This window comes from Halomonas sp. GFAJ-1 (assembly GCF_000236625.2).
Lineage (GTDB): Bacteria > Pseudomonadota > Gammaproteobacteria > Pseudomonadales > Halomonadaceae > Vreelandella.
On the sequence record NZ_AHBC01000050.1, the window covers coordinates 1 to 46,005 of the forward strand.

Below are 46,005 nucleotides of genomic sequence, written 5' to 3' on the forward strand. Positions count from 1 at the left end.
TCCTGTGAAGGGGCTTTTTGTTAATAGCTTTTTGTTAATAGCTTTTTGTTAATAGCTTTTTGTTAATAGCTTTTTGTTAATAGCTTTTTGTTAAAGCTTTTTGCGAGCCAAGCGTGTCTCAAGAGCGGATGTCCTCCGAGTAGCCAGAGACACATTTCCGGGTAACGCCAATCAGTCGCCTAGCTTCTCTTATCTCTCCTGGCCAGGTGCCTGATGCAACGGCTATAGGAGCTTTGTCTGTGGCCACAAAACACGCTGCGCTTCACGCGCTGATCGAACCTGTCGTTGCCGCCATGGGCTTTGAGCTATGGGGTATCGACCATATTTCCCAGGGTAAGCACTCGCGGCTAGTCATTTATATTGAGCGCGAAAGCGGTGTCAGCGTGCAAGACTGCGCTGATATTAGTCGCCAAGTTAGTGCCGTCATGGATGTAGAAGACCCCATTCCTGGTGAATACCGGTTGGAAGTTTCTTCCCCCGGCATGGCACGCCCCTTGTATACCCTGGATCACTTCATCCGTTATCAAGGCCACCAGGTCGCGCTTAAGCTACGCGTTGCTTTTGATGGACGGCGTAAGTATCAAGGGCTTCTCGCCGGTGTTGATGGTGATGAAGTGCTGCTACAGCTGGATGGAGAAGAGTACTGCTTCCCCATCGAAAGCATCGATTCTGCGCAGGTTGTCCCGCAGTTCGACGATTAAACGAGTGGCGGCATCCGGCAGGTAGCCGGGGTGATGCACAAAAGGACAGGTTTTCTGGCGAGGCATACGCATGAGTAAAGAAATTTTAATGGTCGTGGACGCGATCTCGAATGAAAAAGGCGTTCCCCGCGATGTTATCTTTGAAGCGGTAGAAGCCGCGTTGGCAAGCGCATCACGTAAGCGCTTTGATCAGGAAGAAGCCAACGTGCGGGTACACATTGACCGGCGTACGGGGGATTACGATACCTTCCGCACCTGGACCGTTGTCGAAGATGACGAATTTGAAACGCCAGATTACGAAATCAAAGAGACTATCGCTGAGCAGCGCGATCCGCCGCTAAAGCTAGGCGATATTGTCGAGCATAAAATTGAAAACGCCGCGTTTGGTCGTATTGCTGCGCAAACTGCCAAGCAGGTCATTGTGCAAAAAGTGCGCGAGGCCGAACGTGCTGAAGTCGTACGTCAATACGCGGATCGTGAAGGTGAGCTGGTTGCCGGTATCGTCAAAAAGACCACCCGCGATGGCCTGATTATCGACCTGGGCGAAAACGCCGAAGCCTTCTTGCCCCGCAACGAAATGATTCACGGTGAACGCTACCGCATGAACGAGCGAGTGCGTGCGCTGTTGGTGAAGGTTGATCCAGAGGCTCGCGGCGCTCAGCTTCAGCTGTCGCGCACCAGCCCAGACTTCATTATTGAGCTATTCAAAATTGAAGTGCCGGAAATAGCTGAGCAGCTGATCGAAATTAAAGGCGCGGCCCGGGACCCGGGTTCGCGTGCCAAAATTGCCGTGAAAACCAACGACCGTCGCATCGACCCGGTCGGTGCCTGCGTGGGTATGCGCGGTTCACGCGTTCAAGCGGTCTCTTCGGAGCTGCAAAACGAGCGTGTGGATATCGTGCTGTGGGACGATAACCCGGCGCAGTTGGTGATTAACGCCATGGCGCCTGCGGATGTGGCGTCTATCCTAGTTGACGAAGATGCCCATGCAATGGACGTTGCCGTCGCTCAGGACAATCTCGCTCAGGCCATTGGCCGTAGCGGGCAGAACGTACGTTTGGCCTCTGAGCTGACCGGCTGGCGCATCAATGTGATGACCGAAGACGAAGCCGAGTCTAAGCGTGAGCAGGAAATCGATAGTTTGGTGGACTCCTTCGTTCAGCACTTAGAAGTGGACGAAGATGTTGCCCGCCTGTTGGTAGAAGAAGGGTTTACCACCCTAGAAGAAGTTGCTTACGTGCCGCTTGAAGAAATGCTGGAAATCGAAGAGTTCGATGAAGCATTGGTAGAAGAGCTGCGTGCACGCGCGAAAGACGAGCTGCTGACGATGGCCATTGCCTCGGAAGAAGCCCTAGACGGTGCCCAGCCAGCAAATGACCTGCTGGAAATGGACGGCATGGAGCGCCACCTGGCCTTCATTCTGGCTAGCCGAGGCATTGTCACCATGGAAGATCTCGCCGAGCAGTCTGTCGACGATCTGGTCGATATCGAGGAGTTGGACGAAGCGCGCGCAGCGGCACTGATCATGACTGCCCGTGCGCCCTGGTTTGAAGACGATAACGCATCGGATTCGAACACACAGTAAACAGGTCACGGGCTGAGGAGGGTCACTATGTCAGATATGACAGTTAAAGATTTTGCAGTAAAGGTGGGCCGTGATGTGCCCCGCCTATTGGAACAGATGAAAGAAGCCGGCTTACAGCACGCTTCAGAAGGCGATGCTGTATCTGAAGAAGATAAGCAAAAATTGCTTAGCTTTTTGAAGAAAAGCCACGGTGGCAGTGAAGTTGATGCAAGCAAAAACCGCATTACGCTGACCCGTAAAACCCGCAGCCGCATTAAAACCGGCGAGCGCGGCAAGACCATTGAAGTGCAGGTACGTAAGAAAAAAACTTACGTTAAAAGCGCTGAAAGTGAGAAGCCGAAAGCTGCTGAGCCTAGCTACACTGGCCCACGCCAGCTAGTAGGCGACATGGCGGAAGCCGAAGCAGAGCGCAAGGTTTCTGATGCGCGTGAAGCAGAGGAAAAAGCCGCCGCACAGAAAGCCCGTGCTGCACAGGTAGCTGAAGCGACTGCGCGCAGTAATAAAGAAGCGGAAGCCGCGCGTAGTCAAAAAGAGATTGATTCAAGACCTAGAACAGCCAAAGCGCCGGCGACACCTGATGTTGCGGTGCCGAATCTTGAAATCGACGATACGCCGTCACCCGATGATATGCCGCCTGCGCCGCCGAAAGAGGGTCGCACCGACCGTCGTACCGCACCGCCCAAAAAAGCAGCTGCGAAGAAGAAAGGTCGTGACGACGCAGATGACCGTGGCGATCGCGAAGAGCGCAAACGTGGCGGTGCCGGTAAGAAAGTAAAACGTGCCGAACAGCGTCGCGGTGGCCGTCGTGGTGGCAACCAGACGGGCAACGGTAAGCATGCGTTCCAGAAGCCGACCCAGCCGATTGTGCGTGAAGTCTCAATCCCTGAGTCGATCAGCGTTGCTGAGCTTGCCGACAAAATGTCGATCAAGGCCAACGAAGTCATCAAAGCCATGTTCAACATGGGCGCTGCGGTGACCATCAACCAGACGATTGACCAGGATACAGCGGCCATCGTTGTGGAAGAGATGGGCCACAAAGTCAAGATGGTGAAAGATGACGCGCTGGAAACGGAAATGCTCGAAGGCATCTCCTACGAAGGCGAAGAGATCACCCGCTCACCGGTGGTGACCGTTATGGGTCACGTTGACCACGGTAAAACCTCGCTACTGGATTACATCCGTAAAGCCAAAGTAGCTACTGGCGAAGCGGGCGGTATTACCCAGCACATCGGTGCTTACCATGTCGAGGATGAGCACGGTGGCGTGACCTTCCTGGATACCCCAGGCCACGCAGCGTTTACCGCCATGCGTGCCCGCGGTGCCAAGGCAACTGACGTGGTAATCCTGGTGGTGGCCGCCGATGACGGCGTGATGCCCCAAACCATTGAAGCCATCGAGCACTCCAAAGCTGCTGAAGTTCCCATGGTCGTTGCGGTGAACAAAGTAGATAAGGTCGGTGCCGACTTCGACCGCATTCGTAATGAGCTCTCGCAACACGGCGTGATTTCAGAAGAGTGGGGCGGTGATACCCAGTTTGTTCACGTGTCTGCTAAGACAGGTGAAGGCATGGAAGAGCTGCTGGAAGCGATCCAGCTGGCCTCCGAAGTGCTTGAGCTTAAGGCCGTGCCTTCCGCGCCGGGTAAGGGCGTTGTAGTTGAATCTCGTCTTGATAAAGGGCGTGGTCCAGTGGCTACCGTACTGGTTCAAAACGGTACGCTGAAAAAGGGCGATATCGTCCTGGCTGGCCTGCACTACGGCCGTGTGCGTGCGTTAACCAACGAACTTGCCCAGCAAGTTGATGCGGTTGGCCCCGCCATGCCGGTAGAGATTCAAGGCTTGGGCGGTACGCCGGATGCCGGTGATGACTTCATGGTTGTCGCCGACGAGAAGAAAGCTCGTGAAGTCGCTAACTTCCGTCAAGGCAAATACCGCGAAGTGCGCCTGGCACGTCAGCAGAAGGCCAAGCTGGAGAACATGTTTAGCCAGATGGGCCAAGATGAAGTGGCCAAGGTCAACATCGTCCTCAAGGCTGACGTTCAAGGCTCGCTGGAAGCTATCAAAGGCGCCCTGGAAGAGCTCTCCACCGGTGAAGTTGAAGTGGCCGTGGTCTCCTCGGGTGTTGGTGGTATTACCGGCACTGATGCCAACTTGGCGCTTGCCTCTGAGGCTATCGTGGTTGGCTTTAACGTCCGTGCCGACGCGGCTGCCCGCGAGATCATCGAACGTGAAGGTCTGGATCTGCGCTACTACAGCGTCATCTACCAGCTGATCGACGAAGTCAAACAGGCGATGAGCGGTATGCTCGCACCTGAATGGAAAGAAGAGATCGTGGGTGTTGCTGAAGTACGCGACGTCTTCCGCGCGCCGAAGATTGGTGCCATCGCCGGTTGTATGGTCATCGAAGGCAGCGTGCATCGTAATAAGAAGATTCGCGTACTGCGCGATGACGTCGTGATTTACGAAGGCGAACTCGAATCGCTGCGCCGCTTCAAAGATGATGTGCAAGAAGTGCGCAACGGCATGGAGTGTGGCATCGGCGTGAAGAACTACAACGATGTCCAGGTCGGCGACAAGATCGAAGTCTTTGACCAAGTGAAGGTCGAGCGCAGCCTCTAAGGCCGCGAGGAGCAATCATGCGCGAATTTAAGCGTACCGACCGAGTAGCCGACCAGCTCCAAAAGGAGCTGGCGGTACTTATTCAACGCGAAGTAAAAGACCCGCGCTTAGGCATGATTACGGTGAGCGGCGCGACCGTCAGCCGTGACCTGGGTTACGCCGATATCTATGTCACCCTATTGGGCGAACAAGATCCCGAGCGTATCAAAGAGAACCTGCAGGTACTGAAACGTGCCGCTGGTTTTCTAAGAAGCCAAATTGCCAAGCGTATCAAGCTACGCCACGTACCCGAACTACGCTTTCACTATGATGAAAGTGTCTTCCGTGGCCAGCACCTCTCATCGCTGATTGCCGAAGCGGTCTCTACCGACCGTGCCCGCCAGCAGGATGAAGAGGGCGAAAGCGACAACGGCAGTGGTGATAGCAATAATGGTGATAGCAACAATGGTGAGGAGACGCGCTAATGGCACGTCGCCGTCGCGGATTACCGGTCAATGGCGTTTTGCTGCTGGATAAGCCCAAGGGCATTTCCAGCAATCACGCGCTACAGCGGGTGCGTCGTCTGTTTGAGGCGCAGAAAGCCGGGCATACCGGCACGCTGGACCCTATGGCAACGGGCTTGTTGCCCATTTGTCTGGGGGAGGCCACTAAGTTTTCCGCGCACCTGCTGGAGGCCGACAAGATGTATCGCACCCGAGTTGAACTCGGGGTGATCACCGACACCGGCGATGCCGAAGGCACAGTCATCGAACGGCGCGAGGTGCCAAGCCGCCTCACCGAGCAGGATGTTGAAGCGGTCTTGACGCGTTTTCGCGGCGAGATTGAGCAAGTCCCGCCGATGTACTCGGCCCTAAAGCATCAGGGTAAAAAGCTTTACGAGTTGGCCCGAGAGGGCAAGCACGTAGAGCGTGCAGCGCGGCGGGTAAGCGTGTATGATGCGCGGCTGCTTGAGTTTGAGGGCACGGCCTTCGAGCTTGAGGTCAGCTGTAGCAAAGGCACCTATATTCGCACCTTGGCCGAAGATATTGGCCAAGCGTTGGGCTGCGGCGCCCATATTAGTCAGCTGAGAAGGCTCAAAACAGGGCCGTTTACCAGCGACGCGATGTGGACGTTGGAAAGCCTTGAAGCGCTGGCAAGCCAAGCCAGCCGTGAGGCTGAGCTGATGCCTGTTGATGTGCTGGTGGATCATTTGCCTTCGCTAAACGTGGATGAAACGGCCTACGGGTGTCTTGCCCATGGCCAGTCCGCTCATTTAGCGATCGAGGCACTTGCGCCCGATGCGCTGGCAAGACTTTATTACGCCGAGACGTTTATCGGCCTTGGTGTTGTAAAAAGTGCCCAGGAAGTGGCGCCTAAGCGGCTGTTAAGTACCGTCGCTATCTCGTAAACAGCGTTGCAAGGAAGCAGCCGTTTGCGCGAAAATAGTAGTTAGAAACCGTGGTTAAAAACTGCGGTTAGAAACTAGCGGTTAAAAGATCGCTAGTAGAAAGAAGAGAGTAGCCTGAGACTGCAAATATGCGTGGTCTCACCCATTCAATTTTAGGCATATTGCTTACTGGAGAGACAGATGGCATTAACCGCTGAGAAAAAGGCCGAGATCGTCAACGAATACGGCCGCGGCGATAGCGATACCGGTTCCCCTGAAGTTCAGGTTGCACTGCTAAGCGCCAACATCAATGGCCTGCAGGACCACTTCAAAACCAACAAGCAGGATCACCACTCACGTCGTGGTCTGATCCGCATGGTAAACCAGCGTCGTAAGCTGCTGGACTACCTGAAGCGTAAAGATTTCGAACGCTATCAGTCTCTGATTCAGCGTCTAGGTCTGCGTCGCTAAGCGTTAGCGGCAATGATCCGAAACGGGCAGCCCCTTGGGGCTGCCCGTTTTTTTGTTTCTGGTAGCCGTATGGCGCCACAGCGCCTAGAATGGTGACGAGTCAAAACGACCCAAGCGAAAAGACAAGTAGATATTAATGTTAAAGGAAGTCGCCGTGAATCCGGTAAAAAAAACGTTCCAATACGGTCGTAGCACCGTCACTTTAGAAACTGGCCGTATTGCTCGCCAGGCCACTGGTGCCGTAATGGTGACCATGGATGAAACCGTTGTACTGTGTACAGTGGTTGCGAAGAAAGAAGCCAACCCCAACCAGCCCTTCTTCCCGCTCTCGGTACACTACCAAGAGAAAACCTACGCGGTTGGTAAGATCCCCGGTGGCTTCTTCAAGCGTGAAGGCCGTCCTACCGAAAAAGAGACCCTCACCTCGCGCCTGATCGACCGCCCGATCCGTCCGCTATTCCCCAAAGGGTTTATGAACGAAGTGCAGGTGATCTGTACCGTTCTCTCTACCGACCGTAACCATGACCCGGATGTGGCGGCGATGCTGGGCACCTCAGCGGCGCTGAGTATCTCTGGCGTGCCGTTTAACGGCCCGATTGGCTGTGCACGGGTTGGTTTTAACGAAGAGCAGGGCTACTTCCTGAACCCGACCGTGGAAGAGCTGGCTGCTTCCGAGCTGGACATGGTGGTAGCGGGTACTGATAAAGCCGTCCTCATGGTGGAGTCAGAAGCCCAGGAACTGCTCGAAGACGAAATGCTGGGTGCCGTGCTGTTCGGCCACCAGGAAATGCAGGTTGCCGTCACCGCGATTAAAGAGTTGGTCGCTGAAGCTGGCAAACCGCGCTGGGATTGGCAGCCTGCGCCGGAAAATGTAGCGCTGAAAACCGCCATGGCCGAAGCGTTCGAAGCCAAAGTGGGCGATGCGTACCGCATTACCGACAAAATGGCCCGCCAAGACGCGCTTTCAGCACTTAAAGATGCCGCTGTTGAGCAGCTAGCGGCGGTTGAAGGCGAAGAAGCGGAAGGCAAATTCAGCAAAGATGACGTGAAAGGTGCGTTTGCCGGCCTTGAAAAGCGCGTTGTACGCTCGCGCGTTGTAAAAGGCGAGCCGCGTATCGATGGCCGTGACAACTCCACCGTGCGCCCGCTGGCCATTGAAGTTGGCGTACTGCCGAAAACCCACGGCTCTGCGGTGTTTACCCGTGGCGAGACCCAGGCGATTGCGATTGCAACCTTGGGCACCCTGCGTGATTCGCAGCTCATTGAATCCCTGGAAGGTGAGCGTAAAGACCGCTTTATGCTGCACTACAACTTCCCTCCCTACTGCGTAGGTGAAGCGGGCTTTATGGGTGGCCCAAAGCGCCGCGAAATCGGCCACGGCCGTTTGGCGCGTCGTGGTATTCAAGCCATGCTGCCGTCTGAAGACGTCTTCCCTTACACTATTCGCGTGGTGTCGGAAATTACTGAATCCAACGGTTCAAGCTCCATGGCCTCGGTGTGTGGCTCTTCGCTTGCGCTGATGGATGCCGGTGTACCGCTGAAAGCCCCGGTGGCGGGTATTGCCATGGGGCTGGTGAAAGACGAAGACGGCTACGCCGTACTTACCGATATCCTGGGTGACGAAGACCACCTGGGCGACATGGACTTCAAAGTTGCCGGTTCTGAAGAGGGCGTCACCGCTCTACAGATGGACATTAAGATCGAAGGCATCAACGAAGAGATCATGGAGAAGGCGCTGCAGCAGGCGCACGATGCGCGTATCAGCATTCTGGCGCAGATGAACGACGTGATCAGCCAGAGCCGTACCGATGTGTCGGAAAATGCTCCTTCCATGGCCACCATCAAAATCGCCCCGGATAAGATCCGTGACGTCATTGGTAAGGGCGGCGCGACGATTCGTAAAATCTGTGAAGACACCGGCGCGTCTATCGACCTGGACGATGACGGCACCGTGCGCATCTACGCGGAAGATAAAGCCGCGGCGAAGCGTGCCATTGATACCGTACTGGCCATTACCGCAGAAGCGGAAATCGGCAAGCTGTACAACGGTAAAGTGGTACGTATCGCTGACTTCGGCGCGTTTGTTAACATCATGCCGGGTACCGATGGCTTGGTGCATATTTCGCAAATTGTTGCCGAGCGCGTTAACAACGTCCGCGACTTCTTAAACGAAGGCGACGATGTGATTGTTAAAGTGCTGGATATCGACAACCGCAACCGGGTGAAACTCTCTATTAAAGAGATCACCGAAGAAGAGAAAGCGGCTTTCGCCGCCGCAGAGGCAGAGGTTACCGAGTAATTAGCCGGTAATGCTTAGCCGTTAAATGCGTCGCTAGCGTGCGATTCATTCACCGCCCCCGCAGCCTTTGGCTGTGGGGGCGGTTTGTTTTGGCGCGTACGCACGTTTCTTACAACGCCTAGGTTGAAAGGCGCATCGCGGAAATAGTCTATGGTTAGCTGGCAATGATGAGCCATGACGATGATTAACCATAAGGACACTACCCACGTGCTCAACTGGAAGGAGGTGCCACAGCTTCCCAGGGCGGAAGGGCGGATTGACGCGATTGATCTTGCCCGAGGCATTGCCATTGGCCTGATGATAATGAGCCACACCGTTAGCGGGCTGGTGGGCATTCGCAATGTGCCCGAGTGGGGCATGGTGCCTATTCATTTTTTAACCAAATTCTCCTCGTCGCTATTTATTCTGGTGTTTGGCATCGCGTTAGCGGTAGCGTTTCTATCGCATACTCAGCGGGATGACTGGCCTAAGCGTCGGCTAAAGCTCTGGGTGCGGGCTATCGAGGTGTGGTTTTGGTACAAAGCGCTGACGATAGTCGAAATGCTGCCCTTCAGCGCGCCTAGCGATATCGTTGATACGCTGCTCTACCAACGCTTTGCTATTTGGGTGGAAATCCTCGGCTTTTACGCCATCGCTCTGCTATGGGTGCCGCTGGTACTGCCATTTTGGGCACGAGCGCCGCTATGGGCGCGTTTAGCCACTATTGTTGGCTTAACGGCACTGTCCGCGTGGCTGCAAGGGGTTAGCTTTGGCGGCAACGATATTCTAAAAGCCCTGCTGGTCGACCACGAAGACCACTACGCCTGGGGGCAGCTCAGCCGGGCGCCGTTAATATTGTCAGGCTTGCTGATGGGCGAGGCCGTACTGCGCTGCTACTTCGATCCCGCCTTGCGCCGCCGCTTGGTGTTTATACTCATGGGTATCGGCGCGCTAATGGTGGCTGCTTTTTATGGTGTGTCACTGGCCAGTGGCGATGTGTATGGGGCCATGATGGCGGTTGCGCGCAACGCGGGTAAGCACCCGCCTGAGCTGCCCTTTATGCTGTTTAGTATAGGGGGCGCGTTGGTGCTCTTGGGGCTAGCCCTGGCAGGTGGTGGCATGGCTGCTAAAGCACTACGGCCGTTAACCGTGGTTGGCAGCGATGCGCTAAAAGCGTTTATTTTTCACATCGTGATGATTTTTCTGGTGCTGCGTTTTTTGTTGGAAGGCCAAGGCACCTACACCTATCCACAGGCCCTTGGGGTAGGCGGACTGTTGATACTTGGAGCCGCGCTATGGATTTGGCTGACCCGCTGGGTGGCGCGCCACAAATAAGAGGTAACTTTATTAAGGTTATTACTATGTTGAGATCATTACTGTGTTGAAGTTGTTACAGGTCGGGTTGCTGGGTATTGCGCTATTCATGGTGCTGCCTGCCCATGCCGCCGAGAACGCTATTAATGGGTACGAGTCTCATGAGTACGAATTTGCTTGGTACTATGAAGTCGACAAACAGAGCGCGTGGCAGGGTAATTTAAACGCCCGCGTGGCTGCCATCGAAGAAGTATTTGGTGGGCAGCTGGGTGTCTATGTACAGAACCTGGCAAGCGGGGAAGCCTACTCATGGCGAGCCGATGAGCCGTGGTATTTGGCATCACTGGTGAAAGTGCCGGTGGCGGCCCAAGTACTGGCCGAACGCCAAGCGGGCACACTTTCCCTAGATGAGCGGTTAATCCTTGCCCGCAGCGACTATGTAGATGGCGCCGGGCCCGTTAACTGGCACGACCCGGGCGCGTCGATCACACTTCGTTTTTTGCTAGAGCAGATGATTACCGTTAGCGATAACACCGCGTCGGATATGCTGATTAACCGGGTGGGGCTTGATGAAGTAAATGCCCGGGCCAGGGCAATGGTAGCGGCCAGCGGTGGCCATCCTGAGGCGTTAGGCCCCATTAGCAAGCTAGTGGGTGTGCGCCAGGGGGTGTATGGCCAGCTACACCCGGATGCCCGTACCCTGGGTGGGTTAGACTTTATGGCCCTGCGCCAGCACAGCGTTAACCAGCGCCCGGCAGCGCTTGCCCGCACGCTCGGCGTAAGCCGCAACGCGTTTGAGCAGCCCGACTACGACCACGCCTTTGATGCCTACGCAGCAACAGGTGAGAACGGCGGCACGCTGCGTGCCTTTGGCGATGTATTAGCCAGCCTGCACCACGGGGGGATGGCCGACCTCAATGCTGAACATCGGCAACTGCTGCTGGCGGTCATGGCGCGCACCCGCTCCGGTGAAAAGCGCTTAAAACAAGGCATGGGCAACGCCTTCCACTTTGCCCATAAAACCGGTACCCAGCACCGCCGCAGTTGCGATGCTGGCCTTGCTTCGCGCGTTGGCGCTGAATCAGCGCCATGGGTGATTGTTGTCTGTAGTCGCGGCCCTCTTGCGCTAAGTGCTCACGAACGGGCGATGGCAAGCATAGGGGAAGCGCTGCGCGAAAGCGGCGCCCTGGCTGGCCCTTAACCAAGCCAATGTGAACGCCTACAACCGTGTGCCAGCGTGATAAACTGGCGACCCGCTTTGGGTTTTCATGTCTATTTAGGAGTTTGTTATGGCACTTGCTAGCGCCCGTCATATTTTGGTAAGCAGTGAAGAGCAGTGCAACGCACTGAAACAAGAGATTGAAAACGGTCGTGATTTTGCGGACGTGGCCAAAGAGCACTCAAGCTGCCCTTCCGGCCGCCAGGGCGGCGATTTGGGTAGCTTTGGCCCCGGCCAAATGGTGCCTGAATTCGACAAGGTTGTATTCAGCGGTGAAGTGAACAAGGTACACGGACCGGTACAAACCCAGTTCGGTTACCACCTTTTGGAAATCACCAGCCGCAGCTAATGGCGCCAAGCGCCCGTTAAGCACCGTGGTGGCAACGCCACGGTGTGAGGAGCACGCCTTGAACGACCCCATTATTACCATCGAAGGCTTGAACAAAACCTACGAAGGTGGCTTTCAAGCGCTTACCCGCGTGGATTTAACCATCCAGCGCGGCGAAATTTTTGCCCTGCTAGGCCCTAATGGCGCTGGTAAAACCACCTTAATCAGTCTGGTGTGCGGGCTCGTTAACCCCACCGAAGGCAGTGTGGTAGTGGATGGTTTCGACAGCGTGAGCCATTACCGCCAAGCCCGTGAGCGTATCGGCCTAGTGCCCCAAGAACTCACCAACGAAGCGTTTGAAACGGTGTGGAACACCGTCAGCTTTAGCCGCGGCCTGTTTGGCAAACCGCCGAACCCTGATCATATTGAAAAGGTGCTTAAGTCGTTAGCGCTATGGGATAAGCGCAATAACCGCCTGATGACGCTCTCCGGAGGTATGAAGCGCCGAGTGCTGATCGCGAAAGCACTCTCCCACGAGCCACGCATTCTATTTCTGGATGAGCCTACCGCCGGGGTAGATGTTGAGCTTCGCCGCGATATGTGGAACGTTGTGCGCGGGCTTAGGGATAACGGCGTTACGATTATTCTCACCACCCACTACATCGAAGAAGCCGAAGAGATGGCCGACCGCATCGGCGTCATCAATCGCGGTGAAATAGTACTGGTGGAAGAGAAAGCGGCGCTAATGAAAAAGCTTGGCAGTAAGCAGTTAACGCTACACCTGCACACGCCGCTTACCACGCTGCCTGCCTCCCTTGCCCAAGAAGAACTCAGCTTAGCAGCGGATGGCTATGAGCTGGTGTACACCTACGAGAGCCGCAAGGAGGAGCAGCCGGGAGAGCCGCCAGAGGGGCGCGGTATTTCAACGCTACTGGCGCAGCTGGAAAAAGAGGGCATCGGCTTTAAAGACCTACACACCCGGCAGAGTTCACTGGAAGATATTTTCGTCGACCTCGTCAAGGAGCGCTCATGAACCTCTACCCCGTTCGCGCCATTTATATGGCTGAAATGGCGCGCACCCGGCGTACGCTGCTGCAAAGTATTGTCTCGCCGGTGATCTCTACCTCGCTCTACTTTGTGGTGTTCGGTGCGGCGATTGGCTCGCGTATTAGCGAGATTAATGGGGTCAGCTACGGCGCCTTTATCGTGCCAGGGCTTATTATGCTCATGCTGCTCACCCAGAGCGTATCGAATGCCTCCTTCGGGATTTTCTTTCCCAAGTTTTCGGGCAGTATTTATGAAATTTTATCGGCACCTATCTCTTACTTAGAGATAGTGGTGGGTTACGTGGGGGCTGCGGCGTCTAAGTCGATTCTGCTGGGGCTGATTATTCTCGCTACCTCGGGCCTATTTGTGCCGCTGGAGATCGCCCACCCTATCTGGATGCTCACCTTTCTGGTGCTTACCGCCGTCACGTTCAGCCTGCTGGGTTTTATCATCGGTATCTGGGCCGATGGCTTCGACAAGCTACAGCTGGTGCCGCTGCTGGTGATTACCCCGCTGACGTTTCTAGGCGGCAGCTTTTACTCCATTGATATGCTGCCGCCGTTTTGGCAAACCGTCACCCTGGCGAACCCCGTGGTCTATTTGGTGAGTGGTTTCCGCTGGAGCTTCTACGGTATTAGCGACGTTAGCCTTGGCGCCAGCGTGGCGATGATTCTGCTGTTCTTAGCCGCCAGCCTTGCCATTATTGCCTGGATTTTCCGCACCGGTTACMGCTTAAAACCCTAGTGTTTTAAGCTATTCGTTTTCTGTTTCTTCGCTTTCTGCTTAAAAGGTAACTCCCGCTTATGCCGCTACTGCAAAGCACCGTGCTTCGCCTGGAACCGTCGCTAGATGGCGAGCGCTTAACCGTTACGGCACCGCCAGCTGAAACCCCCAGCGCCAGCGACGATCCAACGATGACAAGCCTGGTGAACGCGTTAAACGACACCTATAACACCAAAGCTAAAGGGTGGGGGCGGTTTGCCGAACAGGGCGAGCAGGCCGGGCCATTGATGGCCTGGCTGCGGGATTACATGGCCGGTGAGCAAGACTTTACCCAGTTTTCTATCGCCATGGCCGAGCGCCTAGCGCAAACGCTGCAAGAGCAGCTCTCTGTCAGTGGCTACCTGGTTGTTGCTCACCTGCGCCAGGGCGACACCGAAACCCTGTTTTTAGGCTTGGTGCACCAGCGGGAAGGCATTGGCATTAATGAGGCGCACCAGGCGGTGCCCGCCGCCCAGCTCAATACCCGACAGCTAACCCTGGCGGTACGGGTAAACCTTACCCAGTGGCAGAGTGATTCCGAAAGCGCCCAGTATGTGTCGTTTTTAAAAGATCGCGGCGGCAAAAAGCTCGCCGATGGCCTAATCGCCCTGCTCGGGATGGAGGAGGGCATTGATGCCCCCGCAGAAACCCGTACGCTGCTGAAAGCCTTCAGCGACTACGTGGAAAAAGAGGATTTTGATGACGAGGCCAGCCGGGAAAAAACCGACACGCTAGTCGACTACGCCAACGAGCAGCTGAGCCGCGGCGAGCCAATGACCTTAGAAGAGCTTTCAGGGCTGGTAGACGAAAAACAGCCCAAAGCGTTTTACGACCATATCCGCAACGCCGACTACGGCCTTTCCCCGGAGATACCGCCGGATAAACGCACCATCAGCCAGTTCCGCCGTTTTACCGGCCGCGCCGGTGGCGTTTCCATCAGCTTTGACTCCCACCTGCTGGGTTCCAGCATCGAGTACGATGAACACCAAGATCGCCTGATCATCAAGCAAGTGCCCAAGCAGCTAAAAGAGCAGCTGGCTAAGCGTAAAGAGTGAGGGGAAAGTGGTGAAGGTTGGAGTGTTGAGGGATGGGCTACGGTGCGTAGCGCGGCACTAACGGCGGTGGTAGACGTCGTAAGATAAGGTTTTATAACAGGAGAAACAGCGTGCTGGTTGCTATCACTAACTTCTTCCAACGGGCGCTGGCGGAGCCGGAGCAGCGTGAAAATCGAACCATTACGTTAGAGCTAGCCACCGCGGCGCTGCTGTGCGAAGTGATGCGCGCCGACTATGACCAAAGTGACGCCGAACGCACCGCGCTCAAACAGATGTTAACCACCCGTTACCAGCTAAGCGACAGCGAAGTGACCGAGTTAATGGCGCTGGCAGAAGCGGAGGTGGATGATGCGGTGGATCACTATCAGTTTGTCAGCCTAATTAAGCAGCACTACGGCTACGACCAGCGTTGCGAACTGGTGGCATTAATGTGGCAGCTGGCTTGGGCAGACGGCAGCATCGACCCGCTTGAAGAGCACCGCATACGTCGGCTGGCAGACCTTTTACATGTAAGCCACGGTGATTTTATTCGTACCAAACTGCAGGCAAAAAAGCCGCGTGCCGCCGATAAGTGATGCCCAAAATGAGGCCACCCGCTTAGCTGATCTGGTACGCCCTATAGCAAATAGAGCGCAAAGCACCAGCGGTCAGCGAAGATCAACTTAGTGGGTCAACATAGCAGCTCAACGTAGCAGCTCAACGACCAGATCATTTAACTGCTGGTGAAACTGGCCGCCCGGAGAAGGGGGCGTTGGGTCGGACGTAATCACTACGGTCATTTCCCGCTCTGGAATGACATAGAGCGCCTGCCCGCCGTAGCCCCTGCCGTAATACACCGGCACATCCGCAAGCGTTGTAATAAACCACCCGAAGCCGTAACCATCCCCTGTCCATGGGGATTGGCCTCTGGGTGTCCAAGAGTCTTCAACCCAGCCTTCCGGCAGCACCCGCTGGCCCACTCCGCTGTCATCGACGACCATGCCATCATTACGATACAGCTCGCCGATCGCTATAAGCGCCCTGGGTGAAAGCTGCATATCGTTGCCGCCAAAGTAGATGCCCTGGGGGTCGCGCAGCCAGGGGGGTATCGCAATGTTCAGCGGCTCGCCCAGCAAACGCTGCGCAAGGGCGTGGGTGGTTTCGCCACTTGCCTGGGTGAGTGCCGCAGAAAGCAAATGGCTGGTGCCCGTGGAGTAGAGCATGCGCCCGCCGGGTTCATCCACAAACGGGCGGGAGAGTGCATTATTCACCCAATTGTTGCTGGCGACCCAAGCGCTGTAGTTGCTGCCGGAAGTACGCTCCAACCCCGCCTGCTGAGCCAGCAAGTGCGTCACGGTAATCTCATCCACCTTCGGGTCAGCGCCGTTGGGTAGCGAGCCTAACAGCGCCACCAAGGTTTGCTCGGTAGACTCGATCGCTCCCGCCTCAATGGCTGCGCCGGTAATGGCCGCCAGCACGGTTTTGGAAAGCGATTTGATATTGGTAGGTGCAGCGACGCCCGGGCCACCCTGATGCAGTTCGTGAACAATACTGCCCTGGTGAGCAACGACCACCGCATGCACACGGTCTAGTGCCGCCGTTTTCTGGTCGAGAGCTTGCAGCGCGCGGGAGCTTGGTGCATCGGCTGCCGCGCCAGCGCTAAACAGCAGTGAAATAGCGGCACAGAAAATCAGTAGCACAGGTAAACGCATAGCATCACCTTGGCAAAGAGCGGTGGCAGATGGGAAAAGAACAAGCAAAGGTTCGAGGCTAAGATACAGGAGAGGTTCAATCACGAAGTGATGGGGGGCATTATGCAAAAAGATCAAAAGCCTGCTAGGCTTGAATTGTTCGCTTTAAGGTAAGCAACCCTTTGATTTCTCTAAAACGCAAAAAGCAAGGAGCGCCGTTATGCGTAGCATCATTTACATCGTAGGTTTAGTGGTGGTAGTTCTGTTTGTTCTATCGATGCTTGGCCTGCGTTAATCCAGCACGCCCCGACATAGCAAAGCGCCTGCAGGTAATTGGCTTCAACTAGCCCCTGCGGGCGCTTTGGTTTTTAAATATCTTTTTTTAAATCACTGGTTTCAAAACAATGGTTTAATAACAGTAGCTTCAAAACCGCCAGTGTCACGTACCGGCAAGCAGCAAGCGCTACGCGCAGTCTGCGGCCCCTTGGCCAAACATATCGAACATCATCTCCCGCCCCATGGCCGTTAATACCAAACGGTGGTAATCGTTAAATTCCGCGGCACCGCTCTCTTCAAGCACCTGCTGGCAAGCCTGCCAGTGGTTATGCTGCGCGCCTAGCTGATTAAGCTCGCGCTGGGTAAGGCCGCGCTGGGGCAGAGTGAGGGTTTCAAGTACGTGGCCGCTGTCGTAAAGCAGCTCGGCAACGGTAGAAAGACAGTGACGCAGGCTGCGCTGCACATGGTAAGCGGCCGTAGCGACTTGGGGTGCGGGCTGAAACACCGGGGAAGGCATAAATGTTCTCCTGCAAACAGGACCAAAACGGGCTTGTTGCAGTGCATTATAAAGCAATGGGTGTGTTAGACCAAGGTCTATGTCGGGATGAGCGTTAAGCTGCCATTTACATGCGGTAACGTTTGAATGCTTAAAAGTTTTCTTTAATGTTTAAGTTTAGGGTTTAATAGCCGATAACCATAAATTATAGATCGACATCTAACAGATAAGCAGCGTCAAGATAGTAGAGGGCGTTTTAAAAAAGGACGGTATTGTATGGCTACCATTTCATCACTCGGCATTGGCTCTGGGCTAGACTTGAACGGCTTACTGGATCAGCTGCAGGAAGCTGAGCGAGGCAAGCTCGAACCCATAGAGCGTCAACTGGAAACCCAGCAAACCAAAATTTCCGCTTACGGCCAGCTACAAAGCTCCCTTGCTCAGTTTCAAACGGCCTCTGCAGCGTTAAACGATAGTGCACTGTATGAAAGCCTTTCCACCAACGTAGGTGGCAGTGCCGTTACCGCCGCTGCAGATGGCGAAGCGCAGCCCGGCAACTACAACGTAATGGTTGAACGATTGGCGAGTGCTGGCACGCTCGCGACAAATTCGGTCGCTGATCCTGAAGCTTCTCGCACTGATACAGATCGTACCTTAACCCTACAGTTCGCCGGTGATGACCAGCCAGGTGTGCCGGTACAGATTGCTGCTGGAAGCTCCCTTGAAGATATTCGCGATGCGATAAATGCGACCGAAGATAGCGGTGTGTCTGCCTCTATTATCTTTGATGGTGAAGAGTATCGTTTAGCGCTGAACTCTACCCAAACCGGTGAAGCAGCTTCCGTATCTGGCCTTGAATGGGATGGTGCTGACAACCCTCTAGCGGCTGATGTCATTCAAGCGGGTCGAGATGCCTCGTTAAACGTTAACGGCATCGCGATCACCAGCCCTACCAATCAAGTGGAAGGCGCTATCCAAGGCGTGACGCTTAACCTGCAAGAAGAGGGCAGCAGCACCATTGCCGTAGAGCAAGACACCCGCGCCGTGCGTGAAGCCGTCACCAGCTTTGTGGATGCCTATAACGACCTAAAAAGCACCATGGGTGAGCTAACCAGCTTTAATGCGGAAACAGGTGCCGCGGGCGAGTTGCTGGGCGACAGCGCCATTCGCACCGTGGAGTCCCGCCTGCGCAGCGTGCTCAGCGGCGGTGTGGAAGGCCAGTTCTCCATGCTGAGCGATATTGGTATTTCGCTACAGCGGGATGGCACGCTAGCTATCGATGATGATGCGCTGGATAACGCCATTGCCAATAACCAAGATGCGCTTTCGACGTTTTTTGCCGGTGATTCAGCTGAAACCGGCATGGCCGGCCAGTTGAATCAAACCATAGAGCAGCTGCTAAGCACGAACGGTACCGTCACTGGGGCCATCTCTGGTGCTGAAAACCGCTCTGAATCCTTGGTTGAACGCTACACACGTATGGAGCAATCCATCGAGCAAACCATCTCCCGCTATCGTACCCAGTTTGGTCAGTTGGATAGCATGATCGCCCAGATGAACCAAACCAGCGATTACCTCACCCAGCAGTTTGATGCACTGGATGCCCAGCTAGGCCGCAGGTAACAATCGGTCGTGATGCCCTAAAACGCCTGCACCAAGCAGGCGTTTTTGTTAGATAAACCTCCTGCCTTCTTTGAAAGCTCGAAAAAGCGCTAAAGTTGTGCGCTGTTCTGCCGATAAATAGTATATCTATTTTATGGGGGCGCTGAGTATCACTGCGCGCGCCCGTTCGGTTGTTTAAAAATGGCTTGTTTAAACTAGCCATGGTTTAGCTTTTGCACTGAGGAAATCCCGCATGGCGACAATAACCTCTCTTGGCGTTGGTTCTGGCCTTGACCTAACAGGGCTGCTTGATCAGCTTCAGGAAGCCGAGCGGGGCAAGCTTGCGCCGATTACGCTTCAGAAAAAACAGCAGCAGGCGAAAATTTCCGCGTTTGGCCAGCTGCAAACGTCGCTGAATGCGTTTCAAGACTCAGTTGCGAAAATTAACGACCCCAAACTGTACCAAAGCCTTTCCGCCAGCGTGCGGGGCGATGCCGTTAAAGCCACCACCACTGCCAGCGCACTGCCGGGCAGCTACCGGGTGGAAGTGAGCCAGCTTGCCACCTCCGGTACGCTGGCCTCTAGCAGAATTACCGAAGGAAAAGATGAAGCGCTAGACCTGCAAGGCGCCACCGCGATGCGGCTCAATTTTGGTAGCGGCGATTCCGTGGATATCGATATTGCCCCCGGCAGCAGCCTTTCCGCGATTCGTGATGCCATTAACGCCAACAAAGAAGCCGGTGTTAACGCAACCATCATCAACGACGGCCAAGGCTACCGGCTGGCGCTAAGTTCTAAAGAGACGGGGGCCGATGCTTCCATTGATAGCTTTAGCTTTATTGATGCTGACAAGCAGCCAGTGACCGGCCCCTTCACGGAAGGAGCGAACACCCAGAATGGTGGTAAAGATGCCGTCCTAAAAGTAAACGGCATTACCATTACCAGCGCTAAAAACCAGATTGAAGGCGCGATTCAGGGGGTGACCCTAAACCTTTCAGAGTTGAGCCTGGGCGAAGATGAAACCGCCACCAGTACCATTAACGTAGAGCGCGATACGCTAAAACAGCGCGAGGCCATTAATGGCTTTGTAAAAGCCTATAACGACTTAAAAAGCACCATAGGCAAACTCACTAGCTTTAGCGGTGACAGCGAAACCGCTGGCGAGTTAGTCGGCGATAGCACCGTGCGCACCATCGAAAGCCGCCTGCGTAGTGTGCTGACGAGCGGCGTGGAGGGGGGGGAGCTTTCTACCCTTAGCCAGCTTGGGATTACCCTGCAGCGGGATGGCACGCTAAAGGCAGATGATGCCAAGCTAAACGATTTAGTCGCCAATAACCCCCAAGCGCTAAGCGACTTTTTTGCCGGTGAGAAAAAAGGCAGTGGGCTGGCAGGTAAACTCGGCACCAGTATTGAACAAATGCTGGGCAATAATGGCGTAGTTAAACTGGCAATAAGCGGCGCAGAAAACCGTGTAAAAAGCCTAGATGACCGCTTTGAGCGCATGGAAAAAAGTATTGAAAGCACCATTGCCCGCTACCGCAGGCAGTTCAGCCAGCTAGACGGCATGATCGCCCAGATGAACAGCATGAGCGACTACCTGACTCAGCAGTTCGATGCGCTAGATAACCAGCTGGGCCGCAGAAGGTAATCTGCAGCGGCATAACGTACAGCAAAACACCCAAAAGGCGGCGTAAGCCGCCTTTTCTCATCCTACAGTTACCAACTTTTACATTATTTTTTACTACTTCCCCTAAAGATTCCCATCGCTGGGCCGTTAATAGATATAACGGCACGAACAGTGGCCGAAAAGCGGGCCTTCTAGGCCAGTGTCCAAGAAAGGAGAATCACCCATGTCAGTGATCAATACCAACATCACATCGATGATCGGCCAGTCCAACCTGAACAAGAGCCAAAACGCTCTGCAGACTTCCATGGAGCGTCTGTCGTCAGGTCTGCGCATCAACAGCGCCAAGGATGATGCGGCAGGCCAAGCCATCGCCAACCGCATGACTGCACAGATCAATGGTCTTGCTCAGGCACAGCGTAACGCTAACGATGGTATTTCCATCGCGCAAACCGCTGAAGGTGGTCTGAACCAGATCAACGACAACGTTCAGCGTATTCGTGAGCTGTCTGTCCAAGCAGCTAACGGCACCAACTCTCAGGATGACTTACAGTCCATTCAAGACGAAATTGGTCAGCGTTTGAACGAGATTGATCGTATTTCTCGCGAAACTGACTTCAATGGCACTAACGTACTGGCGCAAGACCAGCAGCTGGCTATTCAGGTTGGCTCCGAAGATGGTCAGCGCATTAGTGTTGGCCTTCAGGAAATCAATGCTCAAACACTTGGCCTGGGCTCTTTCAACGTGACTGGCCCTGCAGCAGTCAGTGATGCTGCAACTACTATTGATTTTGAGGCCGACGCTGCGGGTATTTCCGCAGAAAATACTGCCATTACCCGTTTCTTTGGTGCAACTACTGAAGTTGAAACAATCGCTCTAGACACTGATGATTTCGCTGATGACCTGTCCGCACGATTAGGCGTTGCTGCTACTAGTGTAGCGCCTACTGCTGAAGCGCAAATGGACGATAAAGGCAACTTATTTGCAGAAGTTGTAATTACTGCTGCTGATGCGACTGAAGTTGATAACCTAGCAGCGCGCGGGATTAATGTCACTCAGGGCGAAGCAACTAGTTTCTATATTGCGCTTGATCCTTCAGAAGGTACTGTAGCTGGTGACACCATCACGTTTGAACTAGATGGTGATGAGGTTGCTTTTTCTGATCTAACACAGGGTGGAACGACTGACCCGCTTGCTACTTTAGATACGGCGCTAAATCAGATTGACAGCCTTCGTTCTGAGCTGGGTGCTGTTCAAAACCGTTTCGAAGATGCCATCACTAACCTGAACACCAACGAGACTAACCTCTCTGCTGCCCGTTCGCGTATTGAAGATGCTGACTACGCAGTAGAAGTCGCCAACATGACCCGCGCGCAGATTCTGCAGCAGGCTGGCACTTCCGTTCTGGCTCAGGCCAACCAGATTCCGCAGAACGTTCTTTCTCTGCTGGGTTAATTTGAGGCTTGGCCTTGGTAGGGAAATTTCTCTATCGCTAAGCAGTACAATGAACCGGCTCCCTATGGGGGTCGGTTTTTTTATTGGTTCGATATTGATGTGAGGTAGCTATGACCGATGATGACCACCAGCGCGTCATTGGTGATACTCAACCTATGGTAATCGCTCATAAATTTCACTTCGTCATTTAGTTATATTGTGCCTAAACGCGCTTTTTTTTAACGTTCGCTAAAGTTATAGCTCATTAGGCCGTTAACTAGTTATCGTTATGTATCATGGAAGAAGAAAAGCGCTATGGCCGTCATCAACACCAATCTCACCTCACTGGTTAGCCAGCAACATTTGGGCAAATCTAAAAATGCACTTGCCACCAGCATGGAGCGGCTCTCCTCTGGCTTGCGCATTAATAGCGCGAAGGATGATGCGGCGGGGCAGGCGATAGGCAACCGGCTTCAGGCTCAGCGTACGGGGCTCGGCCAAGCTGCCCGCAATGCTAATGATGGTGTCTCGCTTTCGCAAACGGCCCACGGTGTTCTAGACCGTATTAACGACAAGCTGCAACGCATTCGTGAGCTAACGGTGCAAGGCCTTAATGGTACAAACCAAACGCGTGATAGCGATGCCATTCAGGCAGAGATCAACTTCAACCTGCAAGAAATAGATCGGCTAGCGGAAACAGCGAACTATAACGGCATTCCATTGATGACAGGGCAGGCAGGTAGTATTCCGCTGCAGGTGGGGGCAAACGATGGCCAAAATTTAGGCGTTGACCTAAGCCCACCTGGGTTTAGCGTGGAGGCGTTAGGGTTAGAAGGGCTTAATGTTGCTGGTATTGACGGCGAAGTTACGGAGCGCAACACTTTGCGTGGTGTCGCCCGCGATATTCCGCTGTATGATCTTGATACGTCACTTAGCTTTGCTGCTGGTACCGAACAACCACTCTACTTTTCAAATAACTTTGGCTATTACACTAGCGATGGTAGTGGTGGCTTTTCACGGGTAACAGTAACGGCTTCGCATAATACTGCCACGGACACCAGCCAGGTATCTATCGGTTCACCGCGACCAATTTTCGCTAGTACGCTTGAAACTGAAGCAGTCTCATTGCCAGAGCTTCCTGCGAATCAACGGCTTATTCAACAAGACGATACCTACTATCTTGAAGAGCGCCTAGCGGATGGCAGTTTAAGCTATCGGCGGGCGGGTTTTGCGCTCAGCTATGAAGAAACGACGGTGACGGGCACGCGTCCTGACGGTTCCATTGGGCCAGTGCGTGCTTATCCTGTTGAGGCAACGTTAGAGCCTTCAACCACCGTTGAAGCAGGCGCCTATACGAATATTGCTGATGAATTTTCGTTTGGGGGTGAAACCTACAGTTTGTCAGGGGCTACAAGTGTTAGCTATGTATCGTCTGGGGGGAGCGCACTACTTCCCGCCGAGCTGACTGAGGATAGTAGCGGCGAACTCTATATTCGCGCAGAGATTAGCGGTGAGGAGCGTTTTTTTCAGGTAGACAGTATCTCTGCAAGTGACCGGTTGGTATTCGCGTCTAACGCGAGCGCAATTGTTCCAGAGGTAGATGATTCCTTTTCTCCGATAGTTGGTGACTTTACGTTTGGTGGTGAAACGTACTCCACTAGCGGAGTGGAACTTGCGTTTTCAGAATCCAGTGGCGTTTTAGTGCGCGATCAAAATGATGAACTGTTTGTAAGAACGGGCAGCTCCAGTGCGAATTATGAATACTTTGAGCTTACCGGTGTTACGCCGGAGCAAGACTTAGAACTGCAAGCTGACTCTCAAGGCTTTGCCGGTATTAATCTGTCAGGGTTGCCTACGATTATAGATCCAGAAACGCCGGCGACAGACTTATCGGCGTTGGATACAAGCAACATAACGTTCAATGGCGATTTTAATGGATTAGATTCTTTAGCCATCGTGCAGCGTGAGACTGATGGGCAGTGGATGATACGTGGCCAACAGGCTGATGGCAGTCAGGCATATTTTGAAGCTGATCTTGAAGTAACGATTGATGCTAATGGCGATGCGGTTGCAGCGACTGCGACAGCAACACAACCGGAACCAGATATCCTTGGTCTCGCAAGTCATGAGCGAGACCGAGTTAGCGGTTACTCTGAAATAACGATTGATCCAAGGAACGTAAGTGTCCAGTACACTGATGCGAAAGGCCAACAGTTTGAAGATGTGCTGCGCCAAGGCGAAGACGGCAACTACTATTTTAGCTTACCCGGAGAAAGTGCTGTAATCGGGGGGTATAAAACCGCCACGCTGGTTGACTTGGAGGGAACCAATGAGGTGGTTCTTAGAACTTCAAACGGCAATGCTGAAGTATTGGTTTACTATCCAAGCAATGTTAATAGCGGTAACAACTTTAGTATTGTTGCGCTAACCGATGCTGATGGCTTTGACGATGATGGCGTGCCTCATACTCGTCTACAAATTCGTGAAAATGGCGAAGATTTTAGACTACGCGTACCACGTAACCCACTCGCGGCCTTAGATAAAGCTATCGGTATGGTGGATTCAAAACGCAGCTACTTGGGCGCAACAGAAAACCGCCTTGCCTCGTTAATTGAAGGTAACCAGCTAACTGCCATCAATTTAGGTGCCGCCCAATCCCGCATTATGGATGCCGATTATGCAGTGGAAATGGCCAATATGACGCGCTCACAAATCTTGCAGCAGGCCGGTAATAGTATGTTGGCGCAGGCAAATGTCATCCCGGAATCCGTTTTGGCACTGCTTGATTAAGTAAAAACTATGCGCCTGGTTTTGACACCCTGCTGGGGCTTTCCGACACTGCTATCCGCGAGTGCATCCTGGATGCCACAACCATCGAGCACTGGGTGTTGCGCGTTCTAAGGTTGTAATGGGCATGGAGATTGGCGCTACGGTTATTGATGCTATCGACATTGAAAACGTAATGGATGAATGCAATAACACTTGGCTGGTTTATTTCATATTGATAGACGGCTCGTGTGATATGTATAGCACTTAACAAGGATGGAGGAGTGACAGCGCAGATGTGTGGCTTTGAATATCGGGATGGCTACTTGCGGATGGCTACTTGCTGTAGGAAGTAGAGATTGATTACCTGTTTAGCAAAGGCCGCCATGGTTGGCCGTGCCAAGAACGGTAGTCAAAAGATCAGTAGTGGTTGGTTACACTTGCTTGCCGACCTTTTTTCACATTGGCACCTTTTGGCTTCAGAAATTGATTACAAACAATGAACAACAACGCGTGATTGATGAGCTGCAGGCACTGATTGATGATACCCAATCTACGCTCACTCGCTTTGAAGACACAGGCATGGATGAGCTGATGCCGGAGGATTACAACAAGCTTCTTGAGATGCTGGATAACGCTATTAAACAGCAGCGGGAACATACCCTGGCGATGCTGGCTCACGCTAATCTTTAAGTGCAGTGAAATATGCTGCCATTCTTCTTCTAATCGCCCATTCACACGCCAACCGACGGTGCTACGCTAATTTTTTTATCCACTGAAATTAGCCTTTAAGCTAGCTTCATAGGGAGTACCGTGAAGCCCACCACCACCACTACCATTTCTGCTTTAGAGGTCGTTAACGACCTGATCCCGAAGCTGAATGCGGTCGAACATCATATTGAGCAGATGATTAACGCGGTGCTGGAGACTAGCTCGGTGCCTAACCAGATTGAACGCTATACCAAGCTTCAAGTGGAGTTTCAGCTTGAACTCACCATGATTCGTATGAACCTATCGCACCTGCTAAAACGCTACCGCCATGAGCTTGAAACAGTAATGAACGACAGCCGCCAGGATGTGCTGTTCACTCTTGATGCCTATGAAGCGATGGCGGTAGAGAACGCTAAGCAGCTTTATGATCGCGTACAGCGCTTACCGCAAGGTTAACTCTAGGCCGCTATCTCTCTTGGTTTTATTGGTGACATTATTGGCGCGCTTAGGTGGCACGTTAGGTGGTGCCAAGCATGCCACCGCCCATCACCCTGTTGAGAATTAACACTCGTATTACTGGTAAGGCAAAGGTTTAACCTTGCGTTGATGAATCGGTTTTCAGCGGCTCAGTGGGTTCTGTATAAAGGGGCGTTAGCGGCACTTTTCTGATGTTACAGAGGGTGAGGCTATGCCCTATTTTGCCACGCAAGGTATAAGAGGCTGCCCTTAGTCGGGGTGAAAGTGAGGTGAATTAAGGCATTACAAAAGTAGCTATCTAAAGCCCTTATCAGAAAGGTTCTTCATGCCCATTGTGTCTAACCTGCTCGTTGATCCCTCTGCGTTAAATGCTGTTCAAGGTCATTACATACCCCACTTAGTGCTCCTGTCATGGGTGATCGCCCTTGCGGCCTGCTACGCCGGTTTAGATATCATTAAATTAGTGGGTAAGGCCCAGCGGGCAAGCTGGCGGCGAATATGGCTGCTAGCAGGCGCTAGCGTAATGGGGTTGGGCGTTTGGAGTATGCATTTTATTGGCATGCACGCCTATCGGTTGGATTTCCCCGTCTCCCATGCGCCGCTACTCACGGCGCTCTCTATTTTTCCAGCGATACTGGGTAGTTTAGGGGCCATGGCCGTGCTCTCCCGGGAGGCACTGCCCCACCGCGCGGTGGTGTGGGCTGGGGCGGGGCTTGGGCTGGGTATTGGCATTATGCACTACACCGGCATGGCCGCCATGCAACTGCCTGCCACCCTTTACTACGCGGTTGACCTCTTTCTGCTCTCATTAGCCGTGGCCGTAGGGCTGGGGGTGCTCACCGTTTATGCCTATCGCCTATGCCGCCAGGAGTGGGGCATGCAGCGTTCGCGACGCTGCGCATTTATCGCCGCGCTGTGTGCTTCGGTGGCTATTTGTGGGATGCACTACGTGGCCATGGGGGCTGCGTGGTTTGTGCCTCAAGTGGGAGCGCACACAGAGGAGGCCGTTGAGCATGCGGGCCTCATTTACCTGATTGGCGGTATGGCGCTGTTTATTGCTTTACTCACGTTGACGGCAAGCTGGGTGCGGCGGCGTTTAGATGCCAGCGAGCGTCACGAACACATGACCCGGACGCGCTTATTGGAGGTGCTTTCTGCACTGCAGGACGGGGTTGTACTGTTTGATCATAGCGCCCGTATTCGCCTTTGCAACGCCGCGTTTGAACGCTTGTTAGGGCTTGATGCTGAGCACTCCCTCGGCTTTTCTCTACGCCAGCTTGCTTACAGCGATGATAGCCACTCGCTGAATACGCAAATTCAACACTCCCTTGCCTCTCAGGGGGAGTGGCGAGGGTTAATTCAGGCGCGCCACCGCGATGGCCGGCGCTTTCCAGCGTGGCTTAGCGTTAGCCGAGTCACTTACGCAAACAGTGATGAGTGGGACTATGTGGCCCTGCTAAGCGACCGCACCGAAGAGCAACAGGCCGCGCAGCGCATCCGTTATTTGGCGTACCACGATTCGCTAACAGAGCTGCCTAATCGCCGTGCGCTACAGGAGCGGTTAGCAGAGTGTGGGCACTCCAACGCCGCGCCGCATCGGTTAGCGCTGTTAGTACTGTTCGATATTGACCGCTTTAAAGTGCTTAACGATAGTCTTGGTCAAGATGTGGGCGATGAACTGCTGCGCCAGTTGTCACAGCGGCTGCAGCATGGGGCTTGCCCGGGCCAATTTGTGGCGCGTTTGGATGGCAATGAGTTTGCGCTGCTTACATCGCTTCCCCTTACATCGATGGAAATCGCCGAACAGGCTGCGCGACGTTTGACCGATGAGCGCTTAGCGACGCTTACCGCTGACTATCAGCTACACGGCCACACCTACCCCTGCCGCTTTAACGTGGGAATGTTGATTTTCTCGCCGAAACAGCAGGAGGGCGCTGCACTGCTGTTTAAGCGCGCAGGGTTGGCGCTGGTGGAGGCGAAGCGCCAGCGCGACGGAAAACCGAGCCTGTTCTGCACCGCCTTTGAGCGTGAATTAGAGGAGCGGCATACGCTTGAGCGTGAGCTTCGCTATGCCATCGGCCACGGCGAGCTTCTTCTTCACCTTCAGCCCCAGGTAGATGCTAGTGGGCGTTCGCAGGGTGCCGAAGCGTTGGTGCGCTGGCAACACCCGGCGCGGGGGCAGATATCGCCTGGGAGTTTTATCCCTATCGCAGAAGAGACCGGTTTGATTCTGCCGTTGGGGCACTGGGTGCTTAGGGAGGGCTGCCGGATATTAGGTGAATGGCAGCATGACCCGCGTTATCGGGACATTAAGCTTTCCATCAATGTGAGCGTTCGGCAGTTTCAGCAGCCTGACTTTGTCGATCAGGTTATCGCTGCAATGAATCAGTTCACGGCGCCTGCAAAGCTTCTCACGCTGGAACTCACCGAATCGCTGCTGCTCAGCGACCCGGCAGGCACTATTGCTAAGATGTCTCAGCTGCGCAAGTTGGGGGTGCGTTTTGCACTAGATGATTTTGGCACAGGGTACTCGTCACTGGCGTATTTACAGTCATTGCCATTGGATACGCTTAAAATCGATATCGCCTTTGTGCGCGATTTAACGCGGGATATGCAGGCCACGCCCATTGCAGCCACCATTATCGCCTTAGCGAAAAGCTTAAACCTGTCGGTAATTGCCGAAGGGGTAGAAACCGAAGAGCAGCGAGAGGTGCTAGCCGGGCTGGGGTGTAGCGCCTATCAAGGTTATCTGTTTGGGCGCCCGGTGCCTATTGAGCACTTTAACCCTGCCCTGTTCAGTGCTAACTACGCCGATAGTTCAATACGTTAGTATGAGGTTTTCTTAACCTATTGCAGTCACAAAATGATAAAGTGCATAACAAAAATTAGATGCTTATTGTGCTTAGGAAGGACGACTGAATGGACACAATGCTTCAGGGCGGCTCCAGCAACATCGCCGAATTAGCGCTGCTCAAACGTTACTGGGCGGCGTTTATGCAATCCCGCGAAGCAATTCTATTTTTTAAGCACGGACGTCTTGTTGACGCTAACCCCTCTGCGTTGGCGCTATTGGCTATTGAAGATCGTGCCCAGTTGCTTGCGTTGGATATCCTCTGTTTCTCACCGCCAACACAGCCCAGTGGCCAGTGCAGTGAAGCGCTGGGCAATGCCTATATTCAGCAAGCGTTTAGCAAAGGCGAAATGGCGCTGGAGTGGTGGCTTCGCGACCTCAATGGTAGGGAGTTTCCGGCGGAGATTATGCTTTCCCGGCTGAAACTGCCGGATGGCGTTGTCTTACAGGCCACGATTCGCGACATCAGCGAGCGTGAGGCCCAGCGTAATGCGCTGTTACAGCGAGAGAAAGACCTGCTTGATGTGCACCGTATTGCCCAGATAGGTAATTGGGTGTCTGATTTTGAGAGCGGCGAGATATGCTGGTGCGAGCAGGTCTATCACATCTTTGGCCGCCCCCGTGATGAGCCGATAACCCACGATCTATTTCTACTAACAGTGCACCCGGATGACCGGGAGCGGGTGCAGGCAGCGTTTAATCGCGCCATGCGAGGGGCGCCTTATGAGGTGATACACCGCATTGTGCGCCCGGATGGGCAGGAGCGCACGGTTCATGAGCGGGGCCAGATAGAGTTCGACCCACACGGTCGGGCACTTAGGATGCTAGGCTCCGTGCAGGATATAACCGAACAAACCAACCTTGAGAATAACTTGCGCCGTTTAGTGGCGATTCTCGACAGCACCTCCGACCTCATCACGATGCATGGCCCGGACGGCGCCATGCTGTATATGAACAACGCCGGACGGCGCTTTCATGGCCTGCCCACCACGTGTGTGAAAAAAGACGATGACCTACAGTGCGGTTGGCAGCGTTATGGCTTGCCTGAAGAGACAGGCAGTCTTTCAGCGACCATTCGCCGCTTTCATCCAGAGTGGGCGGCGCAGCGCATTGAGCAGGAGGCCTTGCCAACCGCTCTGCGCGACGGCCTTTGGCAAGGCGAGACGGCGCTGTTAACCTCTTCAGGTGAGGAAGTGCCTGTTTCCCAGGTCATTATTGTTCATTACGATGATAGTGGCCGGGTCGCGCAGACATCCTCGATGATCCGCGATATTTCCGCGCAAAAACGCCTAGAAGCGCAGCTTGCGCACAGTGCTGTTACCGACCACCTGACGGGCATTTATAACCGTAAACGTTTCGATGAGGAAGTCGATAAAGCCCTCGCTAGGCGTCGGCGTAGTGGGGTTAACACGGCGCTGATCTTGCTGGATATCGACCACTTTAAGTTAGTCAACGATACCTACGGCCACGATGTGGGCGACCAGGTGCTGATTGACATCACTCGGCTACTTCAGCAACACCTGCGGGTGCAAGACTTGCTTGCCCGCTGGGGTGGTGAGGAGTTCGTCATGCTGTTGTCTGATACGACCCTCGCTGATGGGTTCCAGCTAGCAGAGCGCTTACGGCAGTTAATCGCTGAGCACACTTTTAGCGCAGGAGCGATTACGGCTAGTTTAGGCGTTACCCTGTTACATGCTGACGATACCCCTTCCCAGTGCATTAAGCGGCTGGATCTCGCCTTATATCAAGCAAAGCGTGCTGGGCGCAACCAGGTGGTCGAAGCGGTAGTGTGAGGGGGAAGTATATTCTTTTTTGATATATGCACTGTTAGATAAAGAATTTCCAGCGGTCTGCTGCCAGCGGTAGGCTTTAACGATTATACCATTGAGCCAAGCGCCTGCTTTTCTAGCAGGCGCTTTTGGCGTTTCGAGAAGGTGAATTATGGCTATAACCTCTGCAGCGGTTTCCACGAACTATCGTGTGCCGCTACTCGCCACGGCGGCGATTGTGTTGGGAGCGTTGGTCATTGGCGTGGTGTTTAGCGCCAATACGGGCCTGCTTATGATTGTGGGTGGCCTACTAGGCATGGTGCTATACCATGCGGCGTTTGGCTTTACCGCTGCATGGCGGGTGTTTATCACTGAGCGCCGCGGGCGTGGCCTTCGCGCCCAAATGATCATGCTGGCCATTGCGGTGGTGCTGTTTTTCCCGGCGCTGGGTGCGGGCACGCTGTTTGGTACCGAGGTACGCGGCTTTGTCTCACCTATTGGTATTTCGGTACTGTTTGGGGCGTTTATCTTTGGGGTGGGGATGCAGTTAGGCGGCGGCTGTGCGTCGGGCACGCTGTTCACCGCCGGTGGCGGTAATGCCCGCATGCTCATTACGCTGCTGTTCTTTATTGTTGGTTCGGTGATTGGTTCTGCGCATTTTGCATGGTGGCAAAGCTTGCCTGCGTTTCAACCCGTATCGCTGGTGAATGTGGCGGGTGTCGGCGGCGGAATCAGCATCAGCCTGGTGCTGTTTGCGGCCATTGCTGTGTTTACGGTGATTATGGAAAAACGCCGCCACGGGCAGTTAGAGCAGGCGCCGATGATTGATAAGCCCGGCGTAGAGCGGTGGCTTACCGGCCCGTGGCCGTTGGTGGCCGGTGCGGTAGCACTGGCACTGCTGAACTTCGCAACGCTGGCACTGGCGGGGCGCCCATGGGGCATTACGGCAGCCTTTGCGCTGTGGGGGGCTAAAGGCTTTGAGCTAGTGGGTGGCGATGTTAGCCAGTGGGGCTATTGGCAAGCGCCGGGCAACGCCGCCGCGTTAGAAGCCAGCGTGTGGAGCGACATTACCACGGTAATGAACGTAGGCATTATGCTGGGGGCGCTGGCGGCGGCAAGCTTGGCAGGCCGTTTTGCACCTAACTTCCGTATCCCGTTTAAATCCGTACTGGCCGCCGTGATTGGCGGCATTCTGCTGGGCTACGGGGCACGCTTAGCGTTTGGCTGCAACATTGGCGCTTACTTCAGTGGTATTGCGTCCGGCAGCTTGCATGGCTGGGTATGGATGGTTGCGGCTTTCGCCGGGAATATGGTGGGGGTTAAGCTGCGCCCGTTTTTCTTTGACGGCGTGGAAGGGCGCAAGCCTGTTGCCAAAAGCTGTTAATGCCTAATACCGCGTGATTGTTGATTAACGTGGCGATGTTAATGCCCCGGCGCGGTTCCTAACCGACAGCGCTGGGGCATTTTCGTTTAAACGGGGGGCGCCATAGTGGGATGACCAGTTTAGCCGAGTGATTCTGTACAGCGCAGTGTGTGCCGGGGCAGGCTAATCGTATGTTTTGTGAGTAAAAAATAAAGAGCGGGAGCAGTGGTGGGTGCTTGACGTTTGCACTGCTAGTCACACAGGCATAGATGCTGTTGTAAAAATACAACATTGGCTACGTTAAACACCTCTCCGTGGTACATTACTACATTTGGTGGCACTGTCGGCGCTTTGTTGCTGTGCAGTAAAGCGCCGACAGTGCCAGCATGAAACACAGTGTATCGATATATAAAGTAGAGAGCGCTCATGACCACCCCAAATAAACGCCCCTTGTACCTTCCTTACGCTGGTCCTTCTTTACTCGAAATGCCGCTATTGAACAAAGGCAGCGCGTTTACTCAAGAAGAGCGGCTGGCCTTTAATTTGATGGGTTTACTGCCCCAAAAAGTAGAAACCATTGATGACCAGCTAGAGCGGGCGTACCGCCAGTACCAGCAGTGCAATAGCGACCTTGAAAAGCATATTCATCTGCGCGCTATCCAAGACGATAACGAAACGCTTTACTTCCGTTTGGTTTCTCAGCACTTAGAAGAGATGCTGCCGATTATCTATACGCCTACGGTGGGGAAGGCGTGCCAGGAGTTCTCTAACATTTACCGCAACCACCGGGGGCTGTTTATCAGCTATCCGGATCGCGAGTATTTGGATGATATTCTGCGCAGTGCCACCAAAGATAACGTCAAAGTGATCGTGGTGACCGATGGCGAGCGGATTCTAGGCTTAGGTGACCAGGGTATCGGCGGCATGGGAATCCCCATTGGTAAGCTGGCGCTGTATACCGCCTGCGGCGGCATTAGCCCGGCGTATACACTGCCGATCATGATTGATGTGGGCACCAATAATAAAGCACTGCTGGATGACCCGATGTATATGGGCTGGCGCCATGAGCGGGTAGGGCAAGAAGAGTACGACGCCTTTATGGCGGAGTTTATTACCGCTGTGAAACGTCGTTGGCCTAACGTGCTACTGCAGTTTGAGGATTTCGCCCAGGCCAACGCGGTGCCACTGCTGGAGCGCTACCGTGATGAGCTATGCTGCTTCAACGACGATGTGCAGGGCACCGCTTCTGTGGTGGTGGGCACCCTGATGGCGGCATGCCAGGCCCGTGAAGAAACGATCGCCCAGCAGCGTGTGGTGTTTGTCGGCGGCGGTTCAGCGGGCTGCGGCATTGCTGAGCAGGTGATTGTGTCGATGCAAGCCGAGGGGTTGACGGAAAGCGAGGCGCGCGCACGCATTTTTGTCGTTGATCGTGAAGGCTTAATGACATCGGATCAGTCTTGGCAGCGGGATTTCCAACGCCGCTTAGCCCACGACCCTGGGTTAGTGGCTGGCTGGAACGGCCAAGGCTTGGAAGAGACCATCGCTCACATTAAACCGACGGTGTTGATTGGCGTATGTGGCCAGCGGGGCATCTTCACCGAGCAGGTGGTGCGCACCATGCATGCGGGCTGCGAGCACCCGGTCATTATGCCGCTTTCGAACCCCACCTCTCAGGCAGAGGCCGTCCCCGAAGACGTTATTCGCTGGACCGATGGCCAAGCACTGGTCGCCACCGGTAGCCCCTTTGCGCCGGTGGTGCATAACGGGCGCACTTACCCCATCGCCCAGTGCAACAATGCCTATATTTTCCCCGGCATTGGCCTGGGTGTAGTGGCAGCGCGCGCGAGCCGTGTTACGGATGAGATGTTAATGAGCGCTTCCCGTGCGCTTGCACGCGAGGCGCCGATTGTTAAAGAGGGTAAAGGTGCGCTGTTGCCGCCGCTGTCGCGTATCCGCGATATCAGTAAATCGATTGCTTTTGAGGTGGCGGCGCAAGCACAGCAAAACGGCGTGGCGCTCAAAACCAGCGGTACGGAGCTGCGTGAGCGGATTGAAAGCGCGAGCTGGTCGCCGGAGTACCGTACCTACCGCCGTCGCGCGTTCTAATTGTAGAAGCGACGCCTGAACGCAAAAAAAAGCCCCCACCGAGGTGGGGGCATGCAAGCATTGGTAGGTTTTACCCTTAGGCTGCGCCGATCATTTTGCGCAGCACGTAGTGAAGGATACCACCGTGGCGGTAGTAAGCCAGTTCGTTGACCGTATCAATTCGGCACTTGGCATCAACGGTACGTTCGCCGTCACCGTTTTTGATCACGACTTGCACTGTGCCACCGGGGCTTAAATCGCTTAAGCCAGCGATAGAAACCTCCTCATCGCCGGTCAGCCCTAGCGTTTCGCGGCTTTCTCCTTCGGGGAACTGCAGCGGTACTACTCCCATGCCGATTAGGTTAGAGCGGTGAATGCGCTCGAAGGATTCGGCAATCACCGCGCGCACGCCTAATAAGCGCGTGCCTTTGGCCGCCCAATCCCGCGAGGAGCCGGTGCCGTACTCTTTACCTGCAATAACCACCAGCGGTACGCCTTCCTCTTTGTACTTCATGGCGGCGTCGTAAATCGCCATCTGTTCCCCGCTAGGTACGTGGCGCGTTTCGCCGCCCACCACGCCATCCAGCATCTCGTTTTTAATGCGCACGTTGGCGAAGGTGCCGCGCATCATCACTTCATGGTTGCCACGACGAGAGCCGTAGGAGTTAAAGTCAACGGGCTTTACACCGTGCTCCTGCAAGTAACGTCCAGCAGGGCTGTCAGGTTTAATAGAACCAGCAGGTGAGATGTGGTCGGTGGTCACTGAGTCGCCCAGCATGGCGAGTACTCGGGCGCCCTTCACATCTTCAATAGCGTCGGGTTCGCGCTGCATGCCTTCAAAGAAAGGCGGGTGCTGGATGTAGGTTGACTCCGGCCACTGGTAAACCTTACTTTCGGGAACCTTGATTGCTTTCCAAGTATCGTCGCCTTCAAACACCGCGCCGTACTCTTTACGGAACATCTCTGTATTGACTTTCTCAACCGCGCCTGCGATATCCGCTTGAGAAGGCCAGATATCTTTCAGGTACACCGGGCTGCCGTCGTCATCATGGCCCAGTGGGTCGGTGGTTAAGTTGCACTGCACGTTGCCTGCCAGCGCGTAAGCAACCACTAGGGGCGGTGAGGCCAGCCAGTTGGTTTTAACTAGCGGGTGAACGCGACCTTCAAAGTTACGGTTACCCGAGAGCACCGAGGCAACGGCTAAGTCACCGTTGTTAATCGCGGTTTCAATCTCATCGGGCAGCGGCCCCGAGTTACCGATACAGGTAGTGCAGCCATAGCCGACGAGGTTAAAGCCCAGGGCGTTCAGGTCGTCGCTTAAATTGGCTGCGGCCAAATAGTCGGTGACGACTTTAGAGCCGGGCGCGAGCGAGGTTTTCACCCAGGGTTTGGTGGTTAAGCCTTTTTTACGTGCGTTGCGGGCCAGCAGCCCTGCCGCCATCATCACGCTGGGGTTGGAGGTGTTGGTACAGGAGGTAATCGCGGCAATGACCACCGCCCCAGGGTCAAGGTTGAAATCTTGGTCGTTGAGTTTTACGTCTTGGCTGGTGTCATGCTTAAAGCTACGATCAGCGCCCACCGCGGTTTGCCCGCCTTCTGAGGAGAGCTTCCCTTTTGCGGTTGAATCGGCGTTGGTGTCCTCTTGCATGAACTTGTCGAAGGCTCCCGCCATATCCTTTAGTGCCACCCGGTCTTGGGGGCGTTTAGGGCCTGCGAGGCTTGCTTCTACTTCGGTCATGTCCAGGCTGAGAGAGTCGGTGAAGATCGGCTCATCATCTGGCTCGCGCCACAGGCCCTGGGCTTTGCTGTACGCCTCTACCAAAGCAACCTGCTGGTCTTCACGGCCGGTTAAGCGCAGATAGTTGAGTGTTTCGTCATCCACGGGGAAGAAGCCGCAGGTGGCGCCATATTCAGGAGCCATGTTGGCAATCGTCGCTCGGTCAGCTAATGGCAGGTCTTTTAGGCCATCGCCGTAGAACTCAACAAATTTACCTACCACGCCTTTTTTGCGCAGCATTTCGGTAACAGTAAGCACTAGGTCGGTGGCGGTAATGCCTTCGCGCAGCTTGCCGGTCAGCTTGAAGCCAATGACCTCGGGTATCAGCATGGAGACTGGCTGGCCCAGCATGGCGGCTTCGGCTTCGATGCCGCCCACACCCCAACCCAGTACGCCTAGGCCGTTAATCATGGTGGTGTGAGAATCGGTGCCAACGAGGGTGTCTGGGTAGGCAAGGGTTTTGCCGTCCTCCTCTTTCGTCCATACGGTGCGGCCTAGGTACTCCAGGTTAACCTGGTGACAAATGCCGGTGCCAGGGGGCACAACGCTGAAGTTATCAAACGCCTGCTGGCCCCAGCGCAGAAACTCGTAGCGCTCGCCATTGCGCTGCATTTCGATGTCGACGTTCTCTTGGAACGCTGCTGCGTTGCCAAACTTGTCGACCATGACCGAGTGGTCGATGACCAAGTCAACGGGGGAAAGGGGGTTGATACGTGCGGGATCTTCGCCAAGCTTTTCAACGGCGGCGCGCATCGATGCTAAATCTACAACGCCGGGTACGCCAGTGAAATCCTGCATCAACACCCGCGCAGGGCGGTAGCCGATTTCGCGGCTGGATTTCGCCTCTTTTTGCCAATCTACCAGCGCCTGCATGTCGTCGACGTCGACACTTTCATCATCGGCAAAGCGCAGTTGGTTTTCGAGTAGAATTTTGAGCGTTTTGGGAAGCCGGTCGATATTGCCGAGGGCTTCAGCGGCTTTGGGCAGGCTGTAATAGTGGTACGTCTGGCTGCCCACTTCTAACGTATGCTGCGTATCGGGTATCTTGCTCATGGCCTTCTCCTCTGATTGCTTGGCGTTAGCGACGTAACACGCTACGCGCGATGGTCACTGCTGTCTCCAGTATGGCCCACCCTAATAATAGTGTTGTCATTAGTGTCGTCTTCTACCCTCAGTACATGGTGTTTCATCCATGCCTTTCAAGCCATCTTTGCCTAATGGCCTAGGTTAACCCTTGTAATTGCTTGTACTTGACGCCATTTCAGGCAGACTCTCTTTCAACAAATTCTGGCAACGAACTCTGCCCAATTGTGACCAAAGGTGGTGTCATGGAAACGCGTCATGAACGTTTGATTATTTTGGGTTCCGGCCCTGCCGGTTATACCGCGGCGGTGTATGCCGCACGCGCTAATTTAAAGCCGCTGCTGATTACCGGTTTGCAGGCGGGTGGCCAATTGACCACCACAACCGATGTGGATAACTGGCCTGGCGATGCCCAGGGGGTGCAAGGGCCAGAGTTGATGGAGCGTATGAAGCAGCACGCCGAGCGCTTTAACACCGAAGTGCTGTTTGATCACATCAACGAGGTCAGCTTAGGTGAAAAACCGTACACCTTGAAAGGGGATAGCGGTATTTACACCTGCGATGCGCTGATTATTGCCACCGGTGCCAGCGCGCGTTACCTCGGCTTGCCCACTGAGCAGCAGTTTATGGGCCAAGGAGTGTCGGCTTGCGCCACCTGCGATGGTTTCTTCTACCGTAACCAGGAAGTGATTGTGGTGGGTGGGGGCAATACCGCCGTTGAGGAAGCGCTGTACCTTTCCAACATCGCTTCAAAGGTCACCTTGGTACACCGCCGCGACACGCTGCGGGCAGAAAAAATCCTTCAGGACAAGCTGTTCGAGAAAGCGGAGGCGGGCAAAATTGCCCTCGAATGGTTCTATGAAGTGGAAGAGGTGCTGGGCGATAACAGCGGTGTTACCGGTGTGCGGGTAAAATCGACCAAAGATGGCGCTACCAAAGAGATTCACGCGCCTGGGCTGTTTATCGCCATTGGCCATAGCCCTAACACAGGCATTTTTGAAGGCCAGCTTGAAATGAACGGCGGCTATATCAAGGTGAACTCTGGCCTGGAAGGCAACGCAACTGCCACCAGCGTGCCGGGCGTGTTTGCCTGTGGTGATGTGATGGATCATATCTATCGCCAAGCCATTACCTCGGCAGGCAGCGGCTGTATGGCAGCACTGGATGCTGAACGCTATTTAGACGGTATCGCGTAATTTAGCAGTGTTAGTTTAGTCACCGTATTTAGTTATGAAATGCTCATCCATGTTGGCAGAAAAAAGTTAGCAGTGGATGGGCGTATCATCTACCCGTAACCGACCAAACTGGCTAAGCACAAGTTTTCGGCCTGCATTGCTCTGCGTGCATAGCGTAAAACTCCCGTTATACCCGCTTGTTTGCCCCAGTGAATTATAGCTAACGCGCCGCCAGCCTCGGCTGTATTTAATCGTTGTGCTGTCCTGTGCAGGAAAAATCCGTACGATATCGTCATGCCGGATAGGGCGAGAGAGATCGTTTGTCAGCACCATAATGGCCTCACTCCAATTGTGGGTACAAGCACTTCTGCTGGGGTCGGCAGGGCAAACCGTGACGCTGGTGCGGTGGGTAATTGCTGTGTTTCGTGCTAGCGAAAAAGCGGTTTGCATTCTGTTAATATCGCTGATGAGGGCCGTGTTGCGGCCAAACGCTTGAAAGTTAGGTATTCCCCACGCTGCTAACGCCGCTATTAGCAGCAGCGCAATGGTGAGTTCGATCAACGTGAATCCCTTGTTGCTGTTATTAGCAAAGCCATGTTGGAAAAGCATATTACCTCCTGGCCATTGGCTTTTAGTGGGCTGTCGATGTAGTGGCGTGGGGGAGCGCAAGTGGCTTTTGCTTTTCATCCTAGAGGGCGTTAATGGTTTTTTATGTAAGCCAAAACGGACAAGATTTGTGAGCGATTTCTTAATTATCGGCGGTGGGGTCATCGGTATGATGACATCGCTGCAGCTAGCGGATGCGGGTCAGAGCGTCACGCTGGTAGAGCGTGGCACGTGTGGAAAAGAGGCGTCTTGGGCAGGAGGGGGCATCGTCTCACCGCTGTACCCGTGGCGTTATGCGCCGCCGGTTTCCCAGCTGTCGCGGTGGTCGGAAGGGGTCTATCCAACACTAGCGCTGCGTTTACTAGAAGAGACGGGCATTGACCCCGAGTATCGCCAAAAAGGGCTGCTGTACCTGAACGTCGACGACGATGACGCTGCTTTGGGCTGGGCGCGCCAGCTGGGTAAGCCCCTTGAGCGTGTCGACGCTGCTTTTGTCCACCAAAAAGAGCCCCAGGCAGCTGCACCTGAGGGTAACGCACTTTGGATGCCAACCCTGGGTAGCGTGCGTAACCCGCGCTTGGGGCAGGCGCTGCGGGCGCGTTTAGCCGCAATGCCCGGCGTAACGCTCGTTGAGCAGTGTGCGGTAAGCGGGTTCATTAAGCACGAAGGCAGGGTCGCCGGCGTGGCTACTAGCCAGGGCGATAGGCGAGCCGAGCGGTTGGTGGTGTGCGGCGGTGCTTGGACGGCCCAATTATTAGCTGAGCTAGGTGTTCAGCTACCGGTGCGCCCGGTGAAGGGACAAATGATTGCGTATCAGGCGCCGCCGGGGTTAGTGCAGCGGGTTATTTTAAAGGATGGCCGGTATGTCATTCCGCGCAGCGATGGCTTGATCTTGGTAGGGTCGACCCTGGAAGAGGCAGGGTTTGATAAAACCACCGACGCTGAAGCGCTGGCCTCGCTCAAGAAAAGTGCCGAAGGCATTGTGCCTGCGCTTGCCAAGCTGCCTGTTGCCCACCACTGGGCAGGCCTGCGGCCAGGCTCGCCTGAGGGGTTGCCCTTTATTGGCGCGCTGCCCGGTTGGCCCAATGTTTACGTGAATGCGGGGCACTACCGTAATGGTTTGGTGCTTGCTCCAGCGTCTACCCATGTGCTGGTCGACCAGTTGCTGGGGCGTGAAGCATTGATCGACCCGACGCCCTTTCAGCCGACCGCTAAGCGGTTAACGGCATAAACCGTCAACGCTACTTTTTGGCCGTGCTAGTCGCGGTTCTCTTTGTCCTGCTGCTCTTGCAGGAAACGGTCGCGATGGGCGCTGGAGCAAAACCACTGTTCGTTGTCGCGTAGCGCTTCATCTTCGGGTACGTGCACCTCGCACCAGCGGCAGCGCACCATTTGGCCGCCTTCGTGGCGTTTTAGGGTGCTTTGTTCGTGAGAGAGCCGACGTTCGCGGTAGAGGCCATACAGCTTCAAACCGGCATAAAAAATAACGGCAAAAATAATCAGCCGAATAATCAAAAGGTTCATCCTTTTTCTGCTCCCATGGTGGGATGTGACAAGGGCAAGCGACATATGCGCACCGCATGGCCTTTGCCAGTTGGCGAGCCTTGCGGGACAATGCACCTAGTAAGGTGCCACTCAGTCCTAAAGATTCTCAAGAGATTTTAACGCCCATGCAAGACTTAACGCTGGTTATGGCCCAACTCGACCCTTTAGTGGGAGATATTCCCGGCAATGCTGCCCGCGCAATTGAAGCCGTGCGTGAAGCGAGGATCGAGCATGGGGCGGATATAGTCGTTTTTCCAGAGCTGTTTTTATCCGGCTACCCACCGGAAGATCTGTTACTGCGACCCTCCATGGAAGCTCGCCTGCGTGAAGCGCGGGCCAAAATGGCGGAAAAAATCGCTCGGGATGTGCTAGTGATTATCGGCTACCCAGGCGTGCGGGAAGGCAAATGCTACAACTTGGCAGGCGTGCTGTATAACGGCCAGTGGGAAGCCGAGTACGCCAAGCAGGCACTGCCCAACTATCAAGTATTTGACGAGCAGCGCTACTTCACATCGGGCACCCAGCCCCTGGTATACGAGCATAAAGGCGCTAAGCTTGGGTTGTTGATTTGTGAAGACCTATGGAAAGGCACGCCAGTCCAAGCCGCCCGAGACGCAGGCGCTGAGGTGCTCATCAGCTTAAACGCCTCGCCTTACCACCAAGACAAGCCCGCCGAACGGCTGCGCCTGTTAGCCGAGCACGCCCAAGATGTACAGCTGCCGATTATTTATGTGAATACCATCGGTGGTCAGGATGAGCTGGTATTCGACGGCGGCTCTAGCTGTGTGGATGCCCAAGGCCAGCTGAAGGTACTTGCCCCTTATTGGCAGGTGGGGTTGATGCCGGTTCAGCTGTTGCAAACCAGCGCCACGACCTGGGAGCCCCAGGCGGGAGAGATTGAGCCCGATGTGGCGCCGGAAGAGAGCCTCTACTGCGCGCTTGTCACTGGCCTGCGAGACTACGTTAATAAAAGCGGCTTTGAAGGCGTGGTGCTCGGGCTTTCCGGTGGCATTGATTCGGCGCTTTCCCTGGCGATTGCTGTCGATGCGCTAGGCCCGCAGCGGGTGCAGGCGGTCATGATGCCCTACCATTACACGGCGGATATCTCTAAGCAAGATGCCGCAGAGCAAGCCCAGATGCTCGGCGTGCATTACGATGTCATGCCCATTGAACCCATGGTTGAGGCGTTTATGGGGACGCTGGCGGAAAGCTTTGCGGGCACCGAACGGGATACCACCGAAGAGAACCTGCAGTCTCGCTGCCGTGGTGTGCTGTTGATGGCCATCTCCAACAAGAAAGGCCTGATGGTATTAACGACGGGCAATAAAAGTGAAATGGCGGTGGGCTATGCGACGCTTTACGGCGACATGGTCGGCGGCTATAACGCCATTAAAGATGTGTATAAAACCTGGGTGTATCGCTTGTCGCGCTGGCGTAATACGCAGTCGCCGGCCATCCCTGAGCGGGTGATTGAACGCCCACCCAGTGCCGAGCTAGCGCCGGATCAGCAAGATAGTGATTCGCTGCCTGATTACGATGTGCTGGACGCCATTTTAGTACGCTACATCGAAGGCGATATGAGCGCTGAGGCGATTATTGCGGCAGGTTTTGACCATGAAGATGTGTATAAAGTGGTCAAACTTGTCGACCGCTGTGAGTACAAGCGCCGGCAAGCGCCAGTAGGGGTGCGGGTGACACCAAGGGGCTTTGGGCGTGACCGGCGCTACCCCATTGTTAACGGCTGGCAGCCGGGCGAGTAGATGTCTGTATCGACATTGACGGGTTAAGTGAGCGTGGGCGGAGGTGCTAGGCAGTAGTTAGCCATCTCCGCTGCCGCCACCGGCTTACAAAAGTAATAGCCTTGGTAGGCGTGGCACTGGTGGTCGTTTAAGCACTTCCAGTGCTCCATGGTTTCTACCCCTTCAGCAATCACATTAAGCCCCAGCGAGCGGCCCATGGCGATAATGGTTTCTACAATCGCCATATCGTCTGCGTCATGATGTAGGTCGCGGACAAACGATTGGTCAATTTTGATCTGGTCCAAGGGTAGCCGTTTTAAATACTGAAGCGACGAGTAACCAGTGCCAAAGTCGTCCATCGCGAAACTGATGCCAAGCGCTTTCAGCTGGTACATGCGGGCAATGATATCGTCGATTTTGCCGATCACCGTGCTTTCAGTGAGTTCCAGTTTAAGCTTGTGCGGTGACGCGCCGCTTACCTCAAGGGCGTGAGCTACATCGTCTACAAAGGTAGGCTGCTGGAACTGCTTGGCGCTCACATTAACTGCTAACACTAAATCTTTGGTGTGCTCATCGGCTTGCCAGGCGACCAACTGCTCGCAGGCAGCGTGAAGTACCCAATTGCCAATGGGTACAATGAGTCCTGTCTCTTCCGCCAGGGGAATAAACGCGCCCGGAGAAACAAAGCCGCGGGTGGCGTGCTGCCAGCGAATCAAGGCTTCAGCACCAATGGCGCTACCCTGGCTATCCACCTGAATCTGATAAACCAGCACAAACTCTTTGTTCTCGATAGCCAAGCGCAGGTCTCGCTCAAGCTCAGTGCGACTTTCAAGCTGAGCCTGAACCGCAGGGTCATAAAACCGGATACTGTTCTGACCCGCGCGCTTAGCAAAATGAACCGCTGAATTCGCATACTGAAATAGGCTATCTACGCTATCGTCAATACCCTTAAACAGTACAAGCCCTTGGCTAACGTTTAAGAACTGGTAATGACCATCTAGGCAGTAAGGCTGGGTAAGTGTGTGCGCTACCTGGCTAGCGAACAGCTCTGCTTTTTCGGCGGCTTTCAACTTGTCGCTATCTAATCCGTCGATGATGATGGCAAATTCATCCCCATTTAAGCGCCCAATGGTGGCAGACTGTTGCCCAAGGTTTTGGAGCCGTTCAGCCATTTGATTGAGAAGCTCATCGCCTGCTTGGTGACCAGTGCTATCGTTTATGCGCTTGAATTCATCTACATCCACGTATGCGAGCGCACCATAGGTGTTGGTTTGGCTGTTGGTTTCCAGTGAGTGTTGAAGGTGCTCTTTCATTAAACGCCAGTTGGGCAGGCCGGTGAGCGAGTCGTAATAGGCCAACTGATGCACCTGGCGCTCAGCGTGACGACGCTTCTGCTCTGTATCGCGTAATGAGAGGAGCGCCACCGCGATACGCTGAAGTGGCCCAATATGCTTCCGGCTTAATCGTTCTACGCGCTGCAAATCGGGCAGCGGTTGGTGGTTATCAGAAAGCGCTAAGATGGCATCGCCGACGGTTATTAAGCGTCGGTTAATCCGCCATGCTGCGAATAAGGCTGCGCTAATCAGCAGTGCAAAAAGGCCCAGACCAATCCAGAGAATGGAGGCACGCGTGTTAGTCAGCGCACTGTAAGACTCACGATGCCGAGCACTGGCGCGTAACGTGAGTTCCTCAAATATCTGCTGTGAAAATAGATTAAACGTAGTGAAGTGGCGCTGTGCCTCTTGGAGGTAAAAGCTAGGCTCACCCTGATTAAGGGTCGCTGCTTCGTTGGCCATACTGATAAAACTTCGGTATTGATGAAACACGCGTTGCAGAGCATCAGCGCTTTCTTGACTGAGGTCGAAAATAAGGGGGGATGTCGCCAGCCGGTCAATGTTGTTCCTTATTTGAGTAAGTTCTTGGTTAATAACGCCATATTCGGCGTAACGCTGCATGGCACTTAAATTGACATCCTCAACGCGGCTGAGTACGTCCGTCATCCGCTGGTGAAGATCGCCCAGTTGACGATCAAAGGTAGCCATCTGTACCAACGTATCTAAATCGTTAGCTTGTAGCTGGTGATTTTGCAGCGACTCTTCTTGAGATACTTGTAGTGCAATGATTAGTAGCAAAACGGCAGGCAATACAATCATTAAAATAGGCAGTAAAAATACCATCAGAAGGCTTTTAGAGGGCTTCATCATAACCTCGTGAATCAGGCTTAAGCGTGGCATCTTGCATAAGGATGCCACGCTTGCACTCAATAGCTAGCGGCTGGGTTAGTGTTATATTGGTTAATTATTATTAGAAACTTTCCCATTCAGGCTCAGCCGCCTGTTTGTTTGAGGGGAGTACGTGGGCAGCCTTATTCTGAAGGGCATGATTAGGGCGAAGAGGTGCGGCTGGCTGGGCCGCGCTCGCAGGTAGTTTGAAAACCCCCATCGCATGGAGTAGTTGGTGGGCATTTTGACGCAGGTTGTTGGCAGCCGTTGCGCTCTCTTCTACCAGGGCGGCGTTTTGCTGGGTAACCTGGTCCATCTCTGTGACGGCTTGCCCTACTTCTTGTACACCTGCACTCTGTTCAGCGCTGGCGTGGCTGATCTCTTGCATAATGCTGGTCACGCGGGCGATGGCAGCGACAATCTCTTCGGTGGATTTACTGGCTTCTTCGGCGCGTTCATTACCGTGATTAACGCGCTCCAGGTTGCTGGAAATAAGCTTATTAATTTCGCGAGCGGCGTCGGCGCTACGCTGAGCTAACTTGCGCACCTCTTCTGCCACCACTGCAAAGCCGCGGCCATGTTCTCCGGCACGTGCTGCTTCTACTGAGGCGTTTAGCGCCAATATGTTGGTTTGAAAAGCAATCGAGTCAATGGTGGAAATAATGCCAGCGATCTCCTGCGAGCTCTTGTTCAGGTCATTCATCGTGGCGACGACTTGATGGACGGCTTCGCCACCCTGGGTGGCGGTTTTAGAAGCACTGGTCGCTTCTTGGCTGGCTTGGGCAGAGTTATCGGCGTTTTGCTTCACCGTGCTGTTGAGTTCTTCCATCGCTGAGGCCGTTTCCGCTAGGGCGCTCGCCTGCTGTTCGGTACGTGATGCAAGATCATTGTTGCCTTCAGCGATTTGCTCGCTATTGGAGGCAACCGCTTCGGCAGAGGCGCGTACCTGGGTCACAATATCTTGCAATTGCTTTGCCATCACCACCTGGGACGCCATGATGCTGTGGTTGTCGCCTTTCTTTAAACGGCCTTTAGTCGCCAGCTCGCCGCGGCCAATGGCTTCAGCAAAAGCTTTTACCTCATGAGGCTCTGCGCCCAGCTCACGTAACAGTTGACGAGATAAAAACACGGCAATTAAGCCACCCACTAATAGTGCAAATAGCGTCAACCCTAGCATCTGCAGCTGAAAGCCTGACGCCGTATCGCGCGCCTCCGCTGTGGTGGCGTTGTTAATCTGCTCTTGTAAATCAATAAACTGATTAATGCGGTTTAACCACTCTGTGTAAGCGGGCCCGGCCTGTTCAAGCATCAGCCGTTGGGCGTTGTCATATTCGCCCGCTTGACGGGCGCTGATGACCTGGTCGGCAAGCTCGTGAGTAGCTGTTTTCTGCTCGTTAATACTGCTGAGTAGGCTCTGTTCTTGTGCACTTCCCGTGTATTCACTGGTCACCTGTGACATGCCGGCTGACGCCGTGTCGTAGGCATCGCGCAAGCGCTCGATTTCACTTCCCAGCGCATTAAGATTGCCATCACCGGCAGTTATCACGATATCTCGCAGCACAATGGCACGGTCATGCACGCTGCCACGCCAGTCCACCGCCAAGCGTTGTTTAGCGCCGTTCACATCGTTAATCGACGTGAGGCCACGGTCGATTTGATTAACTTGGTAAATGCCTGCGCTTGTGAGAATAACCAGCAGTGCCAGCAGTGCCGAAAAGGCGATAGTTAGCCGGGTGCTGATTTTCATGGCGTTGAAACGAGATGCTGAGGACAACATTGAGCCTGCTCCCTAGGCGCCGTTGAGGCACTTTATCATGTAGTTGGAATTATTATAGGTTTTTGTACAACTCTTTGTATATGTTTTGTGTAAATAATCCATAGGAGCATTTTATTCTCGTATAGATAAGTTTTTGTTAATTAAGTTTTTATTGATTAAGCTTTTGTGCGATAAAGCAAAAAACCACGCCGAGGCGTGGTTTTTAAAGTTGTAC

General features: G+C 54.2%; 34 protein-coding genes. 27 read left to right on the top strand and 7 right to left on the bottom strand.

Features of this window, described 5'->3' with window-relative positions:
* Window positions 1–239: 239 nt before the first annotated feature.
* The 14 genes from rimP to MOY_RS14015 all read left to right on the top strand — a co-directional run bounded on the left by rimP (window position 240) and on the right by MOY_RS14015 (window position 15,317).
* A complete protein-coding gene (gene rimP / locus MOY_RS13950; protein ID WP_009100915.1) occupies window positions 240–701 on the top strand; it encodes a ribosome maturation factor RimP in 462 nt (153 codons plus the stop codon).
* A 70-nt stretch (window positions 702–771) separates the two neighbouring features.
* Entirely contained in the window at window positions 772–2,286 is a 1,515-nt protein-coding gene (nusA, locus tag MOY_RS13955; protein ID WP_009100916.1) for a transcription termination factor NusA, read from the top strand.
* Window positions 2,287–2,313: 27 nt separating this feature from the next.
* A complete protein-coding gene (gene infB / locus MOY_RS13960) occupies window positions 2,314–4,902 on the top strand; it encodes a translation initiation factor IF-2 (protein WP_009100918.1) in 2,589 nt (862 codons plus the stop codon).
* Window positions 4,903–4,919: 17 nt separating this feature from the next.
* Entirely contained in the window at window positions 4,920–5,366 is a 447-nt protein-coding gene (rbfA, locus tag MOY_RS13965) for a 30S ribosome-binding factor RbfA (protein WP_009100920.1), read from the top strand.
* Window positions 5,366–6,289, top strand: a complete 924-nt coding sequence (gene truB / locus MOY_RS13970; protein WP_009100922.1) for a tRNA pseudouridine(55) synthase TruB — start codon at window positions 5,366–5,368, stop codon at window positions 6,287–6,289. Before rbfA ends, truB begins: the two co-directional genes overlap by 1 nt.
* Before the next feature lie 180 nt (window positions 6,290–6,469).
* Window positions 6,470–6,739, top strand: a complete 270-nt coding sequence (gene rpsO, locus MOY_RS13975; RefSeq protein WP_009100924.1) for a 30S ribosomal protein S15 — start codon at window positions 6,470–6,472, stop codon at window positions 6,737–6,739.
* A gap of 136 nt (window positions 6,740–6,875) precedes the next feature.
* Entirely contained in the window at window positions 6,876–9,038 is a 2,163-nt protein-coding gene (gene pnp, locus MOY_RS13980) for a polyribonucleotide nucleotidyltransferase (protein WP_009100926.1), read from the top strand.
* 180 nt (window positions 9,039–9,218) lie between these two features.
* Window positions 9,219–10,352 carry a heparan-alpha-glucosaminide N-acetyltransferase domain-containing protein gene (locus MOY_RS13985; RefSeq protein ID WP_009100929.1) on the top strand — a complete coding sequence of 378 codons (1,134 nt, stop codon included), beginning with the start codon at window positions 9,219–9,221 and terminating at the stop codon, window positions 10,350–10,352.
* A 43-nt stretch (window positions 10,353–10,395) separates the two neighbouring features.
* Window positions 10,396–11,532 (top strand): serine hydrolase, encoded by a 1,137-nt coding sequence (locus MOY_RS13990; protein ID WP_009100931.1) that lies wholly within the window; start codon window positions 10,396–10,398, stop codon window positions 11,530–11,532.
* 88 nt (window positions 11,533–11,620) lie between these two features.
* A complete protein-coding gene (locus MOY_RS13995) occupies window positions 11,621–11,899 on the top strand; it encodes a peptidylprolyl isomerase (RefSeq protein WP_009100934.1) in 279 nt (92 codons plus the stop codon).
* A 58-nt stretch (window positions 11,900–11,957) separates the two neighbouring features.
* Window positions 11,958–12,911: an ABC transporter ATP-binding protein gene (locus tag MOY_RS14000; protein WP_009100936.1), complete on the top strand. Its 954-nt coding sequence runs from the start codon at window positions 11,958–11,960 to the stop codon at window positions 12,909–12,911.
* On the top strand, window positions 12,908–13,669 hold the full coding sequence (locus tag MOY_RS14005) for an ABC transporter permease (protein WP_009100938.1): 762 nt from the start codon (window positions 12,908–12,910) through the stop codon (window positions 13,667–13,669). The genes MOY_RS14000 and MOY_RS14005 overlap by 4 nt, the downstream gene beginning before the upstream one ends.
* 59 nt (window positions 13,670–13,728) lie before the next feature.
* The gene (locus tag MOY_RS14010; RefSeq protein WP_009100940.1) at window positions 13,729–14,742 is read left to right on the top strand and encodes a nucleoid-associated protein; all 1,014 of its coding nucleotides are present in this window, start codon (window positions 13,729–13,731) and stop codon (window positions 14,740–14,742) included.
* A gap of 110 nt (window positions 14,743–14,852) precedes the next feature.
* Window positions 14,853–15,317: a tellurite resistance TerB family protein gene (locus MOY_RS14015; RefSeq protein WP_009100943.1), complete on the top strand. Its 465-nt coding sequence runs from the start codon at window positions 14,853–14,855 to the stop codon at window positions 15,315–15,317.
* A gap of 108 nt (window positions 15,318–15,425) precedes the next feature.
* On the opposite strand, the gene MOY_RS14020 is transcribed toward MOY_RS14015, so the two are convergent.
* The gene (locus MOY_RS14020) at window positions 15,426–16,433 is read right to left on the bottom strand and encodes a serine hydrolase domain-containing protein (RefSeq protein ID WP_009100945.1); all 1,008 of its coding nucleotides are present in this window, start codon (window positions 16,431–16,433) and stop codon (window positions 15,426–15,428) included.
* Window positions 16,434–16,875: 442 nt separating this feature from the next.
* On the bottom strand, window positions 16,876–17,205 hold the full coding sequence (locus MOY_RS14025; RefSeq protein ID WP_009100948.1) for a hypothetical protein: 330 nt from the start codon (window positions 17,203–17,205) through the stop codon (window positions 16,876–16,878).
* A 255-nt stretch (window positions 17,206–17,460) separates the two neighbouring features.
* On the opposite strand from MOY_RS14025, the gene fliD (MOY_RS14030) reads away from it, so the two are divergent.
* The 10 genes from fliD (MOY_RS14030) to MOY_RS14075 all read left to right on the top strand — a co-directional run bounded on the left by fliD (MOY_RS14030) (window position 17,461) and on the right by MOY_RS14075 (window position 33,888).
* On the top strand, window positions 17,461–18,807 hold the full coding sequence (fliD, locus tag MOY_RS14030; protein WP_009100950.1) for a flagellar filament capping protein FliD: 1,347 nt from the start codon (window positions 17,461–17,463) through the stop codon (window positions 18,805–18,807).
* Window positions 18,808–19,039: 232 nt separating this feature from the next.
* Window positions 19,040–20,434 carry a flagellar filament capping protein FliD gene (fliD, locus tag MOY_RS14035; RefSeq protein WP_009100953.1) on the top strand — a complete coding sequence of 465 codons (1,395 nt, stop codon included), beginning with the start codon at window positions 19,040–19,042 and terminating at the stop codon, window positions 20,432–20,434.
* Window positions 20,435–20,636: 202 nt separating this feature from the next.
* Entirely contained in the window at window positions 20,637–21,866 is a 1,230-nt protein-coding gene (locus MOY_RS14040; protein ID WP_009100955.1) for a FliC/FljB family flagellin, read from the top strand.
* A 294-nt stretch (window positions 21,867–22,160) separates the two neighbouring features.
* On the top strand, window positions 22,161–24,635 hold the full coding sequence (locus MOY_RS14045) for a flagellin N-terminal helical domain-containing protein (protein ID WP_009100957.1): 2,475 nt from the start codon (window positions 22,161–22,163) through the stop codon (window positions 24,633–24,635).
* A 489-nt stretch (window positions 24,636–25,124) separates the two neighbouring features.
* The gene (locus MOY_RS14050; protein WP_235803717.1) at window positions 25,125–25,304 is read left to right on the top strand and encodes a hypothetical protein; all 180 of its coding nucleotides are present in this window, start codon (window positions 25,125–25,127) and stop codon (window positions 25,302–25,304) included.
* 120 nt (window positions 25,305–25,424) lie between these two features.
* Window positions 25,425–25,778, top strand: coding sequence for a hypothetical protein (locus MOY_RS14055; protein WP_009100961.1), 354 nt, complete (start codon window positions 25,425–25,427; stop codon window positions 25,776–25,778).
* Window positions 25,779–26,124: 346 nt separating this feature from the next.
* Window positions 26,125–28,629, top strand: coding sequence for an EAL domain-containing protein (locus MOY_RS14060; RefSeq protein WP_009100963.1), 2,505 nt, complete (start codon window positions 26,125–26,127; stop codon window positions 28,627–28,629).
* Between the two features lie 89 nt (window positions 28,630–28,718).
* Window positions 28,719–30,443: a sensor domain-containing diguanylate cyclase gene (locus tag MOY_RS14065; RefSeq protein WP_009100965.1), complete on the top strand. Its 1,725-nt coding sequence runs from the start codon at window positions 28,719–28,721 to the stop codon at window positions 30,441–30,443.
* Between the two features lie 148 nt (window positions 30,444–30,591).
* A complete protein-coding gene (locus MOY_RS14070) occupies window positions 30,592–31,803 on the top strand; it encodes a YeeE/YedE family protein (protein ID WP_009100967.1) in 1,212 nt (403 codons plus the stop codon).
* A 405-nt stretch (window positions 31,804–32,208) separates the two neighbouring features.
* Window positions 32,209–33,888, top strand: a complete 1,680-nt coding sequence (locus tag MOY_RS14075) for an NAD-dependent malic enzyme (RefSeq protein WP_009100969.1) — start codon at window positions 32,209–32,211, stop codon at window positions 33,886–33,888.
* Between the two features lie 76 nt (window positions 33,889–33,964).
* Here the strand turns inward: MOY_RS14075 and acnA are convergent, their stop codons facing one another.
* The gene (gene acnA / locus MOY_RS14080; RefSeq protein ID WP_009100971.1) at window positions 33,965–36,697 is read right to left on the bottom strand and encodes an aconitate hydratase AcnA; all 2,733 of its coding nucleotides are present in this window, start codon (window positions 36,695–36,697) and stop codon (window positions 33,965–33,967) included.
* A gap of 275 nt (window positions 36,698–36,972) precedes the next feature.
* On the opposite strand from acnA, the gene trxB reads away from it, so the two are divergent.
* Complete coding sequence (gene trxB / locus MOY_RS14085; RefSeq protein ID WP_009100974.1) at window positions 36,973–37,923, top strand: thioredoxin-disulfide reductase; 951 nt, start codon at window positions 36,973–36,975, stop codon at window positions 37,921–37,923.
* 66 nt (window positions 37,924–37,989) lie between these two features.
* On the opposite strand, the gene MOY_RS14090 is transcribed toward trxB, so the two are convergent.
* Window positions 37,990–38,511 carry a GspH/FimT family pseudopilin gene (locus MOY_RS14090; RefSeq protein ID WP_009100977.1) on the bottom strand — a complete coding sequence of 174 codons (522 nt, stop codon included), beginning with the start codon at window positions 38,509–38,511 and terminating at the stop codon, window positions 37,990–37,992.
* Between the two features lie 127 nt (window positions 38,512–38,638).
* On the opposite strand from MOY_RS14090, the gene thiO reads away from it, so the two are divergent.
* Window positions 38,639–39,739 (top strand): glycine oxidase ThiO, encoded by a 1,101-nt coding sequence (thiO, locus tag MOY_RS14095; RefSeq protein WP_009100979.1) that lies wholly within the window; start codon window positions 38,639–38,641, stop codon window positions 39,737–39,739.
* 26 nt (window positions 39,740–39,765) lie between these two features.
* Here thiO and MOY_RS14100 read toward each other — a convergent pair whose 3' ends face one another.
* Window positions 39,766–40,032, bottom strand: coding sequence for a PP0621 family protein (locus tag MOY_RS14100; RefSeq protein ID WP_009100980.1), 267 nt, complete (start codon window positions 40,030–40,032; stop codon window positions 39,766–39,768).
* A 146-nt stretch (window positions 40,033–40,178) separates the two neighbouring features.
* Between MOY_RS14100 and MOY_RS14105 the strand changes: the two genes are divergently transcribed.
* Window positions 40,179–41,813, top strand: coding sequence for an NAD+ synthase (locus MOY_RS14105; protein ID WP_035540802.1), 1,635 nt, complete (start codon window positions 40,179–40,181; stop codon window positions 41,811–41,813).
* Window positions 41,814–41,836: 23 nt separating this feature from the next.
* Here the strand turns inward: MOY_RS14105 and MOY_RS14110 are convergent, their stop codons facing one another.
* Window positions 41,837–43,993 (bottom strand): putative bifunctional diguanylate cyclase/phosphodiesterase, encoded by a 2,157-nt coding sequence (locus MOY_RS14110; RefSeq protein WP_009100985.1) that lies wholly within the window; start codon window positions 43,991–43,993, stop codon window positions 41,837–41,839.
* Between the two features lie 103 nt (window positions 43,994–44,096).
* Window positions 44,097–45,791 (bottom strand): methyl-accepting chemotaxis protein, encoded by a 1,695-nt coding sequence (locus tag MOY_RS14115; protein WP_009100987.1) that lies wholly within the window; start codon window positions 45,789–45,791, stop codon window positions 44,097–44,099.
* Window positions 45,792–46,005: the final 214 nt, after the last annotated feature.

Excerpts from the sequence above, each read along its gene's own strand:
- nusA (WP_009100916.1), top strand. The coding sequence starts at position 772 with ATGAGTAAAGAAATTTTAATGGTCGTGGACGCGATCTCGAATGAAAAA.
- infB (WP_009100918.1), top strand. The coding sequence starts at position 2,314 with ATGTCAGATATGACAGTTAAAGATTTTGCAGTAAAGGTGGGCCGTGAT.
- rbfA (WP_009100920.1), top strand. The coding sequence starts at position 4,920 with ATGCGCGAATTTAAGCGTACCGACCGAGTAGCCGACCAGCTCCAAAAG.
- truB (WP_009100922.1), top strand. The coding sequence starts at position 5,366 with ATGGCACGTCGCCGTCGCGGATTACCGGTCAATGGCGTTTTGCTGCTG.
- rpsO (WP_009100924.1), top strand. The coding sequence starts at position 6,470 with ATGGCATTAACCGCTGAGAAAAAGGCCGAGATCGTCAACGAATACGGC.
- pnp (WP_009100926.1), top strand. The coding sequence starts at position 6,876 with ATGTTAAAGGAAGTCGCCGTGAATCCGGTAAAAAAAACGTTCCAATAC.
- MOY_RS13985 (WP_009100929.1), top strand. The coding sequence starts at position 9,219 with ATGATTAACCATAAGGACACTACCCACGTGCTCAACTGGAAGGAGGTG.
- MOY_RS13995 (WP_009100934.1), top strand. The coding sequence starts at position 11,621 with ATGGCACTTGCTAGCGCCCGTCATATTTTGGTAAGCAGTGAAGAGCAG.
- MOY_RS14010 (WP_009100940.1), top strand. The coding sequence starts at position 13,729 with ATGCCGCTACTGCAAAGCACCGTGCTTCGCCTGGAACCGTCGCTAGAT.
- MOY_RS14020 (WP_009100945.1), bottom strand. The coding sequence starts at position 16,433 with ATGCGTTTACCTGTGCTACTGATTTTCTGTGCCGCTATTTCACTGCTG.
- MOY_RS14025 (WP_009100948.1), bottom strand. The coding sequence starts at position 17,205 with ATGCCTTCCCCGGTGTTTCAGCCCGCACCCCAAGTCGCTACGGCCGCT.
- fliD (WP_009100950.1), top strand. The coding sequence starts at position 17,461 with ATGGCTACCATTTCATCACTCGGCATTGGCTCTGGGCTAGACTTGAAC.
- fliD (WP_009100953.1), top strand. The coding sequence starts at position 19,040 with ATGGCGACAATAACCTCTCTTGGCGTTGGTTCTGGCCTTGACCTAACA.
- MOY_RS14040 (WP_009100955.1), top strand. The coding sequence starts at position 20,637 with ATGTCAGTGATCAATACCAACATCACATCGATGATCGGCCAGTCCAAC.
- MOY_RS14045 (WP_009100957.1), top strand. The coding sequence starts at position 22,161 with ATGGCCGTCATCAACACCAATCTCACCTCACTGGTTAGCCAGCAACAT.
- MOY_RS14060 (WP_009100963.1), top strand. The coding sequence starts at position 26,125 with ATGCCCATTGTGTCTAACCTGCTCGTTGATCCCTCTGCGTTAAATGCT.
- MOY_RS14065 (WP_009100965.1), top strand. The coding sequence starts at position 28,719 with ATGGACACAATGCTTCAGGGCGGCTCCAGCAACATCGCCGAATTAGCG.
- MOY_RS14070 (WP_009100967.1), top strand. The coding sequence starts at position 30,592 with ATGGCTATAACCTCTGCAGCGGTTTCCACGAACTATCGTGTGCCGCTA.
- MOY_RS14075 (WP_009100969.1), top strand. The coding sequence starts at position 32,209 with ATGACCACCCCAAATAAACGCCCCTTGTACCTTCCTTACGCTGGTCCT.
- acnA (WP_009100971.1), bottom strand. The coding sequence starts at position 36,697 with ATGAGCAAGATACCCGATACGCAGCATACGTTAGAAGTGGGCAGCCAG.
- trxB (WP_009100974.1), top strand. The coding sequence starts at position 36,973 with ATGGAAACGCGTCATGAACGTTTGATTATTTTGGGTTCCGGCCCTGCC.
- MOY_RS14090 (WP_009100977.1), bottom strand. The coding sequence starts at position 38,511 with ATGCTTTTCCAACATGGCTTTGCTAATAACAGCAACAAGGGATTCACG.
- MOY_RS14100 (WP_009100980.1), bottom strand. The coding sequence starts at position 40,032 with ATGAACCTTTTGATTATTCGGCTGATTATTTTTGCCGTTATTTTTTAT.
- MOY_RS14105 (WP_035540802.1), top strand. The coding sequence starts at position 40,179 with ATGCAAGACTTAACGCTGGTTATGGCCCAACTCGACCCTTTAGTGGGA.
- MOY_RS14110 (WP_009100985.1), bottom strand. The coding sequence starts at position 43,993 with ATGAAGCCCTCTAAAAGCCTTCTGATGGTATTTTTACTGCCTATTTTA.
- MOY_RS14115 (WP_009100987.1), bottom strand. The coding sequence starts at position 45,791 with ATGTTGTCCTCAGCATCTCGTTTCAACGCCATGAAAATCAGCACCCGG.